Annotated in this window: 51 protein-coding genes and 1 tRNA gene (1 of these 52 running past the window's edge); 23 read left to right on the forward strand and 29 right to left on the reverse strand. The window is 71.7% G+C overall.

Annotation, left to right across the window (positions count from 1 at the left end; translation table 11 throughout):
• Positions 1-192: 192 nt before the first annotated feature.
• Together V6U86_RS22695 and V6U86_RS22700 are read right to left on the reverse strand one after the other, a co-directional pair.
• Positions 193-264, reverse strand: a tRNA-Gln gene (locus tag V6U86_RS22695).
• 108 nt (positions 265-372) lie between these two features.
• On the reverse strand, positions 373-1,176 hold the full coding sequence (locus tag V6U86_RS22700; protein ID WP_081883971.1) for a fumarylacetoacetate hydrolase family protein: 804 nt from the start codon (positions 1,174-1,176) through the stop codon (positions 373-375).
• A gap of 175 nt (positions 1,177-1,351) precedes the next feature.
• Between V6U86_RS22700 and V6U86_RS22705 the strand changes: the two genes are divergently transcribed.
• The gene (locus V6U86_RS22705) at positions 1,352-2,758 is read left to right on the forward strand and encodes a hypothetical protein (RefSeq protein WP_334506185.1); all 1,407 of its coding nucleotides are present in this window, start codon (positions 1,352-1,354) and stop codon (positions 2,756-2,758) included.
• Between the two features lie 35 nt (positions 2,759-2,793).
• A complete protein-coding gene (locus tag V6U86_RS22710; protein WP_334506187.1) occupies positions 2,794-3,660 on the forward strand; it encodes a 3-methyladenine DNA glycosylase in 867 nt (288 codons plus the stop codon).
• 15 nt (positions 3,661-3,675) lie between these two features.
• Here V6U86_RS22710 and V6U86_RS22715 read toward each other — a convergent pair whose 3' ends face one another.
• The 9 genes from V6U86_RS22715 to V6U86_RS22755 all read right to left on the reverse strand — a co-directional run bounded on the left by V6U86_RS22715 (position 3,676) and on the right by V6U86_RS22755 (position 11,060).
• Positions 3,676-4,272, reverse strand: coding sequence for a TetR family transcriptional regulator (locus tag V6U86_RS22715; protein ID WP_334506189.1), 597 nt, complete (start codon positions 4,270-4,272; stop codon positions 3,676-3,678).
• 73 nt (positions 4,273-4,345) lie between these two features.
• Complete coding sequence (locus tag V6U86_RS22720) at positions 4,346-5,344, reverse strand: aldo/keto reductase (protein ID WP_334506191.1); 999 nt, start codon at positions 5,342-5,344, stop codon at positions 4,346-4,348.
• A 119-nt stretch (positions 5,345-5,463) separates the two neighbouring features.
• Complete coding sequence (gene arfB / locus V6U86_RS22725) at positions 5,464-5,889, reverse strand: alternative ribosome rescue aminoacyl-tRNA hydrolase ArfB (protein WP_334506193.1); 426 nt, start codon at positions 5,887-5,889, stop codon at positions 5,464-5,466.
• 34 nt (positions 5,890-5,923) lie between these two features.
• The gene (locus V6U86_RS22730; RefSeq protein ID WP_334506195.1) at positions 5,924-6,220 is read right to left on the reverse strand and encodes a hypothetical protein; all 297 of its coding nucleotides are present in this window, start codon (positions 6,218-6,220) and stop codon (positions 5,924-5,926) included.
• A gap of 98 nt (positions 6,221-6,318) precedes the next feature.
• The gene (locus V6U86_RS22735) at positions 6,319-7,173 is read right to left on the reverse strand and encodes a S1C family serine protease (protein ID WP_334506197.1); all 855 of its coding nucleotides are present in this window, start codon (positions 7,171-7,173) and stop codon (positions 6,319-6,321) included.
• 38 nt (positions 7,174-7,211) lie between these two features.
• Positions 7,212-8,171 carry a VWA domain-containing protein gene (locus tag V6U86_RS22740; protein WP_334506199.1) on the reverse strand — a complete coding sequence of 320 codons (960 nt, stop codon included), beginning with the start codon at positions 8,169-8,171 and terminating at the stop codon, positions 7,212-7,214.
• Positions 8,168-9,193 (reverse strand): DUF58 domain-containing protein, encoded by a 1,026-nt coding sequence (locus V6U86_RS22745; protein WP_334506201.1) that lies wholly within the window; start codon positions 9,191-9,193, stop codon positions 8,168-8,170. The genes V6U86_RS22740 and V6U86_RS22745 overlap by 4 nt, the downstream gene beginning before the upstream one ends.
• A complete protein-coding gene (locus V6U86_RS22750) occupies positions 9,190-10,239 on the reverse strand; it encodes an AAA family ATPase (RefSeq protein ID WP_334506203.1) in 1,050 nt (349 codons plus the stop codon). Before V6U86_RS22750 ends, V6U86_RS22745 begins: the two co-directional genes overlap by 4 nt.
• A 311-nt stretch (positions 10,240-10,550) precedes the next feature.
• Entirely contained in the window at positions 10,551-11,060 is a 510-nt protein-coding gene (locus V6U86_RS22755) for a hypothetical protein (protein WP_334506205.1), read from the reverse strand.
• A gap of 329 nt (positions 11,061-11,389) precedes the next feature.
• Between V6U86_RS22755 and V6U86_RS22760 the strand changes: the two genes are divergently transcribed.
• Positions 11,390-12,385: an endonuclease/exonuclease/phosphatase family protein gene (locus V6U86_RS22760; protein WP_442934993.1), complete on the forward strand. Its 996-nt coding sequence runs from the start codon at positions 11,390-11,392 to the stop codon at positions 12,383-12,385.
• Between the two features lie 215 nt (positions 12,386-12,600).
• On the opposite strand, the gene cimA is transcribed toward V6U86_RS22760, so the two are convergent.
• Positions 12,601-14,184: a citramalate synthase gene (cimA, locus tag V6U86_RS22765; RefSeq protein WP_334506207.1), complete on the reverse strand. Its 1,584-nt coding sequence runs from the start codon at positions 14,182-14,184 to the stop codon at positions 12,601-12,603.
• A gap of 313 nt (positions 14,185-14,497) precedes the next feature.
• Between cimA and V6U86_RS22770 the strand changes: the two genes are divergently transcribed.
• The 4 genes from V6U86_RS22770 to V6U86_RS22785 all read left to right on the forward strand — a co-directional run bounded on the left by V6U86_RS22770 (position 14,498) and on the right by V6U86_RS22785 (position 16,563).
• Complete coding sequence (locus V6U86_RS22770) at positions 14,498-14,674, forward strand: hypothetical protein (protein ID WP_334506209.1); 177 nt, start codon at positions 14,498-14,500, stop codon at positions 14,672-14,674.
• A 2-nt stretch (positions 14,675-14,676) separates the two neighbouring features.
• Complete coding sequence (locus V6U86_RS22775; protein WP_334506211.1) at positions 14,677-15,207, forward strand: carboxymuconolactone decarboxylase family protein; 531 nt, start codon at positions 14,677-14,679, stop codon at positions 15,205-15,207.
• A gap of 85 nt (positions 15,208-15,292) precedes the next feature.
• On the forward strand, positions 15,293-15,751 hold the full coding sequence (locus V6U86_RS22780) for a PRC-barrel domain containing protein (RefSeq protein WP_334506213.1): 459 nt from the start codon (positions 15,293-15,295) through the stop codon (positions 15,749-15,751).
• A gap of 56 nt (positions 15,752-15,807) precedes the next feature.
• On the forward strand, positions 15,808-16,563 hold the full coding sequence (locus V6U86_RS22785) for a tyrosine-protein phosphatase (RefSeq protein WP_334506214.1): 756 nt from the start codon (positions 15,808-15,810) through the stop codon (positions 16,561-16,563).
• Between the two features lie 67 nt (positions 16,564-16,630).
• Here the strand turns inward: V6U86_RS22785 and V6U86_RS22790 are convergent, their stop codons facing one another.
• Positions 16,631-17,728 carry a branched-chain amino acid aminotransferase gene (locus tag V6U86_RS22790; RefSeq protein WP_334506216.1) on the reverse strand — a complete coding sequence of 366 codons (1,098 nt, stop codon included), beginning with the start codon at positions 17,726-17,728 and terminating at the stop codon, positions 16,631-16,633.
• Positions 17,729-17,891: 163 nt separating this feature from the next.
• Positions 17,892-18,923 (reverse strand): 3-isopropylmalate dehydrogenase, encoded by a 1,032-nt coding sequence (locus tag V6U86_RS22795; protein ID WP_334506218.1) that lies wholly within the window; start codon positions 18,921-18,923, stop codon positions 17,892-17,894.
• Positions 18,924-19,150: 227 nt separating this feature from the next.
• Between V6U86_RS22795 and V6U86_RS22800 the strand changes: the two genes are divergently transcribed.
• Together V6U86_RS22800 and V6U86_RS22805 are read left to right on the forward strand one after the other, a co-directional pair.
• Positions 19,151-19,993: an FAD:protein FMN transferase gene (locus V6U86_RS22800; RefSeq protein ID WP_334506220.1), complete on the forward strand. Its 843-nt coding sequence runs from the start codon at positions 19,151-19,153 to the stop codon at positions 19,991-19,993.
• Between the two features lie 309 nt (positions 19,994-20,302).
• The gene (locus tag V6U86_RS22805; RefSeq protein ID WP_088991107.1) at positions 20,303-20,659 is read left to right on the forward strand and encodes a hypothetical protein; all 357 of its coding nucleotides are present in this window, start codon (positions 20,303-20,305) and stop codon (positions 20,657-20,659) included.
• A gap of 76 nt (positions 20,660-20,735) precedes the next feature.
• On the opposite strand, the gene serA is transcribed toward V6U86_RS22805, so the two are convergent.
• From serA to V6U86_RS22830, 5 genes are all read right to left on the reverse strand, one after another.
• Positions 20,736-22,334, reverse strand: a complete 1,599-nt coding sequence (gene serA, locus V6U86_RS22810; RefSeq protein ID WP_334506224.1) for a phosphoglycerate dehydrogenase — start codon at positions 22,332-22,334, stop codon at positions 20,736-20,738.
• Between the two features lie 383 nt (positions 22,335-22,717).
• The gene (ilvC, locus tag V6U86_RS22815; protein WP_334506226.1) at positions 22,718-23,731 is read right to left on the reverse strand and encodes a ketol-acid reductoisomerase; all 1,014 of its coding nucleotides are present in this window, start codon (positions 23,729-23,731) and stop codon (positions 22,718-22,720) included.
• A 93-nt stretch (positions 23,732-23,824) separates the two neighbouring features.
• The gene (gene ilvN, locus V6U86_RS22820; protein WP_088991111.1) at positions 23,825-24,340 is read right to left on the reverse strand and encodes an acetolactate synthase small subunit; all 516 of its coding nucleotides are present in this window, start codon (positions 24,338-24,340) and stop codon (positions 23,825-23,827) included.
• Positions 24,341-24,398: 58 nt separating this feature from the next.
• Entirely contained in the window at positions 24,399-26,279 is a 1,881-nt protein-coding gene (locus V6U86_RS22825) for an acetolactate synthase large subunit (RefSeq protein ID WP_334506229.1), read from the reverse strand.
• Positions 26,280-26,467: 188 nt separating this feature from the next.
• Positions 26,468-28,822: a putative bifunctional diguanylate cyclase/phosphodiesterase gene (locus V6U86_RS22830; protein ID WP_442934995.1), complete on the reverse strand. Its 2,355-nt coding sequence runs from the start codon at positions 28,820-28,822 to the stop codon at positions 26,468-26,470.
• Between the two features lie 129 nt (positions 28,823-28,951).
• Between V6U86_RS22830 and ilvD the strand changes: the two genes are divergently transcribed.
• Positions 28,952-30,799: a dihydroxy-acid dehydratase gene (ilvD, locus tag V6U86_RS22835; protein WP_334506234.1), complete on the forward strand. Its 1,848-nt coding sequence runs from the start codon at positions 28,952-28,954 to the stop codon at positions 30,797-30,799.
• A 109-nt stretch (positions 30,800-30,908) separates the two neighbouring features.
• On the opposite strand, the gene V6U86_RS22840 is transcribed toward ilvD, so the two are convergent.
• A complete protein-coding gene (locus V6U86_RS22840; RefSeq protein WP_334506236.1) occupies positions 30,909-31,727 on the reverse strand; it encodes a DUF3152 domain-containing protein in 819 nt (272 codons plus the stop codon).
• Between the two features lie 177 nt (positions 31,728-31,904).
• Positions 31,905-33,119 (reverse strand): ROK family transcriptional regulator, encoded by a 1,215-nt coding sequence (locus V6U86_RS22845; RefSeq protein WP_334506238.1) that lies wholly within the window; start codon positions 33,117-33,119, stop codon positions 31,905-31,907.
• A 163-nt stretch (positions 33,120-33,282) separates the two neighbouring features.
• Between V6U86_RS22845 and V6U86_RS22850 the strand changes: the two genes are divergently transcribed.
• From V6U86_RS22850 to V6U86_RS22875, 6 genes are read left to right on the forward strand one after another with little or no spacing between them, the layout of a single operon-like run.
• Entirely contained in the window at positions 33,283-34,011 is a 729-nt protein-coding gene (locus V6U86_RS22850; RefSeq protein WP_334506240.1) for an amino acid ABC transporter ATP-binding protein, read from the forward strand.
• Between the two features lie 19 nt (positions 34,012-34,030).
• Positions 34,031-34,999: a glutamate ABC transporter substrate-binding protein gene (locus V6U86_RS22855; RefSeq protein ID WP_334506242.1), complete on the forward strand. Its 969-nt coding sequence runs from the start codon at positions 34,031-34,033 to the stop codon at positions 34,997-34,999.
• A 16-nt stretch (positions 35,000-35,015) separates the two neighbouring features.
• Complete coding sequence (locus tag V6U86_RS22860) at positions 35,016-35,660, forward strand: amino acid ABC transporter permease (protein ID WP_334506244.1); 645 nt, start codon at positions 35,016-35,018, stop codon at positions 35,658-35,660.
• A complete protein-coding gene (locus tag V6U86_RS22865; RefSeq protein WP_334506246.1) occupies positions 35,657-36,526 on the forward strand; it encodes an amino acid ABC transporter permease in 870 nt (289 codons plus the stop codon). The genes V6U86_RS22860 and V6U86_RS22865 overlap by 4 nt, the downstream gene beginning before the upstream one ends.
• Positions 36,523-37,482 carry an asparaginase gene (locus V6U86_RS22870; protein WP_334506248.1) on the forward strand — a complete coding sequence of 320 codons (960 nt, stop codon included), beginning with the start codon at positions 36,523-36,525 and terminating at the stop codon, positions 37,480-37,482. Before V6U86_RS22865 ends, V6U86_RS22870 begins: the two co-directional genes overlap by 4 nt.
• A 56-nt stretch (positions 37,483-37,538) precedes the next feature.
• Positions 37,539-38,282: a copper homeostasis protein CutC gene (locus tag V6U86_RS22875; protein ID WP_334506250.1), complete on the forward strand. Its 744-nt coding sequence runs from the start codon at positions 37,539-37,541 to the stop codon at positions 38,280-38,282.
• Positions 38,283-38,386: 104 nt separating this feature from the next.
• On the opposite strand, the gene V6U86_RS22880 is transcribed toward V6U86_RS22875, so the two are convergent.
• The 4 genes from V6U86_RS22880 to V6U86_RS22895 form a co-directional block, all read right to left on the reverse strand.
• Positions 38,387-38,911, reverse strand: a complete 525-nt coding sequence (locus V6U86_RS22880) for a hypothetical protein (RefSeq protein ID WP_334506252.1) — start codon at positions 38,909-38,911, stop codon at positions 38,387-38,389.
• A gap of 163 nt (positions 38,912-39,074) precedes the next feature.
• Positions 39,075-39,611 (reverse strand): hypothetical protein, encoded by a 537-nt coding sequence (locus V6U86_RS22885; protein ID WP_334506254.1) that lies wholly within the window; start codon positions 39,609-39,611, stop codon positions 39,075-39,077.
• Between the two features lie 148 nt (positions 39,612-39,759).
• Positions 39,760-41,445, reverse strand: a complete 1,686-nt coding sequence (locus V6U86_RS22890; protein WP_334506256.1) for a SulP family inorganic anion transporter — start codon at positions 41,443-41,445, stop codon at positions 39,760-39,762.
• Positions 41,442-41,780 carry an ArsR/SmtB family transcription factor gene (locus V6U86_RS22895; RefSeq protein WP_334506258.1) on the reverse strand — a complete coding sequence of 113 codons (339 nt, stop codon included), beginning with the start codon at positions 41,778-41,780 and terminating at the stop codon, positions 41,442-41,444. Before V6U86_RS22895 ends, V6U86_RS22890 begins: the two co-directional genes overlap by 4 nt.
• A 177-nt stretch (positions 41,781-41,957) precedes the next feature.
• On the opposite strand from V6U86_RS22895, the gene V6U86_RS22900 reads away from it, so the two are divergent.
• Both V6U86_RS22900 and V6U86_RS22905 read left to right on the forward strand, forming a co-directional pair.
• Complete coding sequence (locus V6U86_RS22900; RefSeq protein ID WP_334506260.1) at positions 41,958-43,289, forward strand: AAA family ATPase; 1,332 nt, start codon at positions 41,958-41,960, stop codon at positions 43,287-43,289.
• Positions 43,270-43,893 (forward strand): RloB family protein, encoded by a 624-nt coding sequence (locus tag V6U86_RS22905; RefSeq protein WP_334506262.1) that lies wholly within the window; start codon positions 43,270-43,272, stop codon positions 43,891-43,893. Before V6U86_RS22900 ends, V6U86_RS22905 begins: the two co-directional genes overlap by 20 nt.
• 42 nt (positions 43,894-43,935) lie before the next feature.
• Here the strand turns inward: V6U86_RS22905 and V6U86_RS22910 are convergent, their stop codons facing one another.
• Entirely contained in the window at positions 43,936-46,386 is a 2,451-nt protein-coding gene (locus tag V6U86_RS22910) for a glycoside hydrolase family 2 protein (RefSeq protein WP_334506264.1), read from the reverse strand.
• 111 nt (positions 46,387-46,497) lie between these two features.
• On the opposite strand from V6U86_RS22910, the gene V6U86_RS22915 reads away from it, so the two are divergent.
• Positions 46,498-47,517 (forward strand): LacI family DNA-binding transcriptional regulator, encoded by a 1,020-nt coding sequence (locus V6U86_RS22915; protein ID WP_334506266.1) that lies wholly within the window; start codon positions 46,498-46,500, stop codon positions 47,515-47,517.
• Positions 47,518-47,523: 6 nt separating this feature from the next.
• Here the strand turns inward: V6U86_RS22915 and V6U86_RS22920 are convergent, their stop codons facing one another.
• Positions 47,524-49,887 carry a GGDEF domain-containing phosphodiesterase gene (locus V6U86_RS22920; protein WP_334506268.1) on the reverse strand — a complete coding sequence of 788 codons (2,364 nt, stop codon included), beginning with the start codon at positions 49,885-49,887 and terminating at the stop codon, positions 47,524-47,526.
• A gap of 217 nt (positions 49,888-50,104) precedes the next feature.
• Here V6U86_RS22920 and V6U86_RS22925 point away from each other — a divergent pair, with 217 nt between their 5' ends.
• Positions 50,105-50,497, forward strand: coding sequence for a PH domain-containing protein (locus V6U86_RS22925; protein WP_334506270.1), 393 nt, complete (start codon positions 50,105-50,107; stop codon positions 50,495-50,497).
• Here the strand turns inward: V6U86_RS22925 and V6U86_RS22930 are convergent.
• Complete coding sequence (locus tag V6U86_RS22930) at positions 50,491-51,417, reverse strand: 2-hydroxyacid dehydrogenase (protein WP_334506272.1); 927 nt, start codon at positions 51,415-51,417, stop codon at positions 50,491-50,493. The genes V6U86_RS22925 and V6U86_RS22930 overlap by 7 nt on opposite strands.
• Before the next feature lie 185 nt (positions 51,418-51,602).
• Between V6U86_RS22930 and V6U86_RS22935 the strand changes: the two genes are divergently transcribed.
• The 3 genes from V6U86_RS22935 (at position 51,603) to V6U86_RS22945 (ending at position 56,348) form a co-directional block, all read left to right on the forward strand.
• Entirely contained in the window at positions 51,603-53,420 is a 1,818-nt protein-coding gene (locus tag V6U86_RS22935; RefSeq protein ID WP_334506274.1) for a SpoIIE family protein phosphatase, read from the forward strand.
• 91 nt (positions 53,421-53,511) lie between these two features.
• Positions 53,512-54,684, forward strand: coding sequence for a PQQ-dependent sugar dehydrogenase (locus tag V6U86_RS22940; protein ID WP_334506276.1), 1,173 nt, complete (start codon positions 53,512-53,514; stop codon positions 54,682-54,684).
• A gap of 59 nt (positions 54,685-54,743) precedes the next feature.
• Positions 54,744-56,348, forward strand: a complete 1,605-nt coding sequence (locus tag V6U86_RS22945) for a metallophosphoesterase (RefSeq protein ID WP_334506278.1) — start codon at positions 54,744-54,746, stop codon at positions 56,346-56,348.
• Between the two features lie 37 nt (positions 56,349-56,385).
• On the opposite strand, the gene V6U86_RS22950 is transcribed toward V6U86_RS22945, so the two are convergent.
• Positions 56,386-57,119: the end of a transketolase-like TK C-terminal-containing protein gene (locus V6U86_RS22950; RefSeq protein WP_334506281.1), read on the reverse strand. 1,624 nt of this gene lie beyond the right edge of the window; only the last 734 of its 2,358 coding nucleotides appear in the window; its start codon lies beyond the right edge, outside the window; the stop codon is at positions 56,386-56,388.

Below are 57,119 nucleotides of genomic sequence, written 5' to 3' on the forward strand. Positions count from 1 at the left end.
TCGAACCGGCGCTACCGCCTTGAGAGGGCGGCGTCCTGGGCCACTAGACGACGGGGCCAGAACAACTTTCGCTCCCCCACCGTGACGGCGGAGGAGCTGCACTCTTTCGAAGACCACCCTCCGCCCCCGGAGGGGCGGAGTCGAACTCCGTCAGAATCCAGCGTCTGGAAATTCTCGCGAATTCCAGCAGCGCTGGGGTACCAGGACTCGAACCTAGACTAACTGAACCAGAATCAGTCGGGCTGCCAATTACCCCATACCCCATTGGCCCCTTGCGGCGCCGGGAGTGAACTTTACCCTCCCGGTGCCGACAGGCCAAATCCGATCCCCCCTAACCACCCGTGAGCTGCGGAAACAGGGGCATCAGACGGATCAGGCGACGGGAACCACCGGGTTGGTGAGCTCGCCGATGCCCTCGATCCGCACGGTGACCGTATCCCCCTCGACAAGCGGGCTAACCCCGGCCGGAGTGCCGGTGAGAACGACGTCGCCGGGCAACAGAGTCATCACGTGCGAGATGTACGACACCAAGCCCGGCACGTCGAAGACCATGTCCTTCGTCCGGCCGAGTTGGCGTACCTCCATCTCCTCCGGGTTGCGACCCACCTCACAGCGGATCTCCAGGTCGGAGACGTCCAGCCCGGTGGTGATCCACGGGCCGATCGGGCAGAACGAGTCGAAGCCCTTGGCCCGGGTCCACTGCCCGTCCGACCGCTGAAGGTCCCGAGCGGTGACGTCGTTGGCGCAGGTGTAGCCGAAGATGGCGCGTTCGGCGGCGGCCCGGTCGGCGCGTCGCGCACCCGGCGCCCCGATCACGACCGCGAGCTCCGCCTCGTGCTCGACCTGCTTGGAGAAGATCGGCAGTCGGATGGCGTCCCGGGGGCCGATCACCGAGGTGGATGGCTTGAGGAAGAGCAGCGGCTCCTTGGGCACGTCGTTGCCGAGCTCGGCGGCGTGGTCGGCGTAATTGCGGCCGACGCACACGACCTTGCTGGGCAGGATCGGCGAAAGCAGCCGAACGTCGGAAAGGGCCCACCGGGCCCCACTGAAGGAGAGTTTGCCGAACGGGTGGCCCTCGATCTCGGCGATGGTCAGGCCCTGCGGCCCGGCCCCCGGTTCGCCTTCGACGGCACCGAACGACATTCCCTTGGCATGGGCGAAACGAGCGATACGCACCCGGCCAATCTAGCGCCGCCGACACCCCAACCGGCCAGGACCGGCGCTCGGGTGTGCTCAACCCGTCAGCGCGCGGCACCCTATCGGAGCAGGAGGTGACCGGGGCTGGCTTCCGGAATTCGTACCCGCACGGAAGCGGCTCGCCCCTAGCGTCGGCTTCCGGAGGTTCGTTCGTATGCCTGCATCGACACGACACCACAGAGCCCTCGCAGTGTTCGTGCACTGCCTCGGCATCCTCGCCGCCGTGCCGGCCCTGCCGGCGGCGGCTCCGGAGGCGGCGGCCACGCCACGACCACCGGCGGCCACCCCACAATCCACGGCGGCCACCCCACAACCCACGGCGACTGTCACTCGGCCACCGGTGGCGATGGCCGCCCGGGTGACCGAGCCCACGCCGCCCTCGGCGCCACCGGCGATGGCACCGCCCTCCCGGGCGCCGGCGTCGGCGCCCCCGCAACCGGTCACGGTGGCGGTCGCGACGGAGAGCAGCCCGGCACCGAGGTACCGGATCCAGGTGCGCAACGTGAGCAACTCGACGCTGGACACCACCGTGCGCCAGGAGTTGCCGCCCGGCTCGACGACGACCGCGATCAGCGGCGGTGGTTGGTCCACCCCGGCCAACGGATCGGCCACCGAGGTGACCTGGCGGCTGCGGCTGCCCGCGCACAGCACCACCACGCTGGGCACCGCGCTCGCCGCGACCGCTCCGGGCCAGCCGCTGACCGCGCCGACCTGCGCGTTCACCAGTGACGGCAGCCGGCCGTACGACTGCGCCACGGCCACCTGGCAGGCGGCAGTGGCACCGGCGGCCGAGGTGACCGAGGCGCCGGGCTGGCGGCGCTACCCGGTGCTACTGGCCGGACTGGCGATCCTGCTGCTGATCAGCGCCGCCCTGGTCTGGGTGTGGCGACGCCGACGTGGGCGTCGGGTGACGGCTGCCGCGCTCGCCACCGACGGCGGAGCCGAGGATGGTCGCGGGACGATCTACCCGCGGCCGGCGGCCCCGAGCCCGGTGCGGCGTCGGCGTACCCCGCCGGTCTGGATGTTGGTGGGCGCCGCCGTCGTGGTGCTGGCCGGCGTCGTCGGCACCGCGGGTTGGACGGCGACCCGGCAGGTCGCGGCGATCGACACGCAGAAGCAGCCCACCAGCGGCGCGTGGATGGGCACCGGGGTCACCGGGTCGCTGGGCGTGCCGCTGCGCGAGTCGGCGTTCGAGTTCACCGTCTACCGGATGACCTGCGGCGCGCCCGGCAGCGCCGGGAAGGCCGACGGCGGCGGACCCGCACCGGCCAAGGGTCGACGCTGCGAGGCCACCGTGGGCGTGCGCAACGTCACCGGCGACCACCAGCCGTGGCACAGCGAGCTGCAACGGGCGTACCTGCCCGGCGGGCGCTGGGTGAGCACCGACGAGTCGGCCACCCGGTCGGCGAACCTGGGTCGGGACGTCTTCGCCGACCCGATGGCGGCGGGCACCCGGATGGTGCTTCCGCTGGTCTTCACCATCGACGGGCGGGACCCGCCGCAGCAGCTGGAGCTGCGCAGCGGGGTGTTCTCCGCCGGGGTCCGGGTGCAGATGCCCTGACCGGGTGCGTGGGCGGCGGTCGTACCCTGGGGTGCGTGACCGCCGCCCTCGCCCCTGCCGTGCTCGACACGGCGCAGTGGCAGGCCCGTCGGCGGGCGCACGAGGAGCGGGTGGACGTCTGGCTGACGCCGCACCTGGCCCGGCGACGACGCGGTGAGCGGCATCCGGTGGCCGACTTCCTGTTCACCTACTACTCGCGCCGCCCGGCGCAGCTGCGTCGCTGGCATCCGGGTTCCGGTGTCGAGTTGCGCGACGCCGATCCGGCCGAGTTCGGCCGCGACTACCGCGCCAGCGCCGCCGGGGTCACCCTCGACACCGATGGGGTACGCGCGCGGCGCGGCGAGTCGATCGCCTGGATCCGCTCCCTGTTGGCGGCGACGCGTGGACGGGCGCCGCATTTCGGCTGCTTCGGGATGCACGAGTGGGCGATGGTCTACCGGCAGACCCGGGAGGAGTTACGGCACAACGCCTGGCCGCTGCGGTTGAGCACGGAGCGCACCGCCGAGGTCGTCGAGGAGCGGGGCGTACGGTGCAGCCACTTCGACGCGTTCCGGTTCTTCACGCCGCCGGCCCGCCCGTTGAACCTGCTCACCCCGACCCGGGAGACGCAGCACGCGAACGAGCAGCCGGGCTGTCTGCACGCCAACATGGATCTGTACAAGTGGGCGTACAAGTTGTCGCCGTTGGTCTCCTCGGAGTTGGTGGCCGACGCGTTCGAGCTGGCTCGGGACATCCGCACGCTGGATATGCGGGCCAGCCCTTACGACCTGGCGGCACTCGGCTACCCGCCGGTGCGGGTGGAGACTCCGGACGGCCGGGCGGAGTACGCGGTGGCACAGCGCGGGTTCGCCGAGCGGGCCGCGGTGCTGCGCGACCGGCTGCTCGCCGCCGTCCCGGCCTGACCCGGGGTCGGCCGCTCAGGTTGCCGGGCGGGTACGCAGGCCGTCGATGAGCAGCGCCACAACGGCTTCCATGTCGTCGTCGAGGCCGGGCTCGTTCCAGTCGGCCCGGTGGGCTGGGTGGTGGAACCGAGCGGTGGCCTGCAACAGGGCCCGGCCGGTCACCGCCGGGTCGGGCACGGCGAATTCGCCGGCCGTCACCCCGTCCGCGACGATCAGGCTGAGTTGACCGGCGAGGACCTCCAGGTGGGTGGCGACCGCACCCTCGGAGAGGGTGGCGAGCTGGTGGAAGTTGTCGAACAGCTCGGGGTCCTCCCGCGCCATCCGGCGTTTGGTGCCGCTCAGCTCCGCCAGCCAGCGGCGCAGCCGTCGCGGGGCCGGGCCGGGCCCGGTGGCCACCTCGATCAGCGGGGTGGACACCCGGGCCAGCCACCGTTCGGCGACCGCGTCCCGCAGCGCCGTCTTGCTGGCGAAGTGCCGGTAGACGCTGCCGTGGCTCACGCCCAGCGCGCGGGCGACGTCCAGCACAGTGGCCTTGGCCGGCCCGTAGCGGCGCAGCACCTCCTCGGCGGTGTCGAGGATGCGGTCGGCCGTCAGGGCGGTGGCGTCGCTCATCGTCCCAGCCTTCCTGACGGCGCGGCCGGCCGTGGCGCGACCCCCGGTCGGCGGGCGCGCCACGGCCGGGTGGTCACGCCCGCTCGCTGTCCAGGTGGGCCATCTGCGCCTCGTCGTAGCGGGCTCCGGCTGCCGCGCCCGCCGGGACGGCGGCTTCGATGGCAGCCAGGTCCGCCTCGGTGAGCGTGATCGCAGCGGCCCCCAGTGCCTCGGTGAGGCGGTCCCGGCGACGGGCGCCGACCAGGGGCACGATGTTCTCGCCCCGGGCGAGCACCCAGGCGATGGCGATCTGCGCCACGGTGACGCCCCGGGTCTCGGCGATGGCGCGCAGCGCCTCCACCAGGGCCAGGTTGCGGTCCAGGTTGTCGCCGGAGAACCGGGGCAGGTGGCTGCGGAAGTCCGTGCCGGCGGTTTCCCGCCGGGTCGTCCAGTGGCCGCTGATGAGCCCGCGGGACAGCACCCCGTAGGCGGTGATCCCGACGCCGAGCTCGCGGGCCGTCGGCAGGATGTCGGTCTCCGGGTTGCGGGAGATCAGCGAGTATTCGATCTGCAGGTCGGTGATCGGGTGCACGGCGTGCGCCCGGCGCAGGGTTTCCGCGCTCACCTCGGACAGGCCGATGTGGCGGATGTGGCCGGCCTTGACCAGCTCGGCGAGGGCGCCCACCACATCCTCCACCGGCACGTCGGGCGAGAGCCGGGAGGGGCGGTAGATGTCGACGTGGTCGGTGCCGAGTCGGCGCAGGGTGTACGCCAGGAAGTTCTTGATCGCGACGGGTCGGAGGTCGATGCCGTTCCAACCGCCGTCGACGTCGCGCAGCGAGCCGAACTTGACGCTGATCACGGCGTTGTCGCGGTTGCGGCCGCGCAACGCGTCGCGCAGCAGCAGCTCGTTGTGCCCCATGCCGTAGAAGTCGCCGGTGTCCAGCAGGGTGATGCCGGCGTCCAGTGCGGCGTGGATGGTGGCGATGCTCTCGGCCTCGTCGGCGGCGCCGTAGAGGTCCGACATGCCCATCAGGCCGAGCCCGAGCGCGGAGACGGTCGGGCCGGTGGTGCCGAGGGTGCGGGTGTTCATGGGGTGTTCCTCTCACCTGGGTGACACGTTGAGCGTACACCTGTCAGATGACAGATCCCAGATTCTGTCACCGGAGGCTCGAAGGAATCCCCACGGCGGAGGACTTTTCGGGTGGTTCGCTACTCGCCGTCTGTTCGGCGGTCACGCTTGCGCTGAGACTGGCGCTTCTTCTCGGCCAGCCGGCGCTCCTTGGCCCCCCGGGACGGGCGGGTCGCTCGCCGGGTCGGAGGTGGGGGCGCGGCGGCCTCCCGCAGCAGGGCGGTCATCCGTGCCCGGGCCGCCTCGCGGTTGGCCAACTGGGCCCGGTGTTCGCTGGCGGCGATCGTCAGCACCCCGTCGACGAGGCGGTTGGCCAGCCGGGCCAGCGCCCGCGACCGCAGCCACTCGGGCACGGCCGGCGAGTTGGCCAGGTCGTAGCTCAGCTCGACCCGGGAGTCGGCGGTGTTGACGCCCTGCCCGCCCGGCCCGGACGAGCGGGAGAAACGCTCCCGCAGCTCTCCGGCGGGGACGACCCACCGGTCGGTCACCCGCAGTCCGTCGTCCACGCCCTGAGGCTAACCCGCGACGACCCGTCGAAGGTCATCGGTGCGGAGGCTCGCTCCGGGTCGGGGACTGGCTGGGCACCGGTCCGGCGGTCTCCTCGTCGGAGCCGACCGCCGCGTACGCCACCGCGCCGAAGAGCAGCAGCGCGATGACCGCGGCCTTCACGGCCATGGCACGGATCAGTGACCAGGCGCCCCGACGGGCACCCGGCACCGATTTCTTGACTGTCTGGTAGTCGGTCCACCCGCGTCGTGCCCGGGCGTACGCCGACCCCACCGCAACTCCGATGACCAGGCCCACCAGCAGGAGGACCGTGAGAAGAGGACGCTCCACCTCCGCCAGTATCCATACCGAGAGTAATATTTCCATGGTCCGATGCCGTCCGGCCGGATATCTGACAGTGGCCGCCCTCGTGGGGGCGTCCGGCCAGCTCAGCCGCCCTTGCCGATGATCGTGTCGGCGGTCTGCTGCACCTGGTCGATCGGGATGGCGAACCCGATGCCAATCGAGCCATTCCCATCGATGGTGGCGATGGCGGTGTTCACACCGACCACCTCCCCGCGTGCGTTGACCAGCGGCCCACCGGAGTTGCCGGGGTTGATCGACGCGTCGGTCTGCACCGCGCTGTGCCGGTTGTTGCCGAGCCGCACCTGGCGGTCCAGCGCGCTGACGATGCCCGCGGTGACCGTACCCGCCAGCCCGAGCGGCGAACCCACCGCGAGCACCGGCTCACCGACCCGGGTCGCGCCCGGCTTGGCCAGGGGCAGCGGGGTGAGACCGGCCGACGCCGGCACCTTCAGCACCGCCAGGTCGCTGCGCGGCTCCCGTCCGACCACCTCGGCGGCGAACCGGCGGCCGTCGGGCAGCTCCACGGTTACCGGCCCACCACCGCCCTTGGCCAGGATGTGGTCGTTGGTGATCAGATGCTGCTGGTCGTCCACAGCGAAGCCGGAGCCGGTGGCGGACCCGCCGCTCGCGCCGCCGGCCAGCACCGACACCACCCCGGGTACGGTCTTCGAGGCCGCGGTGACCAGCTCGGCAGGCACCGGGGCGGCGGACGCCGCGGCCGGGCCCCCGGGCCCGTCCCGGCCTGCCACCACGCCACCGGCGACAGCGCCGGAGACGGCGGAGAGCGCCACCACGGCCAGCGCGGCGAGCAGCCGTCGCGGCCGTCGCCCGCCCGGGTCGCGCTCGGGCGCGTCCCACCACCCGCGCCCGTCCGGGTCGAGTTCCGGTGAGATGAACCAGGGACCGCGCGGTTCGCCCAGTCCGGTCTGCACTGCCATGCGTACTCCTCACTGTCGACGTCGGTTGTGCGCAGCGGTCAGGGCAGCCGGGAGAACCACCGCATCGAGCCGGCGGCAGCACCCATCGCGAACACCAGTCCGAGGCCGATGAACCGGGCCGAGACGTCCTGCCGCTCGGTGCGGTAGCCAACCGAACTGCCGATGTCGTCGTAGACGGCGCGCAGCTCGTCGGTGGTGCTGGCCTCGTGGAACATTCCGCCGGTCTCCTCGGCGACCGCCTTGAGGGTCTGCCCGTCCACCGGCACCTGGATGGGCCGTCCACCCCTGTCGACGAACCCGGACGGTGTGCCGAACGAGATCGAGTGCACCGGCACCTCCGCCGTCACCGCCTCCGCCGCCGCCTCCATCGGGTCCATCCCGGAGGTGTTGGCGCCGTCGGAGAGCACGATGATCCGGGCCGGCGGCGGCTCCTTCGCGGCCTCGTTGTCCAGGCTCTTGACCGCGCCGAGTGAGGTGTTGATGGCCTCGCCGATCGCGGTGCCCTGCACGCCGGTGATCCCCTCGGCGAGCCGGTCGATCCCCTCTTCGAGGGCGTCCCGGTCGGTGCTCGGGGGCACCAGCACGGCGGCGCTCCCGGCGAACGCGACGAGGCCGACGTTGAACTCGTCGGGCAGGCCATCGACGAAGCGCCGGGCAGCCACCTTCGCCGCGGCCAGCCGGTCCGGTTCGACGTCGGTGGCGAGCATCGACGTGGAGACGTCCACCGCCACCATCACCGTGGCCCGTTCCCGGGGCACCCGAACCTCGGCGCTCGGGCGGGCGAAGCCGACCACGAGCAACGCCAGCATGGCCAGGAAGAGCCCGGCCGGCACGTGCCGACGCCAGGCGGGCCGTTGCGGCGCCACCCGGTCCAGCAACCGCAGGTTGGTGAAGCGGACCGCGTACCGGCTGCGTCGCCGCTGCATCACCAGGTACGCGACGACCAGGGCGAGCACGCCGAGCAGCAGCCAGAGTCGCAGCGGTGACTGCCAGCTCACGCGGCACCTCCCCGGGGCTGGCCGGCCGGCGCGGCGGCCAGCCGACGTTGGGCGTGTACGTGCCGGACGATGTCCGCGCTCCAGTCCCCGTCGGTGCGCAACGGCAGGTGGGTGGCACCGCTGCGACGCAACGCCTGGTGGACCTGTTCGCGCTGGGCGGCGGCGGCCTCGGCGTACCGCTCGCGCAGCGCACGGTCCGATGTGCACACCTCGCGGTGTCGACCGGTCTCTGGGTCGACGAGCGTGATCAGGCCGACGTCCGGTAGTTCCAGCTCACGGGGGTCGGTCACCTCGATCGCCAGCACCTGGTGCCGGACGGCCAGCCGGCGCATGGTCCGCTCCCAGGGCGCCGCCTGGCTGGGTTCGTCGGGCAGACCGTCGAGGAAGTCGGAGACCACCACGACCAGTCCCCGCCGGTTGGCGATCCGGTGCAGCGCGTCGAGCCCGTCGGCCAGATCGGGCGGTCGGGCCGTCGGCCCGCTCCCCGGCCGGTCGGTGGGCGCGGTGGCACGTGGGGCGGCGAGCAGCGCGCGCAGCAGTGCGAGCAGATGGGTACGCCCGCTGCGGGCCGGAAAGCGGCGTACCCCGTCGGCGCGCAGCACCTGGGCGCCGAGGCGGTTGCCGACGCCCGCGGTCAGGAAACCGACCGCCGCGACGGCGGCCACCGCCAACTCCCGTTTGTCCAGCTCGGCGGTGCCGAACTCCATGCTGGCGCTGCCGTCGACGAGCAGCCAGGTGGTCAGCTCCCGGTCGGCGTCAACCTGCCTGACGTGTGGCACGGCGGTGCGGGCCGTCACCGCCCAGTCCATCCGACGGACCTCGTCCTCGCCCGGCCGGTACTCGCGACTGCCGGCCGGTTCGCTGCCCGGACCGGGCAGCAGACCACGGTACTGGCCGTGCAGCAGGCCGTTCAGTCGGCGCGTGACGGTCAGTTCCAGGCGGCGCAGGCGCTGGTCCGGGGCCAGCTCGGCCAGCCCGGGGTCGGCGGGCGTGCTGGCCGACGCGACGTTCGCGCGTCTCATGCCGCCGCCAGATCCGGTGCCTGCTGTGGGTGCCCGTTGGCCAGCCGGGGCGGCGGCACCGCCTCGACGAGCCGTCGCACGACGCTCTCGGCCGACACCCCGTCGGCCACCGCGTCGAAGGAGAGCACCAGCCGGTGGGCGAGAACGTCGACGGCCAGGTCACGGATGTCCTCGGGCAGCACGTACTCCCGCCCCCGCAGCAGGGCCTGTGCCCGGGCGGCCGCGACCAGGCCCAGGGTGGCTCGCGGGCTGGCCCCGTACGCCAGCAGCGGGGCGATCTCCGGCAGCCCGAACCGGCCCGGATCGCGGGTGGCGAGGATCAGCCGCACCACGTACTCGGCCAACGCGTGGTGGACGAAGACCCGCTCGGCGTGGGCCTGGAGGTCCCGCAGCCGTTGCGCGTCGAGCACCTGGCGCGGACTCGGCCGGTCGGTGCTCATCCGGTAGAGGATGGCCAGTTCGTCGGCGTCGCTGGGGTAGTCGACCACCACCTTCATCAGGAAGCGGTCGCGCTGCGCCTCCGGGAGCTGGTAGACCCCCTCGGACTCGATGGGGTTCTGGGTGGCCAGCACCAGGAACGGCTCCGGGACCGGCCAGCTGCGCCCGCCGATCGAGACCTGCCGTTCAGCCATCGCCTCCAGCAGCGCCGACTGGACCTTGGCCGGGGCCCGGTTGATCTCGTCGGCCAGCACCAGGTTGGCCATGATCGGGCCCAGCTCGATGTCGAAGGTTTCCTTGGACGCCCGATAGATCCGGGTGCCGACGATGTCGCTGGGCACCAGGTCCGGGGTGAACTGGATCCGGGAGAAGGTGCCGCCGACCACTGTCGCGAGGGTCTGCGCAGCCAGTGTCTTGGCCACGCCGGGTACCCCCTCCAGGAGGCAGTGTCCGTTGGCGACCAGGGCGGTGAGCAGGCGTTCGACGAGGCGATCCTGCCCGACGATCACGCGTTTGACCTCGAAGAGGGTCTGTTCCAGCTCGATGCCGGTCGGCTCCGGATCGACCGGGCTGGGCATGCTGGCCAGGGTGTCCGAGATGTCCGTCACGGTGCTTGCTTCCCGGGCACAGGCCGGGCAAACGTCGGATTGTGCGGGCCGGACCGGGCCGGAGTGGCCGGAATGGGGATGAGCCGCGCGGAAGGGTGACGACCATCGCGAGCCCGCCGAGGAGCGCTCAACCGGGCAGCGACCTACCGGGGAGCGCCGATCGGCGCGAGTCGGGTCAAAGGACGCACAACCGTCAAGCGACCGGCCACGGAGGGTCCGACCGGCTGGCCGAGGCACAGCCGGCGAGTCCGCTGAGCGGACAGGGTCCGGCCCCCGTCGCCGTGAGCGACGGGGGCCGGGTGTCGGGTCGATCAGGGGAGGTGGACGACCAGGTGGAAGCCCAGGTCGGTCGGGGTGCCGGCCGAGTTGCGGGTCTGCACGAAGACCCCATTGGGCGTGCTGAGCCGGGGCGCGACCGAGATCTCGCCGGCCGGCGGGATGCAGCAGGAGTCAGCCCGGCCGACGGTGGCCACGATAACGCTCGACGTGACGTTGTGACCGAACTGGACCTCGTACTGGCCGACACCGTACTTGATCACTGTGCCGACGCCGCGTGCCTTGGTGCCGTTGGAGTTGACGACGACGACGCTGGTGGTGGCGGCCAGCGTGGTGGCCGAACTCGCCTTCATTGCGGCCTTCGCCAGCCGCGCCGATTCGGCGCTGACCGGCGGCTGGGAGTTCGTGCCGCGGGCCGCGGGCTGGACGGCCTCCTGTGGCGCCTTCGCCGACGGCTGGGCGATGGCGATGCCGCCGCCGGCGAGACTGAGCCCGAGGACGGCGAACGTGACCGCCGCCAACTTACGTCGGAAGGATGTACTCATGACAGGTCCCCCTTGTGTGACCGTGCGAATTCGGCCGACCCGCGGGGCGGGACGGATGACTGCCCATAAATCGGCGTACGACGACAACTGGGCGGAGGAAAGCCGATTCAACTACACCCGGAGAAGGTGATTTCTCGGCAATCTACATCCCCTCTGAGCTGCGGATACTACTCAGAGTTGCGTCGCTTGAGCCAGATGGAACGTAGCACCGGAAAAAGCCGGCAGTCAATAGTTGATCTCGCTTTTTCCAGGTGTCAACCAGCCGTCAGATAATTGTGAAATGTGAGCGCGCCACCATTCATGAAATGGTTTCGCCGGGCCCGACTACGATGACCGTCGTGATCATCGACGCTCTGCCCACGCACCGGATCGCCCGGCTCGGCACGGCGCTCTGCTGGCTTGCCGTCGCACCCACAGCCCTCTGGGCGACGGCCCGGCTGCTCGGCCTGGACCGGGGGCCGTTGGTGCAGGCGCTCGCCTTCACGCCGTACGTCGCGGGCGTCAGCGTGCTGGTCCTGGGCCTCGCGCTCGCCCTGCGGCGCTGGTGGCCGGCGGCGCTCGCGGCACTGACGGCGGTGGCGTTGCTCGGCACCGTCGCACCGCGGGCGCTGGCCAGCACGCAGCCTGCGGCGGCCGGGCCGACCGTGCGGCTGCTCACCGCCAATCTGCTCGCCGGCGCCGGTGACGCGCGGACGCTGGTGGAGCTGGTCCGGCGACACCAGGTGGACGTGCTCACCGTGCAGGAGTTCACACCTGACGCGCAGGCCGCACTGGATCAGCTCGGCCTGGACGTGCTGCTGCCACACCGGCAGCTCAACCCCGAGATCGGCACCGCCGGCTCGGGGCTCTACTCGCGGTGGCCGATCACCGACGTCGGCGTCCGGCGCAACCTCAACGGCTGGGGCTTCAGCCAGGCGTACGCGACGGTGTCCGTCCCCGGCGGGCCCCCGGTCCGCGTCGAGTCGGCCCACCCCTCGGCGCCGTACGCGCTGGACCAGGTGGGCGCCTGGCGTGCCGACCTGACCGCCCAGCCACCAGCCACACCGGACGGTGGCCTGCGGATCCTCGCCGGGGACTTCAACGCGACCCTCGACCACAGCCCACTGCGGGCCCTGCTGCGCACCGGTTACGTCGACGCCGCCGACGCCACCGGACAGGGCCTGACCGGCACCTGGGGTCCGTACGACGGCGACCTCATCCCACCCGTCGCCATCGACCACGTACTGGTCGACCACCGGATAGCGGTCCGCTCGGTGCAGGTGCTCGCCCTACCCGGCAGCGACCACCGCCCCGTCCAAGCCACCCTCACCCTCCCCACCCCCTAACTAGTCCCCGCCCCGCCCCGCCCCCGCGCCCGCCCCGCCCCGCCCCCGCCGCGCCCCCGCCCCGCCCCGCCGATCTTGCACTTTGTGTCCCGGCATCAGCGACAAAAGCCGCATAGCGTCGACACAAAGTGCAAGATCGCGAGAGCGGGTGGGGGTGGGGTGGGGTGGGGCGGGTGGGCCTCGCGAGGGCGGGTGGGCGGGGGTGGGGGCGGAGGCTAGACGGTGGTGGGGGCCAGGCCGTAGGTGAGGGCGTCCACCAGGGCGTGCCAGCTGGCCTCGACGACGTTCGGGTGGACGCCCACCGTGGTCCAGTCACGGCCGCTGCTGCCGGAGGTCTCCAGCAGGACCCGGGTGACCGCGCCGGTGCCGTGGCTGCCCTCCAGGATGCGCACCTTGTAGTCGGCCAACTCGAAGTCGCGCAGCTGCGGGTAGTGCCGGGTGAGGCCCACCCGCAGCGCCTCGTCGAGGGCGTTGACGGGGCCGTTGCCCTCGGCGGTGGCGATCACCCGCTCACCGCGAACCCGGATCTTGACGGTCGCCTCGGAGACCACAGCGCCGTCCTCGCGGTGCTCGACCAACACCCGGTACGACTCCAGGGTGAACGGTCGGGCCGGGCTGCCCTCCGGCAGCTCGGAGCGCACCAGCAGCTCGAAGGACGCGTCGGCCGCCTCGAAGGACCAGCCACCCGCCTCCAACTCCTTGACCCGCTTGGTGACCCGGGTCAGGGCGTCCGGGCTGCCGGCCAGGTCCAGGCCGAGTTCGCGACTCTTGAGCTCGACGCTGGCCCGACCGGCCATCTCGGTGACCAGGATCCGCATGTCGTTGCCCACCACCGACGGGTCCACGTGGTTGTAGAGCAACGGGTCGACCTTGATCGCGCTCGCGTGCAACCCCGCCTTGTGAGCGAAGGCAGCGGCCCCGGCGTACGCCTGGTGGGTGTCGGGGGCGATGTTGGCGATCTCGGCGATGGCGTGCGAGACCCGCACCATCTGTGCCAGGCAGCCCTCCGGTAGGACGGGCATACCCAGCTTGAGTTGGAGGTTGGCGACGACCGCGAAGATGTCGGCGTTGCCCGGGCGTTCGCCGTACCCGTTGGCGGTGCCCTGCACGTGGCGGACGCCCGCCTCCACGGCGGCGATCGTGTTGGCCACCGCGCAGGAGGTGTCGTTCTGGGCGTGCATACCGAGCAGCCCGGCGTCGATCCCCAGCCTGTCGGTCAGGTCGAGGATCACGGCGGTCACCTGGGACGGAAGCATGCCGCCGTTGGTGTCGCAGAGCACCATCCGCTCGGCGCCGGCGGCGAGCGCGGTCTGCACCACGGCCGCGCCGTACGCGGGGTCGTGCCGGTAGCCGTCGAAGAAGTGTTCGCCGTCGACGAAGACCCGCCGACCCTCGCGAACGAGATGGTCGACCGTGTCGTGGATCATCGCCAGGTTCTCCGCGCCGGTGGTGCGCAGCGCGCGCTCGACGTGCCGGGTGTCGGCTTTGGCGACCAGGGCCACCGCCGAGGTCTGCGCGTCCAGCAGGGCGCGCACCTGGGGATCGTCCGCGACCGGAACACCGGCCTTACGGGTGGCGCCGAACGCGACGAGTACGGCGTGCCGCAGGTCCAGCTCGGTGCGGGCGCGCCGGAAGAACTCGGTGTCCTTGGGTACCGCGCCCGGCCAGCCGCCCTCGATGAAGCCGACGCCGAACTCGTCGAGCAGCCGGGCCACGGCCAGCTTGTCGACCACCGAGTAGGTGAGCCCCTCGCGCTGGGCGCCGTCGCGCAACGTGGTGTCGAAGACCTGGAACGTCATCAGGATCCTTTCTCGGAGCAACAAAAAGACCTCCCGCGGATGCGGGAGGTCTGCGCGCTCGGCGGAGGGGGGCCGGCGCGCTAGGTCGCAATAATCAGGGCGGTGCTGGTCACGATGGCCACTCTGCCACCCCTCCCGTGGTTTTGGGAGGGACAATCCACATGGCGAGACGATTACTGAGGGTTCGTTCAGCCCGAACCGTCGCTCGTGATCGGCTTCACAAGCCACCAGGGCGCTCACCGGCGGGAACAGCGGTACGGAAGCATTTGGAACGGATCCAATGATGGCCACGTGCCATTTGCAAGGAGGACCTGTGCTCACCGTCAGTGACCGCTTACCTGAGCACAGACTCACCGCCTGCGCATCGCTGGGCGCCACCAACGCGTCCAAGACGATCAACCACGCGTCCCACGAGGGCAAGTGGCGTGTGGTCTCCGTCGGGCCGAGCGACGTCACCGTCATCGGCCCGACGGAGATCGCTGGCGGCTGATCATGGGCCTGGACGCGATCACGGCAGCCCTGCCGGCGTACGCCAAGGACATCTCCCTCAATGTGGGCTCCGCCCTCGGCACCTCGACGTTGACCCCGGCGCAGGCCTGGGGCACCGCGCTGGCCTCTGCCGTGGCCGCCCGTAACCCGGTGGTGTTGCGGGAGATCGCGGCCGACGCGCTCGGGCACCTCGGCCCGGAAGGTGTCGAGGCGGCCAAGGGCGCCGCCGCGATCATGGCGATGACCAACATCTACTACCGGGCCAAGCACCACATCGGCGACGAGCGGTACGCCTCGATGCCGGCCCGACTGCGGATGCAGATCATCGCGAGGCCGGGGGTGGACAAGGGCGACTTCAAGCTCTGGTGCCTCGCCGTGTCGGCAATCAACGGCTGCGACGTGTGCCTGGAGTCGCACGAGAAGACGCTGCGCGGCCGAGGTTTCACAGCCGAACAGGTGCACGACGCACTGCGGATCTCCGCCGTGGTGCACGCCGCGGCGGTCACCCTGGACGCCGAGGCCGCACTGGCCTGAACACGTACGCCGTTTCCGGCCCCCGACGGCCGGGTAGCTCCTGCGCAGACATTGAGTTGATCGGTGACAGTCAGGAGTGATCGGCATGGACAGGATCGATCCGCACGCCACCCACGCCGGGCCGGATCCGCTGCGCGGCGGCGACCAGGGCGCGGTGCCCGGCGGCGCGCCGGCCGGCACCTTCGACCCCTGGCGCTATCGCGACCAGGCCGGCGTGGCCGACGCCGACCTGGTCGGCTACAAGGTCGAGGCCAGCGACGGTGGCGTCGGCAAAATCGACAGCGCCAGTCACGAGGTGGGCAGCAGCTACCTGGTCGTGGACACCGGGCCCTGGATCTTCGGCAAGAAGGTGATGCTGCCGGCCGGCACCGTCAACCAGGTCGACCACGACCAGCGCACCGTCTCCGTCGACCGGACCCGGGACCAGATCAAGGCCGCCCCGGAGTACGACGAGACCAGCCACAGCGACCCGACCTACCGCGATCAGCTGGGTGGCTACTACGACGAGACGTACGGCGCGCTCCCGCCCGGCACCGCACGGTGAGGTGTTCGGCCCGACGGCCGGTGGGGCACGATCCCACCGGCCGTTACCGTGTGAACGTGGATGCCACCGAGGACAACCCCCAGCTCTCGCTCCCCGCCACCTTCAACTTCCGCGACGTCGGTGGCTGTCTCGGCCACGACGGCCGATCCGTGCGCCGAGGCCGGCTCTACCGCTCCGACTCGCTGCACCGCCTCACCGAATCCGACCAGGACGCGTTCGCCGCGATCGGGATCCGCACCGTCATCGACCTGCGCCGCCCCACCGAGGTGGAGCGGGATGGCCGGGTGCCGGCGTACCAGGGGCTGACCTACCAGAACATCCACCCGGAGCACGCCGACTGGACGGGTACGCCGCACGAGGAAGGCGCGAGCCTGGCCCGATACCTCGCGGACCGGTACGCCGACCTGGCGCAGACCGGCACCGCCGGGCTGGCCGAGGCGGTCGGGCTGATCGCCGATTCCGCCAACGCCCCGGTGGTGGTGCACTGCGTCGCCGGCAAGGACCGCACCGGCATCGTCTGCGCGTTGACCCTCGCCGCGCTCGGCGTCGACGACGCTGACATCACCGAGGACTACGCGTTGAGCAGCGAGGCGTCCGCCCGGTACAGCGCCTGGCTGACCTCCGTCACCCCGGGCGGCGTGGACGTGCCGGCGCCGTTCCTGGCCTCACCCGCCGAGGCGATGCAGATCTTCCTGGACGAGCTGCGTGCGGGGCACGGCTCGGTCGAGGCGTACCTACGCCACGCCGGAGTGACCGACGAGCAGCTCGCCGCGCTGCGCGACCACCTGCTCGACGAGCCCGCCGAGGCGTAGGCCGGCGTCGCGCGGCGCCGACCGTGCCGGCCCAGTCCAGGTGGACGGGCCGGCACAGCGACGAGGGTCAGAAGACCCGCTGCACCCAGCCGTACGGGTCGGCTGCATCGCCACGCTGAATGTCGACCAGCTGCTGCCGCAGGGCCATGGTGACCTGGCCGGGCTCGCCGCCACCGATCAGGAACTCGCCGTCGGGGAAGCGGACCCCACCGATCGGGGTGACCACCGCGGCGGTGCCGCAGGCGAACACCTCCTTCAGGCGTCCGCTGGCGGCGTCGGCCTGCCAGTCGGCGAAGCTGATCGGCCGCTCCTCGACCCGGTGCCCGGCGGCGCCGGCCAGCGTGATCACGGCGTCGCGGGTGATGCCCGGCAGGATCGTGCCGGTCAACGGTGGCGTGACCACCGTGCCGTCGTCGTAGACGAAGAAGACGTTCATGCCGCCCAGTTCGTCGACGTACCGGCGCTCCACCGCGTCCAGGAAGACGACCTGGTCGCAGCCGGCCTCGATGGCCTCCGCCTGGGCCGCCAACGACGCGGCATAGTTGCCGCCGCACTTGGCCGCACCGGTGCCACCGGGCGCGGCCCGGGTGTAGTCCGGAGAGACCCAGACGGTGACCGGCTTGACGCCACCGGTGAAGTACGCGCCGACCGGTGAGGCGATCACCATGTAGAGGTATTCGTTGGCCGGGCGGACGCCGAGGAAGACCTCGCTGGCGAACATGAACGGCCGCAGGTAGAGGCTGCCGTCCGCACCGGTGGGGATCCACTCCCGGTCGATTTCGATGAGCTTGTGCAGCGAGTCGACGAACACCTCCGGCGGCAGCACCGGCATCGCCATCCGCTGCGCGGAGGTGGCGAAGCGAGCCGCGTTGGCGTCCGGCCGGAACATCGTCACGCCGCCGTCGGCCGTGCGGTACGCCTTGAGCCCCTCGAAGATCTCCTGCGCGTAGTGCAGCACCGCGCTGGCCGGGTCCATCGGGATCGGGCCACGCGCCTCCACCCGGGCGTCGTACCAGCCCTTGCCGTCGGCGTAACGGACGGTGACCATGTGGTCGGTGAAGACGCGGCCGAACCCGGGGTTGGCCATCAGGGCGGCCCGATCGGCAGCGGATACCGGCGCGGCATTCGGACGGATCTCGAAGTCGAGCTTGTCACCACCGCTCATCGCGTTGACCTCCCTGCGGAACAACGGCATGCGGGACCGCACACCGACATGGCTGTGCCAGAAACCTACCCCGAACGGTCGTTCAGCGGGTAGCGCCGGTCGGGCTGGACAGGACTGCCCGGGCAGACCGACGCCGGGCCGGTCGCCACTCGGGCCGGGACGGTCAGGCTACGACGTGGGCGGCGAGCCGGTCGCCGACCTCTTCGGTACGCAGCGTCACGCCCGGAACCCGGCTGGCCAGCTCGGCGGCGACCGCCGCGTTGACCCGGACGGCGGCCTCGCTGTGCCCGAGCTGGTCCAGCAGCAACGCGGTGGAGAGCACCGCGGCCACCGGGTCGGCGATGCCCTGACCGGCGATGTCCGGTGCCGAGCCGTGCACCGGCTCGAACATCGAGGGGTACGCCCCCTCGGGGTTGATGCAACCGCTGGCAGCCAACCCGATGCCACCGGTGACGGCCGCGGCGATGTCGGTGAGGATGTCGCCGAAGAGGTTGTCGGTGACCACCACGTCGTAGCGCTGCGGTTGGGTGACCAGGAACATGGCCGCCGCGTCGACGTGCTGGTACTCGGTGGCGACGTCCGGGTGCTCGGCGGCGACGGCGTCGAACGTGCGGGCCCAGAGCGACCCGGCGTGGGTGAGCACGTTGGTCTTGTGCACGAGGGTGACCTTGCGCTGCTCCCGGCGGCCGGCGCGGGCGAACGCGTCACGGATCACCCGCTCCACGCCGTGCCGGGTGTTCAGGCTCTCCTCGGTGGCGACCTCGGCCGGGGTGTCCCGGTGCAGGGAACCACCGGCGCCGGCATAGAGCCCTTCGGTGCCCTCGCGCACCACCACGAGGTCGACCTCGCCCGGCTTCACGTTGCCCAGAGGGCCGGCGACCCCGGGCCAGAGCCGCGACGGGCGCAGGTTGACGTACTGGTCGAAGGCGAAGCGGAGCTTGAGCAGCAGCCCCCGCTCCAGCACACCCGGCGGAACCGTCGGGTCACCGACCGCTCCGAGCAGGATCGCGTCGTGCCCGGCCAACTCGGTCAGCACCGAGTCGGGCAGCACCTCTCCGGTACGGTGCCAGCGGGCGGCACCGAGGTCGTACTCGGTGGCCTGCACGTCGGGCAGCACCGCGTCGAGGACCTTGCGGGCCTGCGCGACCACCTCGGGCCCGATGCCGTCCCCGGCCACCACCGCGATCCGCGCCACGACCGCACTCCTCTGCTCAACGGTTTCGTCCGGGCAACGGTACGTCGCCGTCCCGCCTCCCGGTACGCTACGTCCGAATATTGGGACGGAGAATGCACAGCACCCTCTCAGCTGGGACTCATGGGGCGATCATCTCCGCTGCCTACCGTGGTGCTCAGTGGGTCGCGGGGGCCCGCTGACCAACGGGGTCGCGATGACGCGGCACCACGTGCGAGGGGGCAGATGCGATGCGCATCGATGAGCAGCCACGGACCCGCTGGCCGGACCCGTCCGCGTTTCGCAACCGCCGGCCGGACCTTCGACTCGGCACCCGCCGGCACCGGATCGACCCGGCCGGCGCCACCGAGGGCCGCATCGCGGTCCAGCACACCGTACGCACCGCGACCGCCGAGTACACCCTGCTGCTCAACGCCCCCGAGTGGCTCGGCCGCCGGGGCGTGGGCGAGGCGCTGCGGGACAGCGTCGCCGAACTGCGTGCCATCGACCTCACCTACGGCCCCAACCGACCGGAGAGCCTTGTCTCCCGGCTACGCCGCGGCGAGATCAGCCCGGAGTCCTACCCGCCGCTCGCCGATCTGGTGGACCGCTGCGCCGCGATGCGCGCCGCCACCGACGGGTGGTTCGACGCCTGGGCGGTGCCCGGCGGCTTCGACCCGGGCGGCCTGCTCGGCGGTTGGGCGGTGGAACGCGCCGCCGAGCGGTTGCGTGCCGCCGGCATCCACGACTACGCCGTCCTCGCCGGCGCCGACCTCGTCGTCCGGGGCCGCGCGCCGCACGGCGGGCCCTGGCGGGTCGCCGTGCACCACCCGACCACACCCGAGCGCGCGCCACTGGTGCTGGAGATGACCGCTGGCGCCATCGGCACCTCCGGGGTTACCGGGCGGCAGGGGCACGTGGTGGACCCGCACACCGGCGAGCCGGCCGACCACCTCGTGGCCGCCACCGTCGTGGGCCCCGACCTGACTGTCGCCGACGCCTACGCCACCGCGCTCTACGCCGCCGGCCCCACCGGACTGGCGTGGTTCCGCGGCAACTCCGACTATCGCGCGCTCTTCGCCCACCGTCGCTGAGCTGGTCGGGCACGCGATCGGCCCCCACAGTCTCGGCAACGACCGTGGGGGCCGGTCAGCGACGAGTGCGCGTGGCTCGCACAACCGAGGGGTGCGGACCGGTCGGGCCGGACGTCGACCGCGCCACCCGAAGACGGGCCGGCGCCTCGAACTCGGCCAGTGACCGCAGTGCGTACGCTAGCGAATCGGCGCAACTCGACGCAAGAGTCTCCACTCCGGACCGTCGTGACCGGACACCGTGGCAATCGACGGTTGACCGGCGGCGAGGCAGTTTCGACATGGTGAACGGCGGATGGCACGCTATCCGCCGTGAGTTTCGATCTGAGCGTGTGGGCCCTGGAGGACGGGGCGACGCCCGAGGACGTGCGGACAGCGGTCGACGGTTGCCGGCAGGGGCGGCACGTGGACCGCTATCCCGACCCTCGGGTGGTCAGCTTCTACCGGGCGATCACCGCCTCCTATCCGGACCGTCACCCCGGCCCGAACAGCCCGTGGGCGGTGGCGCCGCTGCACGCGGCCCACGACCACGTCGAGTTGAACCTGCACCCGACCTGCGCGGACCAGGTGCTACTGGACATCGAGCGGCTGGCCGGCGAGCACGGGTTGATGCTCTTCGACCCGCAGGACGGCTCGGTCTACCCGCCCCCCGCGCGAATGCCCGGCTGACCCGACCGGCGGCACGAACGGGGAAATGACGAGGGGCCCGGCGAATCGCCAGGCCCCCCACGGTGCTTGTCGCCTACTACTCGTCGCGCAGGTCGGCGGCGCTGGCCGCCGTGGCCCCGATGGACTCGGCGGCCGAGGTGAGCAGGTCGGCGCCGAGCGCCTGGTCGACGGTGAGCGTCATCAGCGTCTCGCCGCCCGCCTCCCGACGAGCCACCTGCATGGCGGCGATGTTGATGCCCGACTCGCCGAGCAGGGTACCGACCGTGCCGACCACGCCGGGTCGGTCCGCGTAGCGCAGGAAGAGCAGGATGCCCTCCGCGCCGATCTCCACGTCGAAGCCGTCCACCTCGGTCAGCTTCAGCACGTCCCGGGCGCCGGTGTGGGTGACCGTGCCGGAGACACTGACCGTCCGGCCGTCGGGCAGCGCGCCGCGCACCGTGACCAGGGTCGGCTGCTCGGCCGTCTCGGCCAGGGTCGCCAGGGTGACCTCGACGCCCCGCTCGGCGGCCAGGTGCGGCGCGTTGACGTAGGTGACCTGATCCTCGACCACGGAGCTGAACAGGCCCTTGGTGGCGGCGAGCTTGAGCACCGACACGTCGTGGCTGACGATCTCACCGCGAACCTCGACCGTGACGCTGGCGGCGATCCCACCGGCGACCGCGGTGAACGCGCGGCCGAGCTTCTCCGCCAGCGGCAGCAGCGGCCGGACATCCTCGGCGACCACGCCGCCGGCCTGCACGTTGACCGCGTCCGGGACGAACTCGCCCTGCAACGCCAGCTTGACGCTCCTGGCCACGGCGAGACCGGCCTTGTCCTGCGCCTCGTGGGTGGAGGCGCCCAGGTGCGGGGTGGCCACCACGTTGTCGAAGGCGAACAGCGGCGACGAGGTGCACGGCTCCTTGCTGTACACGTCGACACCGGCGCCGGCGACCCGGCCCTCGGCGATCGCGTCCGCGAGCGCCTGCTCGTCGACCAGCCCACCACGGGCGGCGTTGACGATGCGCACGCCGGGCTTGACGATCGCCAGCTCCTTCTCGCCGATCAGACCCACCGTCTCCGGCGTCTTCGGCAGGTGGATGGAGATGAAGTCGCTCTCCCGCAGCAGCTCTTCCAACCCCACCAGGCGAACGCCGAGCTGCGCCGCACGGGCCGGCTGGATGTACGGGTCGTACGCGATCAGCCGGGTGCCGAACGCGGCGATGCGCTGCGCGAAGAGCACCCCGATCCGACCGAGCCCGACCACGCCGACGGTCTTGCCCTGCACCTCGACGCCGGTGTACTTCGACCGCTTCCACTCCCCCGCCTTCAACGCGGAGCTGGCGCTCGCGGTGTTGCGGGCGACGGCGAGCAGCAGCGCGACGGCCTGCTCGGCGGCGGAGACGATGTTGGAGGTGGGCGCGTTGACGACCATGACGCCCCGCGCGGTGGCGGCCGGCACCTCGACGTTGTCCAGCCCGACGCCCGCCCGGGCGACCACCTTGAGTCGCGGCGCGGCGGCGACCGCCTCGGCGTCGATCTGGGTCGCGCTGCGCACGATGACGGCGTCCGCCTCGGAGAGCGCCGAGAGCAGGGCCGGACGGTCGGTGCCGTCGACGTGACGGACGTCGAAGTCGTGGGCGAGCACCTCGATGGCGGCGGGGGCGAGTTCTTCGGCGATCAGTACGACAGGATTCATCGGTCCTCGTAGAGGTCGTGTTTGCGATCGGCCCGGGCGGCCGGGCGCCGCACTGCGCCCTGCGCTGATCCGTGCCGTGGCCGTCAGGTGCCGGCTGCTGCACCTACAGGCGATCGTAGGGGCCGTGCTGCTCGACGTGTTCCGGTCTTCGGGGTGAGTGCCCTCACAGCCCGGCCATCAGCCGTTCACCGCACAGAAACGCGCCCCTCCCCGCGATCTTGCACTTCCTGTCGCGACCTAAGGGGCACCGCCCGACAAATCGACATGCGGAAGTGCAAGATCGACGGGGGTGAGGGTGGGGGCACTGTTGACGGCCCCGGGTTGCGCTGGGGAGAGCGCGACCCGGGGCCGTCGGTGAAGGGGCGTTCGGCCGAGCCGGACGGTCAGGCGGTTTCGGTGATCGGGCGGTCGACCCAGCTCATCATGCCGCGCAGCTTCTTGCCGGTCTCCTCGATCGGGTGCGCCGCACCCTCGGCCTGCCACTTGGTGAAGTTCGGCCGGCCGGCCTCGTCCTCGGCGACCCACTCGCGGGCGAACTCGCCGGACTGGATCTCACCCAGGATCTTGCGCATCTCGTCCTTGACCCGGGAGTCGATGATGCGCGAGCCACGGGAGAGGTCGCCGTACTCGGCGGTGTCGGAGATGCTGTAGCGCATCTTCGCGATGCCGCCCTCGTACATGAGGTCGACGATCAGCTTCAGCTCGTGCAGGCACTCGAAGTAGGCGACCTCCGGGGCGTAGCCGGCCTCGGTGAGCACCTCGAAGCCGGTCTGCACCAGCGCCGAGGCGCCGCCGCAGAGCACCGCCTGCTCACCGAAGAGGTCCGTCTCGGTCTCCTCGGTGAAGGTGGTCTTGATCGCGCCGGCCCGGGTGCCGCCGATCCCCTTGGCGTACGCGAGCGCGAGCGCGAGCGCGTTGCCGCTGGCGTCCTGCTCGACGGCGACGAGACAGGGCACGCCCTTGCCGTCGCTGTACTGGCGGCGGACCAGGTGGCCGGGGCCCTTGGGCGCGACCATCGCCACGTCCACCTCGGCCGGCGGCTTGATCAGGCCGTACCGGATGTTGAAGCCGTGGCCGAAGAAGAGCGCCTTGCCCGCCGCGAGGTTCGGCTCGATCGACTCGGTGTAGAGCTTGCGCTGGGCGGTGTCCGGCGCGAGCACCATGATCACGTCGGCCTCGGCGGCGGCCTGGGCCGGCGTGAGCACCCGCAGGCCCTGCTCCTCGGCCTTGGGCCGGCTCTTCGATCCCTCCGGCAGACCGATCACCACGTCGACGCCCGAGTCGCGCAGCGACAGCGCGTGGGCGTGACCCTGGCTGCCGTAGCCGATCACCGCGACCTTCCTGGCCTGGATCAGGCCGAGGTCGGCGTTGTCGTCGTAGTACACCTCAACGCTCATGAGAACTTCCCTTTCGTACGACGGCCGGGACGGCCCGTCGTGGTCTGTGCGGATGAATTCGCCGGACGGCCCGCCGGGGCCGACCGGTGGCGGTCAGGCAGCCCGTAGCGCGGGTCCGGCGGTGATCGAGCGCGAGCCGCGCCCGATGGCCACCAGCCCCGACTGGACCATCTCCTTGATGCCGAAGGCCTCGAGGTCGCGCAGGAGCGCGTCGAGCTTGTCGGGGGTGCCGGTGGCCTCGATGGTGAGCGTGTCCGGTGCGACGTCGACCACCCGGGCGCGGAACAGGTTGACGGTCTCCAGCACCTGGGATCTCGCGGCGCGGTCGGCGCGGACCTTCACCAGCAGCAACTCCCGGGCAACCGACACCTGCGGATCCAGCTCGACGATCTTGAGCACGTTGACCAGCTTGTTGAGCTGCTTGGTGACCTGCTCCAACGGGGACGACTCGGCGTTGACCACGATGGTGATCCGGGAGACGTCCGGGTTCTCGGTCTCGCCGACGGCGAGGCTGTCGATGTTGAACCCGCGCCGGGAGAACAGGCCGGAGACGCGGGCGAGCACGCCGGGCTTGTTCTCCACGAGCACGGACAGGGTGTGCATGGTCACTGCGTCTCCTTCGTCATGCCCTCACGGCCCTCGCTGCGCTCGGTGCATTCGTTCATGACTAGATGTCGTCCTCGTCGAAGACCGGGCGGACGCCACGGGCGAACATGATCTCGTCGTTGCTGGTGCCGGCGGCGACCATCGGCCAGACCATCGCGTCCTTGCCAACCACAAAGTCGATCACCACGGGCGCATCGTTGATCTCCATGGCGGCGGCGATGGTCTTGTCCACGTCAGCCGCGTTCTCGCACCGCAGCCCGACGCACCCCAGTGCCTCGGCGAGCTTGACGAAGTCCGGGATGCGGTGCTTGTGGGTGCCGAGCTCGGTGTTGGAGTAACGCTCGTTGTAGAAGAGCGTCTGCCACTGTCGGACCATCCCGAGATTGCCATTGTTGATCACGGCGATCTTGACCGGGATGCCCTCCAGCGCGCAGGTCGCCAACTCCTGATTGGTCATCTGGAAGCAGCCGTCACCGTCCACCGCCCAGACCACCGTGTCCGGCTTGCCGACCTTGGCGCCCATCGCCGCCGGCACCGCGTAGCCCATCGTGCCGAGGCCGCCGGAATTCAACCAGGTGTACGGCTTCTCGTAGGAGATGAACTGCGACGCCCACATCTGGTGCTGACCCACCCCAGCCACGAAGATCGCGTCGGAGCCGACGATCTCGCCCAGCCGCTTGATCACGTACTGCGGGGACAGGGTGCCGTCGGACGGCTCGTCGTAGCCCAGCGGGTAACGGTCGCGCAGGTCGCTCAGCTGCGTCCACCAGTCACCGAGGTCGGCGGTGCGCCCCGTCGACCGCTCGGCGGTGACCGCGACGATCAGCTCGTCGATGACGTGCTTGGCGTCGCCGACGATCGGCACGTCCACGTGCCGGTTCTTGCCGATCTCCGCTGGGTCGATGTCCGCGTGGACCACTGCCGCGTCCGGGGCGAACGAGTCCAGTTTGCCGGTGACCCGGTCGTCGAAGCGTGCGCCCAGCGCGACGATCAGATCCGCCTTCTGCAGGCCGTAGACCGCCGCGACAGTGCCGTGCATGCCGGGCATTCCCAGGTGCTGCTGGTGCGAGTCGGGGAACGCACCGAGCGCCATCAGCGTGGTGACGACCGGGATGCCGGTCAGCTCGGCCAGCCGGCGCAGCCCGTCGGTGGCGCCGGCCTTGAGCACGCCGCCGCCGACGTACAGCACCGGCCGTCGGGCGCCGGCCATCAGCCGTGCCGCCTCCCGGATCTGCTTGCCGTGCGGGTGCAGGGTGGGCCGGTAACCGGGCAGGTCCAGCGTCGGCGGCCAGGAGAAGGTGGTCGGCGCCTGGAGCACGTCCTTGGGGATGTCGACGAGCACCGGGCCGGGTCGCCCGCTGCTGGCCAGGTGGAACGCCTCGGCCAGCACCCGGGGGATCTCCTCGGCGTTCTGCACGAGGAAGTTGTGCTTGGTGATCGGCAGGGTGATGCCCTGGATGTCCGCCTCCTGGAAGGCGTCGGTGCCGATCGACGGGCGGGCCACCTGCCCGGTGATCGCCACCATCGCCACCGAGTCCATGTAGGCGTCGGCGATCGGGGTGACCAGGTTCGTCGCTCCCGGCCCGGAGGTGGCGATGCAGACGCCGACCTTGCCGGTGGCCTGCGCGTAGCCGGTCGCCGCGTGCCCCGCGCCCTGCTCGTGCCGGACCAGGATGTGTCGGACCGTCGAGTCGTAGAGCGGGTCGTACGCCGGCAGGATCGCGCCGCCCGGAATACCGAAGACGACGTCGACGTCGAGCGCCTCAAGGGACCGCACGAGCGAGCCGGCCCCGGAGATCGGGGTCGCGGCGGCGGGCCGTACCGCCGGGGTGGCCGGGGTGGCCGTGCGCGTGGCGGCCTGGTCGACGTCGAGGGTCGGGTCGGCGGCCGCGCGGGCCCGGCGGGCGGTGTGGGCGAGGGTCTCGGGCGTGGGTCTCGTCATGGCGGTTCTGGCCTTCGGCTGGAGTGGCTGGTGGCTAGTCAAGCGATGCGACGCGGGCGGGGCCCGCTTCGCCAGGTTCCGATGGCAATAAAAACGGCCCTCGTGCAGATGCACGGGGCCAGCGCACTCTCGGTGAGGGAGAGTGCGCTCAGGTAAGTACTCGCAGCGACCGGTACGACGACATGCGGCTAAGCCTGACGCATCTCACGCGATGAGTCAACTGATCCCACATGTTGGTTAACGGAGGTCGGCGCGTCGACCTGCGACGCGCCATCGGCAGCCGGGGTGAGCTGCCCGGACTCGCCCGGAGCGCGACGTGGCGCGGGCACCGGAGTGGGACGCGCGCCCGGCGACGTGGCCGCCTCCAACATCGCCTCCAGGTGCTCGGCCGGCACCCCCCAGCCGAAGAGCGCGCCCTGGCCGAACCGGCAACCGGCGGCCACCACCGCGGCCAACTCGGTCGGGGTGGTCACCCCCTCGGCGATCACCTCAAGCCCCAGCTGGTGGCCCAGTCGCATGACGATGTCGACCATCGGCGCGAACGCCGGGCCGTCCTGGTCGACCGGGCGGACCGGCTCGTGCTCGGCGACCAGACTGTGGTCGATCTTGAGGATGTCGATCGGCAGCCGGCGTAGCTGCCCCAGCGACGAGTAGCCGGCCCCGAAGTCGTCCAGCGCGATCCGGACACCGGTCAACCGCAGCGCGGTGAGCCGCCGGATCAGCTCGTCCAGGTCGGTGGCGACCGCGTGCTCGGTGACCTCCAGCACCAGCCGCTGCGGCGGCACGTGGTGGGCGCGCAGCGCCTCGGCGACCTGGACCACGTACTGCGGGGCGTGCAGCTCGCGTGGGGAGACGTTGACCGACACCCAGACGTCGTGCCCGTCCGCCAGCCACCGGGAGAGCTGGTAGCAGGCCTGGTGCAGCACCCAGGCGCCGAGCGGAGCGATCATGCCGCACTCCTCGGCGAGCGGGATGAACTCGTCCGGACGGACGTTTCCCAGCTCGGGGTGGTGCCAGCGGAGCAGCGCCTCGGCGCCGACCGGCCGCACCGACGGCAGCGACGCCACCGGCTGGAAGGCCAACCGCAGCTCGTCGCGCTCGATGGCTCCGCGCAGCTCGTGCTCCACCGTCGTACGCCGGCGCAGCAGCTGGTCGTACGCGGCGTCGTACCGCTCGATCCGGTTCTTGCCACGCTGCTTGGCGTAGCGCAGCGCCAGATCGGCGTGGCGCAGCAGCAGCTCCACGTCCGGCTCGTCGGCCCAGTCGGCCACCCCGATGCTCACCGACAGGAAGACCGGCCCCTCCGGCTGGTCGTACGGCCGGTTGAGCACCCCGAGGAGCCGTTCGGCGACCCGGTCCGCCTCGACCGACCGGCCCTGCATGAGTACGGCGAACTCGTCGCCACCCAGCCGGGCGGCCACGTCGCCGGGGCGCAGGTTGCCGCGCAGCCGCCGGCCCACCTCGGCCAGCACGGCGTCGCCCACGTCGTGGCCCCGCATGTCGTTGACGTTCTTGAACCCGTCCAGGTCGAGGCCGAGCAGGACACACGGGTTGCGGTCCGCGGCGTTGCGGTGCAGCGCCCGGAGCAGCCCGCGCCGGTTGGCCAACGACGTCAGCGGGTCGGTGTGCGCCAGCTCACGGAAGTGCGCCTCCCGCTCGGCCAGGCGGCCCGCGTAGCCGCGCACGTCGCGCAGGGTGAGGTACTGACGTGCCACCAGGGCGAACCCCTCCACGCTGCCGGCCACGATGCCGGCCGCGGTGAATCGGCCGTCCTGGGCAAGGTGGTACATCGCCGAGGCGGCCATCGCCAGCATCGGGGCGATGGCGTACTCGCCGTCGCGACCGACCAGGTCCAGGTCGACCTGCCCCGGCCGGTCGGCCCGGTACACCGCGAGCGCCACGGTCAGCAGGCCGGCGGCGAGCACGACCGCACCGGTCAGCGCCATGGTCGGCCCGGCCTGGCAGAGCCCGGCGCTCAGCCCCAGCCCGCCGCAGGTCACTGCGCTGATGCCGGCACCCAGCGCGGCGAGCCGTCGACGCGGGGTGGCGGCCCGGAAGACGATGATCACGACGAGCCCGGCCCCGAGCGCGGCGCTCACCGTGGCCAACAGGATCGCCGGGCAGGCCATCGGCGTGGCGGCACCGAGCAACCGGGTTGGCTCGGAGAAGAGCACCCAACCGACGAACCACAGCGCCGCCGCCATGACCAAGCCGTCCAGGGCCAGCCGGGCCGTTCCCGCCGCGGTGGCGGCGACCCCGGGCAGCCGGAGCAGACCAGCGGCGAAGGCCAGCCCGGCCACCGCCGTGCCGATCGCCACCATGGTCGCCCAACCGGTGCGCTGAGCCTGCTCGTGCGCCCAGTGGTCGTTGGCGCTGAGCGCGGCGACCACCCCGGTCAGGAGGCTGAGCAGGGCGACCCCGGCGGCCACCGCGAGCAGCACGTGTGCCGGTCGACGAGGGCGGGTCCGCCGCCGGGCGACGAGGGTCAACAGCACGGACGCCACCGCGGCGACGAGCCCGCTGAGCGCCGCGACAGCGACCATGCCCGGTGGAAAATGCACGTCTCCAAGAGTGCCGGATGGGCGCACGTCATGGGGGGTCGAGTGTGCATCTGTTGGGACACGGCAAGTACCCGGGTGGGCCGGTGCGCCGACGGTGTCATGCTGGTACGCATGCCTGAGCTGCGATCGAGGACTTCCACACACGGTCGGACGATGGCCGGCGCCCGGGCCCTCTGGCGGGCCACCGGGATGACCGACGACGATTTCGGTAAGCCGATCGTCGCCATCGCCAACAGTTTCACCCAGTTCGTGCCTGGTCACGTACACCTCAAGGACATGGGTGGCCTGGTCGCCGACGCGGTCGCCGAGGCCGGTGGAGTGGGCCGGGAGTTCAACACCATCGCGGTCGACGACGGCATCGCGATGGGCCACGGCGGCATGCTCTACTCGCTGCCCAGCCGTGAGCTGATCGCCGACGCGGTCGAATACATGGTCAACGCGCACTGCGCGGACGCCCTGGTCTGCATCTCCAACTGCGACAAGATCACCCCCGGGATGCTGCTGGCCGCGTTGCGGCTCAACATCCCGACCGTCTTCGTCTCCGGCGGCCCGATGGAGGCCGGCAAGACGATGGCGATCGAGGGCGTCGTGCACAGCAAGATCGACCTGATCGACGCGATGATCGCCTCCTCGAACGAGGCGGTCACCGACGAGCAGCTCGGTGAAATCGAACGTTCCGCCTGCCCGACCTGCGGCTCCTGCTCCGGCATGTTCACCGCCAACTCGATGAACTGCCTCACCGAGGCGATCGGGCTCGCGCTGCCCGGCAACGGTTCGACGCTGGCCACCCACGCCGCTCGCCGGTCGCTCTTCGTCGAGGCCGGCCGGACCGTCGTGGATATCGCCAAGCGGTGGTACGACGGCGACGACGACTCGGTGCTGCCGCGCACGGTCGCCTCCAAGGCCGCCTTCGAGAACGCCGTCGCCCTGGACGTGGCGATGGGCGGCTCCACCAACACGGTGCTGCACCTGCTCGCCGCCGCCCGCGAGGCGGAGATGGACTTCGGCGTCGCCGACATCGACGCGATCTCCCGGCGGGTGCCGTGCCTGGCCAAGGTCGCGCCCAACTCGCCGAACTACCACATGGAAGACGTGCACCGGGCCGGCGGCATCCCGGCGATCCTCGGCGAACTGGACCGGGCCGGGCAGCTCAACCGGGACGTGCACGCCGTGCACTCCCCCTCCCTCGCTCAGTGGCTGACCGACTGGGACGTGCGCGGCGGCTCGCCCACCCCGACGGCGGTCGAGCTGTTCCACGCCGCCCCCGGTGGGGTGCGCACCACCGAGCCGTTCTCCACCACCAACCGGTGGTCGTCGCTGGACACCGACGCGGCCGGCGGCTGCATCCGCGACCGCGAGCACGCGTACTCCGCCGACGGTGGCTTGGCCATCCTGCACGGCAACCTGGCACCCGAGGGCAGCGTGGTGAAGACCGCCGGCGTGCCGGACGACTGCCTGACCTTCCGTGGCCCGGCGAAGGTCTACGAGTCGCAGGACGACGCGGTGACCGCGATCCTCGCCAAGCAGGTGGTCGCCGGAGACGTCGTGGTGATCCGGTACGAGGGGCCCAAGGGCGGCCCCGGCATGCAGGAGATGCTCTACCCCACCTCGTTCCTCAAGGGACGCGGACTGGGTCGCTCCTGCGCGCTGCTCACCGACGGCCGTTTCTCCGGTGGCACCTCCGGGCTCTCCATCGGGCACGTCTCGCCCGAGGCGGCCTCCGGCGGGATGATCGCCCTGGTCCGCGACGGCGACGAGATCGTCATCGACATCCCGAGCCGGTCGATCGAGCTGAACGTGCCCGCCGAGGAGCTGGAGGCGCGACGGGTGGCCGAGGAGAAGCGCGACAAGCCGTACACCCCGACCGATCGGCAGCGCCCGGTGTCGGCGGCGCTGCGCGCGTACGCCTCGATGGCCACCTCGGCCAGCGACGGCGCCTACCGCCGCGTCCCGGAGTAGCCGAGGGCATCCGATCGTCGACTCCGTCGAGATCTTGGACAGTTTCCGTTCGCACAGGACGGAAACCGTCCAAGATCGGAGAAGTGACAACGGGGCGGGGATCACCGCGTCAGGACGGTGCCCACGGTCCGCTGACGAACCGGCCGTTGCCGACGAACGGGCTGACGTTGGGCAGGCACCCGTCCAGGTCGATCGTCTGGGTCATCATGACCGGGCCTGGCTCGCCCAGAGCGCCGCACTTCATGTGGGCGAAGCCGAGGAAGTGGCCGAACTCGTGATTGATCACGCCGGCGTGGTACTCCTCGATGGTGACCGGGTATCCCGGTGACCCCTGGAGCCAACGCCGCAGATTGATCATGATGGTCTTGCCGTACTTGCAGGAGTAGACCCCCTCGGTGTCGACGCCGCTGGCGCCGCAGAGTTTGTCCACCGTCCTCGGTGTCGCGAGCCGCACGTCGACGTCGGCCTTCGAGGTGCTGACCCGCTGGAAGGACCACGATGCCCGGCTCAGGTTCACGGCCTTGTTGGTGACCGGGTGCTGTGCCGAGGTGGCCCACCCGTTCGGCGCCGCCAGCACCTGCTCGATGCTCGCGGCGAACCGGTCCGGCTTCCAGGCGGGGATGTCACCCCAGGCGATGCCCTTCTCCACCGAGACGCTGTAGCGCACCCGCTCCTTGCCCTCGCCGATCACCCGACCGGTGCCGGTGGCCGTGGTGAAGGTGCCGGCGGCCCTGGTGGGGATCTGTTCGTCGCTCGGGATCTCCGGGGTCGGGGTGTCGTCGGGGGTCGGTTCTGAGCGCGGCGCAGTCTGACCGGAGCGTGGCGCGTTGCCCTGCCCGGAGGACGGCATCATGGACGTGCCACATCCGGCGGTCGTCAACACCAACGCCAACGAGATCGGCACGAGAAGCCGTCCGCTGATCCGCACGTGAAAACCTCCAGGAACGATCACGGGTAAGTGAGGAACACCGGGAGGCTACGTGACTGGGTGTAAGGAAACTGTCAAGACGATCTACGCAGAGCTGGGATCAGGGTAGGTCAATTACCGGCATATCGGGCTCAGGTGGGTCGCTTTACGTGACTAACCCCGCCAGCTGGGGCGAGATCAGGCGGCCGCTACGACGTGGTCGATCACCAGGTGGGCCGCGCCCGTGATGCCGATGTCCTGGCTGGCGGCAACCCGTTCGATGAGCAGGGTCTGGGTGGCCAGCGGGAGGCACCGCTCGTAGAGGGTGGCCCGCATGCTGGCCAGCAGCGGCTCACAGTCCGCGAGCCGACCACCGATGGCGACCACCTGCGGGTTGAAGAAGTTGACCACGACGGCCAGGATCTCGCCGATGGCCCGGCCGGCCTGCCGGGCGAGCGCAGTGGCGTGCCGGTCGCCGTCGTCGATCAGGCGGATCACACCGGTCAGGTCGGAGACTGGTACGCCCTGGTCGCGGAGCGCGGTGACCAGGGCCGCGCCGCTGGCCACCGCCTCCAGGCAACCCGCGTTACCGCAACTGCACAGCGGCGCGGGATCGGCCACCACCCGGCAGTGGCTGATGTCGCCGGCCGATCCCTGCGCGCCCCGGTGCAAGCGTCCACTGGAGATGACGCCGGAGCCGATCCCGGTGCCCGCCTTGATGTAGACGGCATGGTCCAGTTCGGAATGTGCGGTGCGGTGCGCGCCGAGCGCCATCAGGTTGGCGTCGTTGTCCACGATGATCGGCACGTCGACCCGGCCGGCGCAGAACGCGGCGACGTCGAAGCCGTTCCAGCCGGGCATCCGCGACGGGCTGACGATCCGCCCGGTGGCGTGCTGCACCGGGCCGGGAATGCCGATGCCGATGCCCCGCAGCACACCCGCGGCGCCGTCCGCCGCCGTCGACGCGGTCGCCGACGGGGTGAGGCCGGCGGCCGGCGGCTCGTCGGACGCGGCGGCCAACGCCGCGACCTCGGCCAGCAGCGCGCCGAGCACCTGCTCCGGGCCGTCCTCGATGCGGACCGGCAGGGTACGGCCCCGGACCACCCGCCCGGACAGGTCCAGGGTGCCGACGCGCGCGTGATGCGCGCCGAGGTCGATGGCGCCGACGACCGCGCCGCCGGTGGGCACCGCGAGCTGGCGTGGTCGTCGTCCACCTCGGGACCGTCCTGCGCCGGCCTCCTCCAGCAACCCCTGGTTGATCAACGCCTCGACCCGCTGGGAAACCGTCGACGGAGACAGCCCGGAGAGCCGGGACAGGTCGGCACGACTGACGGCCGCTCCGGTGGCCACCCAGCGCAACAGCTCCCGAGGGCCGCCCCGGAGGGCATCACGTGGCGCGTCGTCAATCGTCACGTCAGGTTCTTAGCATCCGGAGTTTGTTCAAGCAACTGGTTGACTTAGTTTCTTGGCTACCTTTAGATGGCGCTGTTGGTTCGATATGAAGCCGACTTGATTCGGTCATCGAAGAAAGTGGGGCCGTCTGGTGGCACCGGGGACGACGGGTGCGGACCGACCGATGGTGTCGGTACGCGGCCTGCACAAGTGGTTCGGCCCGCTGCACGTGCTCAAGGACATCGACCTCACGGTGGCCGCCGGCGAGGTGGTCGTCGTGGTGGGGCCGTCCGGCTCCGGCAAGTCGACCCTGTGCCGTTGCCTCAACCGGCTGGAGACAGCCGGGCAGGGCAGCATCGAGATCGACGGTGAGCCGCTGCCGGCCGAGGGTCGCGCGCTGGCCCGGCTGCGCGCCGACGTCGGCATGGTCTTCCAGTCCTTCAACCTCTTCGGCCACAAGACGGTGCTGGACAACATCACCCTCGGCCCCACCCGGGTCCGCAGGGTCGCCCGGCCCGAGGCACGCCGGCAGGCGATGACCCTGCTGGAACGCGTCGGTATCGCCGACAAGGCCAACCACCACCCGGCCCAACTCTCCGGCGGGCAGCAGCAGCGAGCGGCGATCGCCCGCGCGCTGGCAATGCAACCGAAGGTGCTGCTCTTCGACGAGCCGACCTCGGCCCTCGACCCGGAGATGGTCAACGAGGTGCTCGACGTGATGATCTCCCTCGCCGCCGAGGGGATGACCATGATCGTGGTCACCCACGAGATGGGCTTCGCCCGCCGCGCCGCCGACCGGGTCGTCTTCATGGACGACGGCCGCATCGTCGAATCCGGCGCCCCCGACGACTTCTTCGCAGCTCCGCGCACCGAGCGGGCCCGCGACTTCCTTTCCAAGATCCTCCAGCACTAGCCCCCAACGGGAGGGTGTCATGTCAATCCTCAAGAAGAGCTTCACCCGGCGGCGCTCGCTCGCCCTCACCGCCACCGCCGTCGCGGTGGCCCTCGCCGCGACAGGCTGCGGCGGCGACAGCGGCAGCAGCGCACCGACGCTGCCCGGCGACGCCGGCCTCGGTGGCGACGGCGTGGTCGCCCAGTCGGTGTACGACGCCGCCCCGGTCGCCACCGACGCGGACATCCCCGCCGGCTCGACCATGGACGCGATCCGCAAGCGCGGCTACCTGAACATCGGCGGTTCCCTGGACGCGCCGCTGCTCGCCCAGCAGAACCCGGTCAGCGGCACCATCGAGGGCTTCGACGCCGACATGGCGAAGCTGTTGGCGAAGTACATCATCGGCAAGCCCGAGGTGAAGACGACGACCATCGGCACCCAGACCCGGGAGGCCATGCTCCAGGCCAAGTCGGTGGACGCGGTCTTCCAGACGTACACGATCACCCCGCAGCGGGCCACCCAGGTCGCCTTCGCCGGGCCGTACCTCACCTCGGGTCTCGCGGTCGGGGTCCGCAAGGACGACACCTCGATCAAGAGCGTCAAGGACCTCGCCGGCAAGACCGTGATCGTCGGGGCGAACACCCCCGCCGTCACCGCGCTGCCCTCCGCCGCTCCCGGCTCGAAGCAGATCGCCTTCGGCACCGACCCGCAGGCGTTGCAGGCGCTGCTGCAGAAGCGCGGCGACGCGTACGTGCAGGACTTCACGCTGCTCGCCTCGGGCGCCAAGGCCAACCCGGGGATGAAGGTGGTGGGCGAGCCGTTCACCACCGAGGCGTACGGCATCGGCCTCAACCGGGAGGACACGCAGTTCAAGGAGTTCGTCAACAACTGGCTGAAGAAGATCCAGGCCGACGGCACGTGGGCGAAGGTCTGGGAGGGCACCCTCGGCTCGGTCGTGGAGGGTGGGGCGCCAACCCCGCCCGCCCTCGGTTCCGCCGACGGCTCCTGAGCATCCTCTCGTACCGATGGAAGCCCTCACCGCCCATCTGAGCGCGCTTGGCCACGGCCTGGTCACGACGGTCGAACTGACCGTCGTGGCCACCGTCGGGGCGATGCTGCTCGGCATCATCGTGGCCACCCTGCGGATCGCCCCCGTGCCGCTGCTGCGCGCCATCGGCACCACGTACGTCGAGGTGTTCCAGAACCTGCCACTGCTGGCGCTCCTGGTGCTGTTCGTGTTCGCGCTGCCGACCATCGGCATCACGTTCCCGCTGTTCACCTCCGCCGTGATCGTCATCGCGGTGTACGAGGGTGCGTACCTGGCCGAGGCGATCCGCGCCGGGATCAACACGGTCGGTGTGGGCCAGGCCGAGGCAGCCCGTGCCATCGGCCTCACGTTCGGTCAGTCCCTGCGGCACGTGATCCTGCCGCAGGGACTCCGCGCGGTGATCCAGCCGATCGGCAACATCTGCATCGCGCTGTTGATGAACACCTCACTGGCCGCCGCCGTCGGCGTGGTCGAGCTGACCCAGGCGGCCAACAACGTGAACCTGGTCGAGGCTCAACCGATCGCCGTCTTCACCGGCGCGGGCCTCGCCTACATGCTGCTGGCGCTGATCATCGGTCAGGTCACCGGCCTGCTCGAACGAAGGCTGGCGATCGTCCGATGAACAAGACGCAACAGATCCTCTTCGACGAGCCCGGCCCCCGCGCCCAACGGCGGATCCGGATCGCCACCGTGCTGGGGGCGATCCTCGTGGCCGGTGCCCTGGTCGCGGCCGCCTACCAGTTCGCCAGCCACGGCGAGCTGGCCGCCGAGCGGTGGGAGCCGTTCACCACCTGGCCCATCTGGCGGTACCTGCTCAACGGTCTGTGGGCCACACTGCGCGCCGCCGCCTCCACCGCCGTGCTCAGCGCCGCGCTCGGACTGCTCCTCGCGCTCGGCCGGCTGTCGACGCACCGACCGCTGCGTTGGGTGGCCGGCGCGTACGTGGAGGTCTTCCGGACCGTCCCGACCCTGCTGCTGATCTACGTGACGCTGTTCGCCCTGCCGCAGTACGGGCTGAACTTCCCGCTGTTCTGGAAGCTCGTGGTCCCGCTGGTGGTCTCCAACTCGGCGGCCTTCGCCGAGATCTTCCGGTCCGGCATCCTGGCGCTGGACCGTGGGCAGACCGAGGCCGGCCTCGCGGTCGGGCTCCGCCGTGGGCAGGTCATGGCGCTGGTGGTCCTGCCGCAGGCGCTGCTGCAACTCGCCCCGTCCCTGGTCAGCCAGCTGGTCGGGCTACTCAAGGACACCTCGCTCGGCTTCGTGGTCAGCTACACCGAACTGCTCTACAGCGGGCAGGTGCTCGCCTCGTACACCCACCTGCTGATCCAGACGTTCCTGGTGGTGGCGCTGATCTACCTGGTGGTCAACGCCTCGCTGTCGAAGTTCGCCCGCGTACTCCAGGCCCGCAACGGCCGCTTCGGTGGCCGGCGCGGACGGCGGACGGCTGAGCTGCCCCCGCCGCTTCTCGAAGGGAACACTCCCCGGTGACCAACTTCCGCTACGCCGAACTGGCCCGGGTCGTGCGCAACGGCTTCGTCGAGAGCCGGCACTACGGCAGCGTCGTGGTGCTCGCCCCGGACGGGACGGTCGCCCTCGCCGCCGGCGTACCCGACGAGCCGGTGCTCCCCCGCTCCACCCTCAAGCCGGTGCAGGCACTGGCCTGCCGGATCGCGGCGGGCGATGAGCTGACCGGCCCGGCGCTGGCCCTCGCCGCCGGCAGCCACACCGGTGACGACCGGCACGTCGAGGTGGTTCGGGCGATGCTGGCCGGGGCCGGCCTGGGTGAGGACGCGCTCGGCTGCCCGGAGGACTGGCCGGAGGACGAATTGACCCGGGACCGGCTGATCCGCGCCGGCGGACAACGCGACCGGATCCGGATGAACTGCTCCGGCAAGCACGCCGCGATGCTTGTCGCCTGCGTGGCCCGGTCCTGGACCACAGCCGACTACCTCGACCCGGAGCACCCGGTGCAGCGGGAAACCGCCGCGACCGTCGCCCGGCTGGCCGGCACGCCGATCGCACACCACGCGGTCGACGGCTGCGGCGCACCGCTGTTCGGCCTGCCGCTGACCGGCCTGGCCCGCACGTTCCAGGCGCTGGTCACCGCGCCCGCCGGCAGCGACGAGGCACTCGTCGCGCAGGCCATGCGCCAACACCCGGAGTACGTCGGCGGCTGGCACGGGCACCCGAACACCGACCTGATGAGGGCGCTGCCCGGCGTCCTCGCCAAGGGCGGAGCCGAGGGCGTGCTCGCGGTGGCCGCACCGGACGGTCACGCGGTGGCGGTGAAGGCGATCGACGGTTCGCCCCGAGCCACCACCGCCATCGCCCTCGCCGCCCTCGACGCCGTGGGCGTACCGGTGGGTGGGGCCGACGCGCTGCGCCAGGTGCCGGTGCTCGGCGGCGGCGTACCGGTCGGCGCACTCACGGCCGTCATCGACTGAACCACGGCACCGTCTCGTACCGAAGCGCCACCGCCTCGCACGGAAAAGGAAGAATCATGAACACATTCGAGATCTGCATCGACAGCGTCGAGGGAGCGGTCGCCGCCGAGGAGGCCGGCGCCGACCGGGTGGAGCTGTGCTCCGCGCTCTTCGACGGCGGGCTGACCCCCAGCCTGGGCACCATCGAAACGGCCCTGCGCGCGGTCAGCCGGATCCGGGTACACGTGATCGTCCGTCCCCGAGCCGGCGACTTCATCTACTCGCCGTTCGAGATCGAGGCGATGGAGCGGGACGTCCGGGCCGCGGTGGCGGCCGGCGCGCACGGCATCGTGATCGGCGCGCTGACCGCCGAGGGCGACGTCGACGTGCCGACCACCCGCCGGCTGATCGCCGCCGCGGGCGACGCCAGCATCACCTTCCACCGGGCGTTCGACATGACCCGCGACCCGTACGCGGCGCTGGAGCAGCTGATCGAGCTGGGCGTACACCGGGTACTCACCTCGGGTCAGGAGGTCAGCGTGCTGGAGGGTGCTCCGCTCATCGCCGAGCTGGTGCGCCGGGCCGCCGGCCGGATCGTCATCATGCCCGGCGGTGGCATCACCCCGCGCAACATCGCCCGGATCGTCGAGGCGACCGGCGCCGACGAGTACCACTTCGCGGCCCTGGTCAGCTCGGACAGCCCGGCCGTGCACCGCAACCCGGCCCCGCTGATGGGCGGCAGCCTCAACCGTCCCGAGTACGAGCGCTCCGGCACCTCCGGCGCCCTGGTCGGCCAGGTGCTCGCCGCCGCCCGCGCCTGACCGCCTACTGCTGCTGACGAGCGGTGGTCCCGGGAGGGCCGTTACCGGTTCCCCCGTGGCCACCGCTCGTGCCGTGGTGGAGTCGGTCAGTCGGGTTACCCCGGTCACCCGGTGGCGAGGTTGATGGCGACGCCGATCGGGATGGACGCCGCCAGCCCGGCGACCAGCCACCACAGCTGTTCCCGCCTGGCCTTTCGCTGCGCCGACTGGAGCCCGCCCTGGATCTCGGTCAGGGTGTTCGCCACCATCGTCAGGTCCTTGACACGACCGGCGTCTTCGCCACTGAAGGAACGCCGCAACACGGAGCGGCGAAGCCGGCTCGTCGTCGACAAAGTCAGCTGATGCCGACGAACCCGACGCGACGCGAATACCGTCGACCCCGGGTCCGCGAAGTCGGTACCGGCCTCGTCCGGATCCTCCTCGGCCTCGGGGCCGCGGTAGTAGCCGGTCGGGAACAGGCGCGTCCAGCGGTTCCCCCACCAGAGGCCACCCCCGGCGCCGAGCAGAACGAGGTTCGCGACGATCGCGCCGATCGCCCACCCGTCCGTGACGAAGAAACCGACGGCACCGACGGGAACAGCCGCCAGGATGAGTGCCTTCGCCGCCGCCGTGCCACTGATCCCCCGCATGCCTGTCATTGAACCGGCCCCGCCCGGCCGACGAGGTCCCTGCTATCCGGAAAGCGACAGCAATGTCCTGTCGGGACAGTTCATCGTCCGATACCGGAAAGCGCGGTTGATCGACTCGCCGGACAGCACGAGGTGGCAGCCTGGTGTGGGACGGCGACCTGCCTCAGTAGGCCAACAGGGCGATGAGCAGCGAGGACACCGCGGCGACCAGGAGCACCGCGCCGGTGCCGAGCCCGACCACCGCGCTCACCGCCACGGCGCGGGCCCGAGCCACCGGCACCGACGCGACCGCCACCACGGTGACGAGCACGGCTACCAGGTGAACCAACGGGTAGTCGATCAACGCCGCAACCGGGAAGAGGTGCACGCCCACGACGAAGGCGATCCAGGGGGCGGTCAGCTCAGTACGCCGCAGCAGAGCGAGCAGCCCGGCACCGACCGCGGCGGCGCCGAACTCGATGCCGACGACGATGCCGAAGACAGGGCTGGTGTCGGCGTCGAATGCCGTACCGTCCGACCAGTGACGCCAGGCGAACAGAGCCCCGGCGGCCGCCGTGATCAGGGCAAGAACCGACCCGGCGATGAGCACCGGCCGCAACCGCTTCGGGGGCGCCTCCTGCGCCCAACCGAACCAGCTGGTGGCGAAGAAGCCGAAGACGAACGCCGTCGCCGCCGCGTCCCGGACATGTTCAGTGATCATTTGCTCCCCCGGTGCCGCCTGGGCTCGACGTCTGTCGTCGCCTCGTCTGTCAGCCGCGTTGTCGAGCAGCGATCATGACGGGGTAGATAGTGCCCTAGCGGGTCCACTGCCCCACCCGCACCCGCCCCGGTCACGCACCTCCCGACCGCTACGGCCGGTCAGACGGGCTGCCCGCCACGGGAAGCGCGGTCCCACGGGCGTACCGGATCGCGGCCGGGGTGTCCGGGAAGACCAGTTCCTCGCGGCGTAGGTCGTCGGCGACTCCGAGGGTGGCGAGCACCTGGTCGTGGGCCGGGGTGATACCGGAGAGCAGGACGGTGATCCCGCGTCCGCGCAGCCGTCCGATCGCGTCGCCGAGGACGTGCGCGCCGGTGGCGTCCATCGTGGTCACCCGGGACATTCGCAGGATGACGACACGGACGTCGGTGACCTCGGAGAGTTCGAGGAGGAAGGTGTGGGCCGCAGCGAAGAAGAGCGGCCCGTCCAGCCGGTACGCGACGATGTGTTCGGTGAGCAGCGCGTACTCCTCGGCGCTGTGGTCCCCGGGGTCGAGGGGCACCTGTTCCAGCCGGGCGCTGCGGGCCACCGCGCGCAGGGCGAGCACCACGGCGACGCCGACGCCGACCGCGACGGCGGTGACGAGATCCCAGATCACGGTGACAGCGAAGGTTAGCACCAGCACCACCGCATCGCCCCGGGTGGCCCGGGCGAGCGCCCACAGCGAGGCCGCCTCCACCATGCGGACGGTGGTGGCCAGCAGCACGCCGGCCAGGGCGGCGAGCGGGATCCGGCCGACCAACGGCGCGGCGGCCAGCACGATCGCCGCGAGGGCGACGGCGTGGGTGAGGGCCGCCAGCTTCGAGGCCGCCCCGGCGCGGACGTTGACCGCTGTCCGGGCGATGGCGGCGGTCGCCGGGATGCCGCCGAAGAGGGGGGCGGCGAGGTTGGCCAACCCTTGACCGAACAACTCCCGGTCGGGGTCATGCCGTTCACCGACGGTCATGCCGTCGGCGACGGTGGCGGAGAGCAGGCTCTCCAGGGCTGCGAGCGCGGCGACGGCGAGAGCGCTGGGCAGCAGCACGCCCAGCGCGTCGAGGTCGAGGAAGCCGAGCGAGGGCGCCGGCAGGCCCTGCGGCAGCGCGCCGATCCGGGCCAGATCGACCGGGATGACCTCGGCCAGGACGGTCGCGGCCCCCACGCCGAGCAGGGAGAACGGCAGGCCGGGTCGCCACCGGGCACCCAGCAGCATCAGCGCCGCGACGGCGAGGGCCACCGCGAGCGCGGCCGGCCGCGGGTGTGCGACGAAACGGGCGACCGCGTCGAAGGCGACGGCCCAGACCTTCTCCCCGTGCGCGTCAGCGACGCCGAGTGCGGCGGGCACCTGTTGCAGCGCGATGACCACGGCGATGCCGGCGGTGAAACCCTCCAGCACCGGGGTGGGCAGGTAGCGGACGAAGCGGCCCAGGCGGGCCACGGCGAGCGCGATCAGCACCAGGCCCGCCATCGCGCCGACCATGAGCACGCCGGTGGCCCCGAACTGCTGCACCACGGGCACCAGCACCACGGTCATCGCCCCGGTCGGCCCGGAGACCTGGAGGTTGGAGCCGCCGAAGACGGCGGCCACCGCGCCGGCGACCACGGCGGTGATCAACCCGGCCTGGGCGCCGAGCCCGGAGGTGACGCCGAACGCCAGGGCCAGCGGCAGCGCCACCACTGCCACGGTGAGCCCGGCCAGCAGGTCCCGGCGCGGTGAGCGGTGGACCGCCGCCCAGTCCGCCCGACCGGGCAGCAGCCCGAGAAGCCGCTCGCGGGCGATGAGGATGACGCCGCTCATCTGTCCGTGCGGGTGGCGCGCAGCTCGTCGAGGAGGCCGTCCCGGTCGGTGAGGACCGCTCCGAGGATCCGCCGCCCGGCGGCCAGCAGGTCGGCCACGTCCGGGGTGCTCAACGCGTACATGACGAGAGGGCCGTCGCGGTGTGAGGTGACCATCCCGGCGCGGCGCAGCACCGCGAGTTGCTGGGAGAGGTTGGAGGCCTCGACCTCGATGACGGCGAGCAGGTCACGTACCGGCTTCGGGCCGTCCTGGAGCAGTTCGAGCACCCGGATGCGCACCGGGTGCCCGAGGGTGCGGAAGAGTTCCGCCTTCGCCTGGTACAGCGGGACCGACATGAACACCTCTCCCAATCGATGCGAAGACTTTAGCACTTGAAGAAATCTTCAATCGAGGGCGGTGCCGGGGAAACCCGCCGAGGCAGCACTGGTCCGCATCGGGCGTTGCGTCGCCTTCCCGTGGTTTACTCGCAGGGATGCGCTTGTAACACCCCACGAAATAGGGGCACACGGCCAATGTTGCTAAGTTTCCGCTTCGCCAATCACCGATCGTTCCGCGACGAGCACCAGCTCAACCTGACGCCCGTCTACGGGGACGGGGCCCCGGCCGACGAGCCGGCCCCACAGGCGGTCCAGGTCGTCGGCATCTTCGGGGCCAACGCCTCTGGCAAGTCAAACTGCCTCGGCGCGTTGGCGTTCATGCGGCAGACCGTCGTGGAATCCGACCGCGCGGTCGAGCCTGGTCTAGGTCTGCACCGAGAGCCGTTCGGGTTGGATCCGGAATTCGCCAGCCAGCCGTCGCGCTATGTCGTCGACCTTCTGCTCGGCGGCGTCCGGCACACCTACGGCTTCACGATCGATGACGAACAGGTGCTGGAGGAATGGCTCTACCACTATCCGGTCGGGCGCAGGCGGCGCGTGTTCGAGCGAGACGGCGACACCTTCTCCTGGGGCGAGGAGACGGGCCGACGTAACGACCTGGAGCAGATCGCCGGCATCACCGCTCCGACAGCGCTTTTCCTCAGCACGGTCGCCCGCTTTGGTCACAGCCGCCCCCAGTCGGACCCGGCAGATCCGCAGCCGCTGCATGACACCTACCGGTGGTTCTACCTGATGGGCCAAGGCACTGACCCCACCCCTGGGCTGTCCACCCTCATCCGCATCGGTCAATCGGACGCCGACGAGGTACGCCGGCTCGCTGTAGACCTGCTGCAGGCCGCCGATGTCGGGATCGTCGACGTCGTCGTTCTCTCGGATCCAGCCGACGACCATTCCGCCTGGGCCGAATCGTCGGTCCAGGGCATGAGGGCCCGGGTGAAAAAGGCCATGGCAGGAAGCCGGCGTCCACCCGTCATCCTGTTCGCGCATCAGGGACCGCACGGTCTCGCGCTACTCGACCTACAGAACCAGTCGACCGGCACACGGCGACTACTGACCCTGGGCCTGCACGCCGCAACGATGCTGCGGACCGGCGCCACGATGCTGATCGACGAGATCGACGCCAGCCTGCATCCGGTCCTCACCGCGAAGCTCGTCAGCCTGTTCCGTAGCCCGCAGGCGAACCCTCTGGGCAGCCAACTCATCTTCACCAGCCACGACGCCGCCCTACTCGGCACCCTCGACGGAGAGGAGATCCTGCGCCGCGACGAGATCTGGTTCGTGGAGAAGGACGACGAGGGTGCATCCTCGCTGTACCCGCTGACCGATTTCAAGCCCCGCAAGGAAGGCGAGAACCGTCAGCGCCGTTACTTGAACGGCAACTACGGCGCGGTTCCCACCCTGTCCACCGACCTGTTCGAACAGGCCCTTGCCAGCCGTGGAGGTCCGAATGACGCCACGACAGGGTAATCGGCAAACCCTCGACTCTCGGTCCGGCCGGGGCCGGGAGACAGACCTGCGTCGACGCGCGTCGACCCGGGAACAACGGACAACCATTCTGATCGCCACGAACGGTGAATCCACGGAACGGGCCTACTTCAACGGCCTCAAGCAGGAGGCGTGGGTACGGCCACGGGTGGTCGTCGTGGCAGAACGCGGCTCGCCGGTCAACGTCGTACGAGGTGCAGCACGACGCCGCCAACGCGACGACTTCGACGAGGCATGGGCCGTCTGCGACGTCGATGAATTCGTCACGGAGCCGGCAGCCCGCGAAGCTGCCGCCGCCGATGTCAATCTGGCCTGGTCCAATCCCTGCTTCGAGGTGTGGCTGCTGCTCCACTACAGCAACTGCACCAGGTTCGTGGAGAACGCCAAGCGGGCCCGCGACCTGTTGCGCGAGCACAACCCTGCCTGGGACAAGACCGCGCTCGACTTCGCCGACTTCCGCGACCGAATTGAGGACGCCTGCCGACGGGCTGATCGGCTTGACCCGCCCCCGGAGGGCAATCCGTCCACTTCCGTCGGCCGGATCATCGCCGCGCTCCGCGATGATCGTGTCCGAACAGGGAAGTGACCGGGGCCCCCGATGAGCCCCTGCTCGTAAGCGGGGGTCGGCTTAGCGTTGGCGGATGTCGTTGACGCAGCGCAGCACCGGGCGGCTGGTCAACGCTGCCGGGTCCAGCGCGGTGTCGGCGCGCACGGTGACGGTGGTCGACTCGCCGGGCAACAGGGTGACCAGGGCCTTGTCAGCGGATGCCGTCGGGTCGAGCCGGTCCGGGAAGAGCGTCAGGTCGCGCAGCACCGTGCGGGCGGTGACCCGGACCCGCTGACCACCCTCGATCGGCTCGACCGTCGCGTCCCAGGCCGCCGCCGGCCAGTCCACGTCCCGGTCCTCGGCGAAGAACCACAGGGCGCGCTCAGCGGTGTCACCGGCCTCCGCGACCAGCAACTCACGGCGACCTTCGTCCGGCCGGACCAGGTCCGCCGGCAGCGCCAACACGATCGAGGAGTACGCCGGGACGTCCAGTGCCATCGTCGTCCTGGCCCGGGACTCACCGGTGAGGGTCACCCGGGTCACCGACGCCGACGCCTGCCAGGGCGTACCGCCGTCGTTGACGGCCACCAGCGCCAGCCCGCCGTCGCGGGGCTGCACGGTGAGGAGCCGGTCGGCGTACGCGTGGCGCAGCGCGTACCACAGGGGTTTGCGGCGGCCGTCGCCGTCGACGGCCGACCAGGAGGTCACCGGCCAGCAGTCGTTGAGCTGCCAGACGATGGTGCCGGAGCACACGCCCCGGTGCGAGCGGAAGTGTTCCACCCCGAGTTGGATCGCGCGCGCCTGGTTGAGCTGCGTCAGGTAGTGCCAGTCGTCGAAGTCCGCCGGCGGCGGCAGGTGGGCGTCGAGGCCGCGTTGCAGCTTTGCGTCGCCGTCGGCCGCCTTCTGGTGGTGTGCCATGCCCGGTGAGTCGTGCGCCAGGGGTTCGTCGCTCAACGCCCGGCGCAGCGTGGCGTACGCCGGTGGGGCCTGGTAGCCGAACTCGGCGACGAAGCGCGGCACGTACTCCCGGTACCTGGTGTAGTCGTCGGTGTTCCACACGTCCCAGATGTGGGTGGTGCCGTGCGCCGGGTCGTTGGGGTGGATGGCCTCGCTGCCCGACCAGGGGCTGCCCGGCCAGTACGGGCGGGTCGGGTCCAGCTCGCCGACGATGCGGGGCAGCACGTCGAGGTAGTAGCCGCGCCCCCAGGTACGCCCTTCGAGGTCCTGCTGCCAGTCCCAGTCGTGCCAGCCCCAGATGTTCTCGTTGTTGCCGGTCCAGAGCACCAGCGACGGGTACGGCGCGAGCCGGGTCACCTGCTCGGCGGCCTCGGCGGCCACCTCGGTGCCGAACGGTTCCTCCTCCGGGTACGCGGCGCAGGCGAAGAGGAAGTCCTGCTGGACGAGGAGCCCGCGCTCGTCGGCGAGGTCGTAGAAGTCCGCCGACTCGTACCGGCCGCCACCCCAGACCCGCAGCAGGTTGACGTTCGCCGCGACGGCCTGGTCGAACCGCTCGGCCAGCCGGCCCCGGCTGATCCGGGTGGGGAACGCGTCGTCCGGGATCCAGTTGACGCCGCGGACGAAGACGGGGGTGTCGTTGACGAACAACGAGAACGGGGTGCCGTGCTCGTCGGGTGTGGTGTCCAGGCGGACCGAGCGGAAACCGATCCGGTGCGACCAGGTGTCCAGGGTGTCGTCGTCCGGTGCGTGCAGGGTCACCTCGATCGGGTGACGCGCCTGGTCGCCGTACCCCCGGGGCCACCACAGCGCGGGCTCGCGGACGGTGAGGGTCAGCACGGCCGTGCGCTGCCCGGCCGGGACGACCACCTCGGCGCGGACGCCGGCCACGGCGGCGCGGACGGTCAGCGGGACGTCCGCGACCCGCTCGACCTCGACGTGCACCTCGACCCGGCCGTCACGACCGTCCATGGCGACGAGTGGACGGACGGTGGCCAGCCTTGCGGTCGACCAGGCGTGCAGGCTGATCTCCTGCCAGATGCCGGCGGTGACCAGTGTCGGCCCCCAGTCCCAGCCGAAGTTGCAGGCCATCTTGCGGATGAAGTGGAACGGCTCCGGGTAGGCGTTCGGCCGGTCGCCCAGCCGCTCCTGCTGCGCCTCGGCGTAGCGGTACGCGGAGTCGAACCTGACCACCAGGTCGTTGTCACCGTCGCGCAGCAGCGGTCGGACGTCGAACCGGTAGCCGCGGTGCATGTTCGCGGTGCGGCCGACCTCGACACCGTTGAGGGTGAGCGTGGCGACGGTGTCCAGGCCGGCGCAGACCAGGTCGACGCGGTCGTCGTCGCCGGCCCGGTGGACGAAGCTGGTCTGGTAGACCCAGTCGGTGCGCCCGATCCAGGCCACCGCCCGTTCGTTGTCGTCGAGGTAGGGGTCTGCGATCAGCCCGGCGTCGAGCAGGTCGGTGTGCACGCAACCGGGCACGGTCGCCGGCACGGACCTGCCGACGAACTCCTCGGGCACCCGCGCTCCGGGGGCCGCTCGCAGGGTCCAACCGTCGTAGAGTGCCTGTCGGCTCACGATTTCCCCGCACCTTCTGCATCGAAAGACGCTGACTGAACCGGATAAGCTGAGCCACGGTACGGTTCGGACTCCGGACTGTCAACGGCCAGAGACCGAAGGAGCACGCCGGTGAAGCGGCCGACAATCGCCGACGTCGCCCAACGCGCCGGGGTGTCCAAGGGCGCGGTGTCGTACGCGTTGAACGGACAGCCCGGCGTCTCTGAGGCCACCCGGCAGCGCATCCTGGCCGTCGCCACAGAGATCGGGTTCAGTCGGAGCAGCGCGGCCCGCGCCCTCTCCGCCGCCACCGCCGGAGCGATCGGCCTGGCCCTGTGCCGACCGGCCCGGACACTCGGCGTCGAGCCGTTCTTCATGGCGTTGATCAGTGGCGTCGAAGCCGAACTCTCCGCCCGCTCGTACGCACTGACCCTGCAGGTGGTCGCCGACCACGACGCCGAGATCGCGGTCTACCGGCGCTGGTGGGGCGAACGACGGGTGGACGGGGTGCTCGTCTGCGACCTGCGCACCGACGACCGTCGCATCCCCGCACTCGAACAACTGCAACTGCCGGCGGTGGTGATCGGCGGCCCGGGCGGCACCGGTGACCTGGCGAGTGTCTGGTCCGACGACGCCGCCGCGCTGACCGAGACGGTGGAGTACCTGGCCGCGCTCGGGCACCGACGGATCGCCCGGGTCGCCGGCCTGCCCGACCTGCGGCACACCGAGATCCGCACCGACGCCTTCACGGCGGTCTGCCAGCGGCTCGACCTGGTCGACGCGGTCACCGTGTGGTCCGACTACACCGGCGAGGAGGGCGGCCGGGCCACCCGCCGGTTGCTCAGCTCGGCCCAACGGCCCACCGCTGTCATCTACGACAACGACGTGATGGCCATCGCCGGGCTCTCCGTCGCCCAGGAGATGGGCCTGACCGTGCCCGGCGATCTGTCCATCGTGGCCTGGGACGACTCACCGCTGTGCCGCCTGGTGCATCCGCCGCTGACCGCGCTGGGCCGGGACATCGCGGCGTACGGCGCGCACGCCGCCCGGCAACTGCTCGCCGTCGTCGCCGGGCAGCCGGCCGGCCGGGTGCAGGACGAGACGCCCCACCTCACCCCGCGCGGCAGCACCGCACCACCCCGAGGGAGATGAACCGGTTCAGCGAGACGCTGACGGAAACTCCTCGAAGTACGCCTCGACCCGCTCGGCCGTGGCGGGACGGGCCAACGCGAACCCCTGCCCGTACCGGCAACCACCCCGACGCGCCCCCTCGACCTGGGTCGACGACTCCAGCTCCTCGGCGACGATCTCGACGCCCAGCCGCTCGCCCACGTTGACCACCACGTCGATCAGCGGTGGCTGCCCGTCCGGCCGTGCGCCAACCAACTCCGGGCCCACCTTGAGCAGGTCGATCGGCAGTCGGCGAAGCTGCGCCAGGGAGGCGTGCTCGGCCCGGAAATCGTCCAACGCCGTGCGCAGACCCAGCGACCGGAGCCCGGCCAACCGAGCCACCACGGTCGGCAGGTCACCAGCCACCCTCGGCTCGCTCACCTCCACCACCAGCCGCTCCGGCGGCACCCCGTACGCGGCCAGCACGGCCGCGAGCCGCTGGACGAAGTCGGGAGTGGTCAGCTCCCGGGTCGTGACGTTGACCGCCATCCACAGCTCCCGGGCACCCACCGACCAGTCGGCCAACTGCCGGCAGGCCCGATCCAGCACCCACCACTCCAACTCACCGACCAGGTCCAGATCCTCGGCGACCGGCAGCAACTCGGCCGGCAGCACCGTGCCGAGCACCGGGCTGCGCCACCGCAGCAGCGCCTCCGCACCCACCGGCTGCCCGTCGGCCAGGTCGACCACCGGCTGGTAGACGAGATCCAGTTCGCCGCGCGCCACCGCGCCGGGCAGCTCGCGCTCCAGGTCGAGCCGGCGCACCAGCTGTTCCTCCAGGAACGCGTCGTACCACTCCACCCGGTCCCGGCCCAACTGCACGGCCCGACGGCGGGCCAGCTCAGCCTGCCGGAGCACGTCGGCCGGCCCGGCACCGCTCACCTCGGCCAGGCCGATGCTCGTCTGCACGCGCAGCATCGCGCCGGCCAGCCGGTAGGGCGGACTGAGCGCGCTCAACAGTCGGGTGCCCAGCGCGTACGCCAGCACCGGGCCGGCGGCGGTGATCACCGCGAAACCGGTACCCACGCACCCGGTGACCAGATCGTCGGGGGCGATGACCGCGCGGACCCGGTGCACCGCCTCGGCCAGCACGTCCTCCCGGGCCGTCGGGCTGGCCGCGTCGACGCCGTGCAGGTCGACCAGGAGCAGCGCGCCGGCCGGCACCGGAACGTCGCCGATCGCGGCCAGGGCGTCCAGCAGGGCGGCGCGGTCGCCGCCCGCCGCCGGAACGGGCCGGCGGTCGAGCCCCGACCACGCCGGGCTGTGCTCAGGCGACCAGGTCGAGTCGGCGCCGGTCGCCGGGGCCGCGCCTTCCGCGGCGGCGGGGCCACGCTCGGGCGGCTCCGGTGTGCCCGGCCAGCGTGCCGGGCCCGCACGGCGGTGCCGCAGCGACCGACCGGCCGGTCGGCGATGGGCGGCCCGCCGCACGGACGTGGGCGCGTCACCCGGGCGCAGCAGCTCACGCAGCACCAGGGGCGGCACCGCCGCCAACGCCAACAGCACGCTCGTCCGGTCCGGTGCGCGGCCGCCGCCCAGGTGCAGACCTGACGCCAGCAGCAGCACCACCGCGGGGAGCACCGCCCGGGGCCAGGCCGCCGCGACCGGCTCCGCCGGCTCCACGTCGTCCGCCGCAGCGGCGGCGCCGACCGCGACGAGCAACATCCCGAACACCAACGGGGGTACGGCCAGCAGAGCTGCCCGCCCGGGCGGTGCGGACGGCAACGCGGCCAGCAGCACCAGCCCGCCCACTGTGAGCAGGACGCCACCCCGGCAGACCGCCGCGCCCGAGCGTCGCCGCGGCCCCGCGAACGCGTTCAACGCGGCCATGCCCAACCCGCCGAGCGTCAGAGCGTAGGCCAGCCGAACCGGGGCCAGCAGGCCGTCGGGGGGCAGCAGCAGCCAACCGGCGAGGGCCAGACCAACGGCCGGGCCGGTCGACTCGACCAGCCCGCGCAACCAGACCGAGGTCGCCGGCCGCGAGCGGCCGGGAAGCAGGTACAGACCGCTCGTCGAGAGGGCCGCCACGACCAGCGACCCGATCAGCACGGCGCGGGAGTGCCCGATGTCTGCCAGCGGCAGCACGACGGCGGTGAGACCGGCCGCCACCACCGCCGCGTCGAGCAACACGCCCGCCGCACGTGGTGTCGGGTCGGTGCCGCGCCGGGTGGCCAGCCGGGAGAGTCGCAGCCCGGCGAGCGTGGCGCCGGCGCCGGCGGCCAGCGCGATCACCACCGAGGTCGGGACCAGGTCGGCGGCACCGGCGAGGAGGAGCAGCGCCACCGCTGCGCACGTGGCGGCCTCCGGTGCCGCACGTCGGGGGACCAGGACACGGAACGGGTACGCGAGGAGCACGGCGGGCGCCTTCGTGAGGGGGCACGGGGGCGGTGCGGCGGTGCTGGGCAGCGGACGTTGCGAATCCGCTACCCACGATTGACAACGATGGACGGCCGAACTGGTTACTTGCCGGTTACTCAGGGAAAACAACGACCCGTGTCACTGTACGGTGTACCCCGGGCCGCTGACACCGCCCGCCGCGAGTCGAAACGATCGGAAGTGGGATCATCGGAGGGTGAGTAAGCCCGACACGGTCCGTTTCCGACACAACCAAGCCATCCTGGTGGCCGCGATCATCGCCTCCGTCGGCGCCCTGCCGCTGGCCAACGCCCGGGGCTACCTGCTGCCGGTGCTGCTCGTCCCGCTCGCCGTCGCGGTGTGGGCCTGGCGGGCCGGCACCGAGGCCGACGCGCGAGGGCTGCGCCTTCGGGCGTTGGTCGGGCAACGCCGGATCGGCTGGGAGCAGGTCCTGGAGCTGAGCACCGACCAGCGTGGGCGCGCGGTCGCCCGGCTCGACGACGGCCAGCAGGTCACCCTGCCGGCCGTCCGTGGGGAGGATCTGCCTCGGCTGGTCGCGGCAACCGGCCAGCGACTGCCTGACGCTCCGGTGGACGCGCCCGGTCAGTAGCCGTCGACCACCCTGTTGATCAGCGGTTGCCCGGCGGCGAACCGGCGCACCTGATCGCCCACCAGTCGGTAGGCCCGCGGCAGCAACCCCCGCACCGACCCGGCCACGTGCGGGGTGAGCAGCACGTTCGGCATGGTCCAGAGCGGGGAGTCGGCGGGCAGCGGCTCCGGGTCGGTGACGTCCAGCGCCGCCGAGATCCGACCGGTGCCCAGCTCGGCGACGAGCGCCTCGGTGTGCGCCACCGGCCCCCGGGCGGCGTTGACCAACAGCGCCCCGTCCGCCATCGCGGCCAGGAACGCCTTGTCGATCAGGCCGCGGGTCTGGTCGGTGAGCGGCACCAGCACCACCACCACGTCCGCGTCGGGCAGCAGCCGGGGCAACTCCTCGACGGCATGCACCCCCTGCTCCGGCCGGGCCGTCCTGGCGACCAGGGTGAAGCTCACGTCGAACGGGGCGAGCCGGTCGCGCACCGCGGTGCCGATCGAGCCGGCGCCGATGATGAGCACCCGCTTGCCGGTCAGCTCGTCGGTCGGGGTGTGCTCCGCGTACGCCCAACGCCGCTCGGCCTGGGCACGGACGAACGCCGGGAACGCCCGCAGCTGGGCGAGGATCGCGGTGACGACCCACTCGGCGGTGGAGGGGTCGTGCACACCCCGGGCGTCGCAGAGCGTGACGGCCGGCGGGGTCCGGCCGGCCCAGGCGTCCGCCCCGGCCGAGAGCAACTGCACCACCGCCACGTCGGGCAGCTCAGCCAGCACCGCCGTCGCGTCCGAGCCACCGAGGAACGGCGGCACCCAGAAGCGGACGTCGGCCGCCTCGGACGGCATCCGGTCGGTGTGCTCGAAGACCTCCACTGTCACGTCCGGGGGCAGCTCGCCCAGGAGGTTCAGGCCGGCCTGGTGCGGAATCCATACCTTCACGTCCGCCGACGATAGTCCCTGACGGCGCGGACGGTGTGGGCACGGCGGCGAACCGGCGTCCCGGCCGGTGGCGGACGCGGCTGCGGCGAGCGAGACTCAGCACAGCGATGTTCGGCCCAGCCCCGCGCGAGGTATATGGAGCTGTCGGAGGGCCGGTCCACCTCCGCCCGGCAGACAGGTGCACGATGATCGACGGCTCCCCCACCCCCGCCCGGCGCCCGATTGCGCCACCCTCGGTGCTCGACGACCCGGCGCGGTTGCGCGCGCTCGCCGACACCGGGCTGGACGCCGCTCCGGACGAGGCGTTCGACCGGTTCGCGCGGCTGGTCAGCGATCTGTTGGACGTGCCGGTCGCGCTTGTCTCGCTGGTCTCCGCCGACCGGCAGTTCTTCCCGGGCGCGGTCGGTCTGCCGGAGCCCTGGTCGGAGCGCCGGCAGACCCCATTGAGTCACTCGTTCTGTCAGCACGTGGTGGACATCGAGGCGCCGATGGTGCTGCCGGACGCCCGGCTCTACCCCCGCGTCCGGGACAATCTGGCAATCGACGACCTCGGCGTGGTCGCGTACGCCGGGATGCCGCTGACCGACCTCTCCGGCCGGGTGCTCGGCTCGCTCTGCGCCATCGACAGCAAGCCCCGCGCCTGGACGGCCGAACAGCTGCGGACCCTGGCCGACCTGGCCGCCGCCTGCTCGTCGGAGCTGCGACTGCGGATCGCCCTCGACGGCGCGCAGGAGGCACGGCGGCGGGTCGTGCAGGCGCACGAACGGTTGGAGCTGCTGGCCGGGGTGAGCGAGACGCTTGCCGACACCCTGGACGTGGGCACCGCGCTGCGCCGGCTCGCCGCCACCATGGTGCCGTTGCTGGCCGACTGGTGCCTGCTCACCCTGATCGGGCCGACCGGCCTGCCGCGCGAGGTGGTCTCGGTGCACCGGGACCCGGCCCGCGCGGCGGACGTCGGCCGCTTCGGTGAGCTGCTACGCACCGGGCTGAGCCCTGATTCGATCATCCGAGCGGTGCTGCGGACCGGCCAGCCCCGGCTCGGCAGCGTGGCGTCCCTGGCCGACGTGGAGCGGGGCACCACCAATCCGGAGATGGCGGCGATCGCGGCCCGGCTGGGCATCGCCTCCTACCTGAGCGTGCCCGTGCGGGGCGTCGGCGGCACGGTGCTGGGGGCGATCACCCTCGTCAATGGCGGCCAACGCCAGCAGTTCGACGACCGGGACCTGCTCACCGCCGTCGACATCGGCCGCCGGGCCGGCCAGGCCGTCGGCAACAGCTCGATGTACGGCGAGCAGCGGCACGTCGCCGAGGTGCTCCAACACAGCATGCTGCCCCGGCTGCCGGTGGTGACGGAGCTGGAGTTGGCGGCCCGGTACCAGCCGGCGGCCGACCGGGTGGAGGTGGGCGGTGACTGGTACGACGCCTTCGTGCAGCCCGACGGAGACCTGATCGCGGCGATCGGGGACGTGGCGGGGCACGACATCGAAGCTGCGGCGAGCATGGGCCAGCTGCGCAACCTGGTGCGGGGCAATGCCTTCGGCCGGCCGGACGCGGTCGGGTCACTGCTGAGCGACCTGGATGACGCCATGCGTGGCCTGCGACTGCCGATCGCCGCCACCGCGACGCTGGTCCGGATCTGTCCGCAGCGCGCCGGTGCGCACGAGGTGACCTGGTCCAACGCCGGGCACCCGCCGGCCCTGGTGGTCCGCGTCGGCGGGGCTGTCGAGGTCCTGGCGGCGACGCCGGAGCCGCTGCTCGGCCTGGCCCGCCCGTCACGGCGGAGCAGCCAGTCGACCACCCTGGCCACCGGTGACACCCTGCTGCTCTACACCGACGGGCTGATCGAACGGCGGGACCGCTCCATCGACGACGGGTTGGCCGAGCTGATGGGCCGGCTGGCCGGCACCCACACGCTGCCCCTCGACGAGCTGTGCGACCTGCTGCTCGCCTCGATCCGGCACCGCGAGGACGACACCGCGCTGCTGGCCGTACGGGCACGGTGACCGGGCCACCGGGGCCATCGGGCGGGTCCATTGGCACCCGTTGGATCTCGACGGGCCCGGCCGGGCCGCCCGGCGGGCTACCCTGGGCCGGGTGAGCGCCCGTCCCCCGTACCCTCGCATCCGCCGCCTCCGGGTGGCCCTCGCGGCGTCCTGCGCGGCGCTGCTGTTCACAGCCGGTTGCAGTTTCGGTGAGCCGGAGCCCGACCCGGCCGGCGAACCGCCCAACCTGCCGACCCCGTCCGGGCCGGCGAGCCCCGGCGGCGCCGGCCAGCAGGCGGTGGCGACCGTGCTCGCCAAGGGTCTGCGGGTGCCGTGGGCCATCTCCTTCCTGCCGGACGGCGGCGCACTGGTCACCGAACGGGACAACGGCCGGATCCTGCAGGTCGGGCCCGAGTCCGGGCCGGACGGGCTGCGGGTCCGACCGGTGCAGACCATCGCCGACGTGGCGGCGGCGGGCGAGGGTGGCCTGCTCGGCATCGCCGTCTCCCCCGACTACGCGCGGGACCGGACGGTGTTCGTCTACTACACCGCCGAGAAGGACAACCGGGTCGCCCGGCTGCAACTCGGCGGGGCGGTCACCCCGATCCTCACCGGCATCCCCAAGGCCAATGTGCACAACGGCGGTGGTCTGGGCTTCGGCCCGGACAAGCAGCTCTACGTCAGCACGGGCGACGCCGGTCAGCGTCCCCTCTCGCAGGATGTGAAGAGCCTCGGCGGCAAGATCCTCCGGATCACGCCAGAGGGGAAGCCTGCCGCCGGCAACCCGTACCCCAACTCCCCGGTCTGGTCGATGGGGCACCGCAACGTGCAGGGTTTCGCCTGGGACGCCGCGAAGCGGATGTACGCCGTCGAGTTCGGCCAGAACACCTGGGACGAGATCAACCAGATCACCAAGGGCGGCAACTACGGCTGGCCGGAGGTCGAGGGTCAGGCCGGCGACAAGCGGTTCACCGACCCGATCGTGCAGTGGGCGACCTCGGACGCGTCCTGCTCCGGTCTGGCCGCCACGGAGAGGCTGCTGGTCACCGGCTGCCTGCGCGGCAAGCGCCTCTGGGTGATGGAGCTGACCGACACCGGCACGCTGCTCGGTCAACCCGGTGAGCTGCTCACCAACCGCTACGGTCGGCTGCGCGCGGTGGCCGCGGCACCGGACGGGTCGCTCTGGGTGAGCACCTCCAACCACGACGGGCGGGGCGACCCGGCCGGCGACGACGACCGGCTGCTGCGGGTCGTCTTCGCCGGTGGTGACGGCGGGCGCAGCTGATTTCGCACCATCCGTTCAGGTTTATCAAGATCTTCCGACGGGCAGGTCAGACTTTCAGCATGGACGGGCAACACGACGACAGGCACGACGACGCCGATGACCGGGACGACCCGGTGACCGGCGACGATCAGCCGCGCCCGACGGGTTGGTGGGGCGCTGCCGCCGGCCCGCTGCGCCGCCTCAGCCTGATCGTCGCCGTCCTCGCCGTGGCCCTGGCCGGGGCGGTGCTCGGGGTGCTGGCCGGTGGCCAGGTGAGCACCGACATCGGCCCGTTCCGGGCCAACCTCAGCATCTCCCCCGCCCGGGACGGCGGCACCACCGTCGACATCCCGCCGCTCGGCGCGCTGCTGCTCGACAGCCATGACGGGCCGACCCACCTCACCGTCCGGTTGGGTGCGCTCGACCAGGGGCGCACCGAGGCGCTGATCGACGACCCGGCCAGCATCAGCCGGGCCAGCCAGAGCGCCGTCGAGGACGTCCGTTCCGGGGTGATGCGCCTCGGCCTGCGTACCCTCGGCGCGTCGGTGCTGGTCACGCTGGTCCTGGCCGGGCTGATCTTTCGCAACGTTCGGCGCACCGCCTGGGCGGGTGGGCTGGCGCTGCTGGTAACCGCCGGCAGCCTCGGCACGGCGGCGGCGACCCTTCGGCCGCAGGCCATCGAGGAGCCACGCTACGAGGGGCTGCTGGTCAACGCGCCGGCCATCGTCGGTGACGCCCGCCGGATCGCCAACGACTACACCAAGTACGCCGAGCAGTTGCAGCGCCTGGTCGGCAACGTCAGCCAGCTCTACACCACCGTCTCGGCGCTTCCGCTGTTGGAGCCGACCCCCGGCACCACGCGGGTGCTGCACGTCTCCGACATGCACCTCAACCCGACCGGCTGGCAGCTCATTCGGACGGTCGTGGAGCAGTTCGGCATCGACGTGGTGATCGACACCGGGGACATCACCGACTGGGGCAGCGAGCCGGAAGCCTCCTTCGTCGCCTCGATCGGCCTGCTGAAGAAGCCGTACGTCTTCATCCGGGGCAACCACGACTCCGGCAAGACCGCCGCCGCGGTGGCCCGGCAGCCGAACGCGATCGTGCTGAACAACACCACCACCACGGTCGCCGGGCTGACCATCGCCGGCATCGGCGACCCGCGCTTCACCCCGGACAAGAACACCTCCCCCGCCGGCAGCGGGCTGACCCAGCAGGTGGCCGACCAGGTGATCGGGGCCGGCGATCAGCTCGCCGCCACGATCCGCAGCTCACCGCGACCGGTCAACATCGCCCTGGTGCACGACCCGGCGTCGGCCGGGCCACTCGCCGGCACCTGCCCGCTGGTGCTGGCCGGGCACACCCACGCCCGGCAGGTCTCCAAGCTGCCGGAGACACCCGGGCAGCAGCCCACCACGCTAATGGTGGAGGGGTCCACCGGCGGCGCCGGGCTGCGCGGCCTGGAGGGCGAGAAGCCCACCCCGCTGTCGATGAGCGTGCTCTACTTCGACCAGCAGAAGATGCTCCAGGCGTACGACACGATCACCGTCGGCGGCACCGGGCAGGCCCAGGTCAACCTGGAACGACGCCTGGTGGAGAACCCGACCGCCGGTGTCTCCGCCACGCCCACGCCCACGCCGAGCGGCGGTGTGCCCGCCACACCCACGCCCACGCCGACCGGCTGACCGGACGCCCGCCAGCGGACCGGCGGGCGCGGACGCCTCAGCGCAGGGCGATGGCGGCCAACGCGGCGTTGACGATGCTGCCGGGCAGCAGGTCGTGCAGTTCGTACAGCTCGGCGACGCTCCCGGACTGGCCGAACTCGTCCACGCCGAGCGGCACCGCCGGCGCGCCGACCGCCGACCCGAGCCAGGCCATCGCGTGTGACGCTGCGTCGTGCACGGTCACCACCGGCACCCGATCGGCGAACGCGGAGCGCAGCGCGCCCGGCACGCTGGGCACCGTGGCCGTCCGCACGCCCTGACGCAGGGTGCGCTGCCAGGCCCGGTACAGCCGGTCCAGCGAGGTCACGTCGACCACGTGCGCGGCGATCCCCTCGTCGGCCAGCTCCGCGGCGGCGGCCAGCACCTCGGGCAGCACCGCGCCGGACGCGGCCAGTTGCACCACCGGGGCGTCGACCAGGTGCGGGTACGCCTGGTGCGCGTCGACCAGCCGGTACGCCCCGGCGACGACCTGCCGGCGCAGCACCGCGTCGCCGAGCCGGGTCCGGGCCGCCTCGAACGGCGCCTGGTCCAGCGGTCGGGTGCTCAACCGGAAGTAGTACGCGCCGTCCTCGGCGGGTGCGGCGGTCGCGGCCGGTGCCGACCCGCCGGCGATCTGCCCGAGCGCGTCGCAGAGCAGCCAGTCGAGGGTGGCCGCGTAGGCCGGCTCGACGAAGGTCACGCCGGGCAGTTCCAGGCCGACCGACGCGGTGATCGTGGACTGGTGGGCGCCGC

Origin of the sequence: Micromonospora sp. CPCC 205558 (assembly GCF_036902955.1) — a bacterium.
Classification (GTDB): domain Bacteria; phylum Actinomycetota; class Actinomycetes; order Mycobacteriales; family Micromonosporaceae; genus Micromonospora.

What these genes read in the sequence shown, in the direction of transcription:
- V6U86_RS22705 (WP_334506185.1), top strand. Translation starts at nt 1,352, where the DNA reads ATGCCTGCATCGACACGACACCACAGAGCCCTCGCAGTGTTCGTGCAC.
- V6U86_RS22715 (WP_334506189.1), bottom strand. Translation starts at nt 4,272, where the DNA reads ATGAGCGACGCCACCGCCCTGACGGCCGACCGCATCCTCGACACCGCC.
- V6U86_RS22720 (WP_334506191.1), bottom strand. Translation starts at nt 5,344, where the DNA reads ATGAACACCCGCACCCTCGGCACCACCGGCCCGACCGTCTCCGCGCTC.
- V6U86_RS22735 (WP_334506197.1), bottom strand. Translation starts at nt 7,173, where the DNA reads ATGGCAGTGCAGACCGGACTGGGCGAACCGCGCGGTCCCTGGTTCATC.
- V6U86_RS22745 (WP_334506201.1), bottom strand. Translation starts at nt 9,193, where the DNA reads ATGAGACGCGCGAACGTCGCGTCGGCCAGCACGCCCGCCGACCCCGGG.
- V6U86_RS22755 (WP_334506205.1), bottom strand. Translation starts at nt 11,060, where the DNA reads ATGAGTACATCCTTCCGACGTAAGTTGGCGGCGGTCACGTTCGCCGTC.
- V6U86_RS22760 (WP_442934993.1), top strand. Translation starts at nt 11,390, where the DNA reads ATGACCGTCGTGATCATCGACGCTCTGCCCACGCACCGGATCGCCCGG.
- cimA (WP_334506207.1), bottom strand. Translation starts at nt 14,184, where the DNA reads ATGACGTTCCAGGTCTTCGACACCACGTTGCGCGACGGCGCCCAGCGC.
- V6U86_RS22775 (WP_334506211.1), top strand. Translation starts at nt 14,677, where the DNA reads ATGGGCCTGGACGCGATCACGGCAGCCCTGCCGGCGTACGCCAAGGAC.
- V6U86_RS22780 (WP_334506213.1), top strand. Translation starts at nt 15,293, where the DNA reads ATGGACAGGATCGATCCGCACGCCACCCACGCCGGGCCGGATCCGCTG.
- V6U86_RS22790 (WP_334506216.1), bottom strand. Translation starts at nt 17,728, where the DNA reads ATGAGCGGTGGTGACAAGCTCGACTTCGAGATCCGTCCGAATGCCGCG.
- V6U86_RS22800 (WP_334506220.1), top strand. Translation starts at nt 19,151, where the DNA reads ATGCGCATCGATGAGCAGCCACGGACCCGCTGGCCGGACCCGTCCGCG.
- serA (WP_334506224.1), bottom strand. Translation starts at nt 22,334, where the DNA reads ATGAATCCTGTCGTACTGATCGCCGAAGAACTCGCCCCCGCCGCCATC.
- ilvC (WP_334506226.1), bottom strand. Translation starts at nt 23,731, where the DNA reads ATGAGCGTTGAGGTGTACTACGACGACAACGCCGACCTCGGCCTGATC.
- V6U86_RS22825 (WP_334506229.1), bottom strand. Translation starts at nt 26,279, where the DNA reads ATGACGAGACCCACGCCCGAGACCCTCGCCCACACCGCCCGCCGGGCC.
- V6U86_RS22830 (WP_442934995.1), bottom strand. Translation starts at nt 28,822, where the DNA reads ATGGTCGCTGTCGCGGCGCTCAGCGGGCTCGTCGCCGCGGTGGCGTCC.
- ilvD (WP_334506234.1), top strand. Translation starts at nt 28,952, where the DNA reads ATGCCTGAGCTGCGATCGAGGACTTCCACACACGGTCGGACGATGGCC.
- V6U86_RS22850 (WP_334506240.1), top strand. Translation starts at nt 33,283, where the DNA reads ATGGTGTCGGTACGCGGCCTGCACAAGTGGTTCGGCCCGCTGCACGTG.
- V6U86_RS22855 (WP_334506242.1), top strand. Translation starts at nt 34,031, where the DNA reads ATGTCAATCCTCAAGAAGAGCTTCACCCGGCGGCGCTCGCTCGCCCTC.
- V6U86_RS22860 (WP_334506244.1), top strand. Translation starts at nt 35,016, where the DNA reads ATGGAAGCCCTCACCGCCCATCTGAGCGCGCTTGGCCACGGCCTGGTC.
- V6U86_RS22865 (WP_334506246.1), top strand. Translation starts at nt 35,657, where the DNA reads ATGAACAAGACGCAACAGATCCTCTTCGACGAGCCCGGCCCCCGCGCC.
- V6U86_RS22875 (WP_334506250.1), top strand. Translation starts at nt 37,539, where the DNA reads ATGAACACATTCGAGATCTGCATCGACAGCGTCGAGGGAGCGGTCGCC.
- V6U86_RS22880 (WP_334506252.1), bottom strand. Translation starts at nt 38,911, where the DNA reads ATGCGGGGGATCAGTGGCACGGCGGCGGCGAAGGCACTCATCCTGGCG.
- V6U86_RS22885 (WP_334506254.1), bottom strand. Translation starts at nt 39,611, where the DNA reads ATGATCACTGAACATGTCCGGGACGCGGCGGCGACGGCGTTCGTCTTC.
- V6U86_RS22890 (WP_334506256.1), bottom strand. Translation starts at nt 41,445, where the DNA reads ATGAGCGGCGTCATCCTCATCGCCCGCGAGCGGCTTCTCGGGCTGCTG.
- V6U86_RS22895 (WP_334506258.1), bottom strand. Translation starts at nt 41,780, where the DNA reads ATGTCGGTCCCGCTGTACCAGGCGAAGGCGGAACTCTTCCGCACCCTC.
- V6U86_RS22900 (WP_334506260.1), top strand. Translation starts at nt 41,958, where the DNA reads ATGTTGCTAAGTTTCCGCTTCGCCAATCACCGATCGTTCCGCGACGAG.
- V6U86_RS22905 (WP_334506262.1), top strand. Translation starts at nt 43,270, where the DNA reads ATGACGCCACGACAGGGTAATCGGCAAACCCTCGACTCTCGGTCCGGC.
- V6U86_RS22935 (WP_334506274.1), top strand. Translation starts at nt 51,603, where the DNA reads ATGATCGACGGCTCCCCCACCCCCGCCCGGCGCCCGATTGCGCCACCC.
- V6U86_RS22945 (WP_334506278.1), top strand. Translation starts at nt 54,744, where the DNA reads ATGGACGGGCAACACGACGACAGGCACGACGACGCCGATGACCGGGAC.